This is a genomic window from Peribacillus sp. NPDC096448 (assembly GCF_044762675.1).
GTDB lineage: Bacteria > Bacillota > Bacilli > Bacillales > DSM-1321 > Peribacillus > Peribacillus frigoritolerans_B.
Window position 1 is genome coordinate 288357 of the sequence record NZ_JBIWEU010000004.1, and the last position, 57671, is coordinate 346027.

The 57671-nt window shown below is 41.8% G+C and carries 52 protein-coding genes (2 of these 52 cut by a window edge); 50 read left to right on the plus strand and 2 right to left on the minus strand.

Translation table 11 applies throughout. From position 1 onward, the window contains the following. The 25 genes from ACIQ0C_RS09985 to ACIQ0C_RS10105 all read left to right on the plus strand — a co-directional run. Window positions 1-104, plus strand: the end of a protein-coding gene (locus ACIQ0C_RS09985) for a proline--tRNA ligase (RefSeq protein WP_403059342.1). Its footprint begins 1597 nt before the window's first position; 104 of the gene's 1701 nt are visible here — the last part of the coding sequence; its start codon lies beyond the left edge, outside the window; the stop codon is at window positions 102-104. Window positions 105-269: 165 nt separating this feature from the next. Further along, window positions 270-4592: a PolC-type DNA polymerase III gene (locus tag ACIQ0C_RS09990; RefSeq protein ID WP_403059344.1), complete on the plus strand. Its 4323-nt coding sequence runs from the start codon at window positions 270-272 to the stop codon at window positions 4590-4592. 193 nt (window positions 4593-4785) lie between these two features. Beyond that, complete coding sequence (rimP, locus tag ACIQ0C_RS09995; RefSeq protein WP_063231836.1) at window positions 4786-5259, plus strand: ribosome maturation factor RimP; 474 nt, start codon at window positions 4786-4788, stop codon at window positions 5257-5259. 43 nt (window positions 5260-5302) lie between these two features. Beyond that, complete coding sequence (nusA, locus tag ACIQ0C_RS10000) at window positions 5303-6433, plus strand: transcription termination factor NusA (RefSeq protein ID WP_048684764.1); 1131 nt, start codon at window positions 5303-5305, stop codon at window positions 6431-6433. 16 nt (window positions 6434-6449) lie between these two features. Then, window positions 6450-6725 carry an RNase P modulator RnpM gene (rnpM, locus tag ACIQ0C_RS10005; protein WP_061462443.1) on the plus strand — a complete coding sequence of 92 codons (276 nt, stop codon included), beginning with the start codon at window positions 6450-6452 and terminating at the stop codon, window positions 6723-6725. A 4-nt stretch (window positions 6726-6729) separates the two neighbouring features. After that, the gene (locus ACIQ0C_RS10010) at window positions 6730-7035 is read left to right on the plus strand and encodes a YlxQ family RNA-binding protein (RefSeq protein ID WP_034313614.1); all 306 of its coding nucleotides are present in this window, start codon (window positions 6730-6732) and stop codon (window positions 7033-7035) included. A 19-nt stretch (window positions 7036-7054) separates the two neighbouring features. Beyond that, window positions 7055-9205, plus strand: a complete 2151-nt coding sequence (gene infB, locus ACIQ0C_RS10015; RefSeq protein WP_402839448.1) for a translation initiation factor IF-2 — start codon at window positions 7055-7057, stop codon at window positions 9203-9205. Then, window positions 9202-9483, plus strand: a complete 282-nt coding sequence (locus tag ACIQ0C_RS10020; RefSeq protein WP_034313609.1) for a DUF503 domain-containing protein — start codon at window positions 9202-9204, stop codon at window positions 9481-9483. The genes infB and ACIQ0C_RS10020 overlap by 4 nt, the downstream gene beginning before the upstream one ends. 17 nt (window positions 9484-9500) lie before the next feature. Next, window positions 9501-9869: a 30S ribosome-binding factor RbfA gene (gene rbfA / locus ACIQ0C_RS10025; protein WP_034313607.1), complete on the plus strand. Its 369-nt coding sequence runs from the start codon at window positions 9501-9503 to the stop codon at window positions 9867-9869. Between the two features lie 154 nt (window positions 9870-10023). Beyond that, a complete protein-coding gene (truB, locus tag ACIQ0C_RS10030; protein ID WP_402839446.1) occupies window positions 10024-10944 on the plus strand; it encodes a tRNA pseudouridine(55) synthase TruB in 921 nt (306 codons plus the stop codon). Between the two features lie 33 nt (window positions 10945-10977). Next, complete coding sequence (ribF, locus tag ACIQ0C_RS10035) at window positions 10978-11928, plus strand: bifunctional riboflavin kinase/FAD synthetase (RefSeq protein WP_403059346.1); 951 nt, start codon at window positions 10978-10980, stop codon at window positions 11926-11928. A 136-nt stretch (window positions 11929-12064) separates the two neighbouring features. Further along, window positions 12065-12334 (plus strand): 30S ribosomal protein S15, encoded by a 270-nt coding sequence (gene rpsO, locus ACIQ0C_RS10040; RefSeq protein WP_034313598.1) that lies wholly within the window; start codon window positions 12065-12067, stop codon window positions 12332-12334. Window positions 12335-12653: 319 nt separating this feature from the next. Continuing rightward, window positions 12654-14771, plus strand: a complete 2118-nt coding sequence (gene pnp / locus ACIQ0C_RS10045; protein ID WP_402839442.1) for a polyribonucleotide nucleotidyltransferase — start codon at window positions 12654-12656, stop codon at window positions 14769-14771. Between the two features lie 156 nt (window positions 14772-14927). Beyond that, on the plus strand, window positions 14928-15887 hold the full coding sequence (locus ACIQ0C_RS10050; RefSeq protein ID WP_403059348.1) for a polysaccharide deacetylase family protein: 960 nt from the start codon (window positions 14928-14930) through the stop codon (window positions 15885-15887). A gap of 46 nt (window positions 15888-15933) precedes the next feature. Continuing rightward, window positions 15934-17160, plus strand: coding sequence for a M16 family metallopeptidase (locus tag ACIQ0C_RS10055; protein WP_403059350.1), 1227 nt, complete (start codon window positions 15934-15936; stop codon window positions 17158-17160). Between the two features lie 159 nt (window positions 17161-17319). Continuing rightward, the gene (locus ACIQ0C_RS10060) at window positions 17320-17589 is read left to right on the plus strand and encodes a YlmC/YmxH family sporulation protein (RefSeq protein WP_402839438.1); all 270 of its coding nucleotides are present in this window, start codon (window positions 17320-17322) and stop codon (window positions 17587-17589) included. A gap of 226 nt (window positions 17590-17815) precedes the next feature. Beyond that, window positions 17816-18718: a dipicolinic acid synthetase subunit A gene (dpaA, locus tag ACIQ0C_RS10065; protein WP_402839756.1), complete on the plus strand. Its 903-nt coding sequence runs from the start codon at window positions 17816-17818 to the stop codon at window positions 18716-18718. Continuing rightward, window positions 18715-19317 (plus strand): dipicolinate synthase subunit B, encoded by a 603-nt coding sequence (locus tag ACIQ0C_RS10070; protein WP_403059352.1) that lies wholly within the window; start codon window positions 18715-18717, stop codon window positions 19315-19317. Before dpaA ends, ACIQ0C_RS10070 begins: the two co-directional genes overlap by 4 nt. Before the next feature lie 212 nt (window positions 19318-19529). After that, window positions 19530-20585 (plus strand): aspartate-semialdehyde dehydrogenase, encoded by a 1056-nt coding sequence (gene asd, locus ACIQ0C_RS10075; RefSeq protein ID WP_402839434.1) that lies wholly within the window; start codon window positions 19530-19532, stop codon window positions 20583-20585. 104 nt (window positions 20586-20689) lie between these two features. Continuing rightward, on the plus strand, window positions 20690-21916 hold the full coding sequence (gene dapG, locus ACIQ0C_RS10080) for an aspartate kinase (protein ID WP_402839432.1): 1227 nt from the start codon (window positions 20690-20692) through the stop codon (window positions 21914-21916). A gap of 47 nt (window positions 21917-21963) precedes the next feature. After that, window positions 21964-22833: a 4-hydroxy-tetrahydrodipicolinate synthase gene (dapA, locus tag ACIQ0C_RS10085; RefSeq protein ID WP_403059354.1), complete on the plus strand. Its 870-nt coding sequence runs from the start codon at window positions 21964-21966 to the stop codon at window positions 22831-22833. 281 nt (window positions 22834-23114) lie between these two features. Beyond that, on the plus strand, window positions 23115-24785 hold the full coding sequence (locus tag ACIQ0C_RS10090; protein ID WP_403059356.1) for a ribonuclease J: 1671 nt from the start codon (window positions 23115-23117) through the stop codon (window positions 24783-24785). Between the two features lie 122 nt (window positions 24786-24907). Next, entirely contained in the window at window positions 24908-25654 is a 747-nt protein-coding gene (locus ACIQ0C_RS10095) for a ClpP family protease (RefSeq protein WP_403059358.1), read from the plus strand. Beyond that, window positions 25651-25878, plus strand: a complete 228-nt coding sequence (locus ACIQ0C_RS10100) for a YlzJ-like family protein (protein WP_402839426.1) — start codon at window positions 25651-25653, stop codon at window positions 25876-25878. The genes ACIQ0C_RS10095 and ACIQ0C_RS10100 overlap by 4 nt, the downstream gene beginning before the upstream one ends. A gap of 236 nt (window positions 25879-26114) precedes the next feature. Continuing rightward, window positions 26115-28445 (plus strand): DNA translocase FtsK, encoded by a 2331-nt coding sequence (locus ACIQ0C_RS10105; protein WP_403059360.1) that lies wholly within the window; start codon window positions 26115-26117, stop codon window positions 28443-28445. A 30-nt stretch (window positions 28446-28475) separates the two neighbouring features. Here ACIQ0C_RS10105 and ACIQ0C_RS10110 read toward each other — a convergent pair whose 3' ends face one another. Then, window positions 28476-28775: a DUF6509 family protein gene (locus tag ACIQ0C_RS10110; RefSeq protein ID WP_402839422.1), complete on the minus strand. Its 300-nt coding sequence runs from the start codon at window positions 28773-28775 to the stop codon at window positions 28476-28478. A gap of 303 nt (window positions 28776-29078) precedes the next feature. Between ACIQ0C_RS10110 and ACIQ0C_RS10115 the strand changes: the two genes are divergently transcribed. From ACIQ0C_RS10115 to ACIQ0C_RS10210, 20 genes are all read left to right on the plus strand, one after another. Beyond that, the gene (locus ACIQ0C_RS10115; protein WP_402839420.1) at window positions 29079-29804 is read left to right on the plus strand and encodes a GntR family transcriptional regulator; all 726 of its coding nucleotides are present in this window, start codon (window positions 29079-29081) and stop codon (window positions 29802-29804) included. Between the two features lie 150 nt (window positions 29805-29954). Beyond that, entirely contained in the window at window positions 29955-31043 is a 1089-nt protein-coding gene (locus tag ACIQ0C_RS10120) for a BMP family lipoprotein (RefSeq protein WP_402839418.1), read from the plus strand. A 203-nt stretch (window positions 31044-31246) separates the two neighbouring features. Beyond that, window positions 31247-32782 carry an ABC transporter ATP-binding protein gene (locus ACIQ0C_RS10125; RefSeq protein ID WP_403059362.1) on the plus strand — a complete coding sequence of 512 codons (1536 nt, stop codon included), beginning with the start codon at window positions 31247-31249 and terminating at the stop codon, window positions 32780-32782. Then, window positions 32775-33818, plus strand: coding sequence for an ABC transporter permease (locus ACIQ0C_RS10130; RefSeq protein ID WP_402839415.1), 1044 nt, complete (start codon window positions 32775-32777; stop codon window positions 33816-33818). Before ACIQ0C_RS10125 ends, ACIQ0C_RS10130 begins: the two co-directional genes overlap by 8 nt. Beyond that, window positions 33819-34778, plus strand: coding sequence for an ABC transporter permease (locus tag ACIQ0C_RS10135; RefSeq protein WP_094246576.1), 960 nt, complete (start codon window positions 33819-33821; stop codon window positions 34776-34778). It abuts the gene before it with no gap. A 210-nt stretch (window positions 34779-34988) separates the two neighbouring features. Then, the gene (gene yfmF, locus ACIQ0C_RS10140; RefSeq protein WP_403059365.1) at window positions 34989-36269 is read left to right on the plus strand and encodes an EF-P 5-aminopentanol modification-associated protein YfmF; all 1281 of its coding nucleotides are present in this window, start codon (window positions 34989-34991) and stop codon (window positions 36267-36269) included. Further along, window positions 36269-37555, plus strand: coding sequence for an EF-P 5-aminopentanol modification-associated protein YfmH (yfmH, locus tag ACIQ0C_RS10145; protein ID WP_403059367.1), 1287 nt, complete (start codon window positions 36269-36271; stop codon window positions 37553-37555). Before yfmF ends, yfmH begins: the two co-directional genes overlap by 1 nt. Before the next feature lie 19 nt (window positions 37556-37574). Then, the gene (ymfI, locus tag ACIQ0C_RS10150) at window positions 37575-38300 is read left to right on the plus strand and encodes an elongation factor P 5-aminopentanone reductase (RefSeq protein ID WP_403059369.1); all 726 of its coding nucleotides are present in this window, start codon (window positions 37575-37577) and stop codon (window positions 38298-38300) included. Window positions 38301-38382: 82 nt separating this feature from the next. Further along, window positions 38383-38640, plus strand: a complete 258-nt coding sequence (locus ACIQ0C_RS10155; RefSeq protein WP_402839406.1) for a DUF3243 domain-containing protein — start codon at window positions 38383-38385, stop codon at window positions 38638-38640. A gap of 242 nt (window positions 38641-38882) precedes the next feature. After that, the gene (locus tag ACIQ0C_RS10160) at window positions 38883-39674 is read left to right on the plus strand and encodes a DUF3388 domain-containing protein (protein ID WP_034313530.1); all 792 of its coding nucleotides are present in this window, start codon (window positions 38883-38885) and stop codon (window positions 39672-39674) included. Window positions 39675-39682: 8 nt separating this feature from the next. Beyond that, window positions 39683-40591: a helix-turn-helix domain-containing protein gene (locus tag ACIQ0C_RS10165; protein WP_403059371.1), complete on the plus strand. Its 909-nt coding sequence runs from the start codon at window positions 39683-39685 to the stop codon at window positions 40589-40591. Between the two features lie 165 nt (window positions 40592-40756). Then, entirely contained in the window at window positions 40757-41341 is a 585-nt protein-coding gene (gene pgsA, locus ACIQ0C_RS10170; protein WP_402839402.1) for a CDP-diacylglycerol--glycerol-3-phosphate 3-phosphatidyltransferase, read from the plus strand. 22 nt (window positions 41342-41363) lie between these two features. Further along, on the plus strand, window positions 41364-42596 hold the full coding sequence (locus ACIQ0C_RS10175; RefSeq protein ID WP_403059373.1) for a competence/damage-inducible protein A: 1233 nt from the start codon (window positions 41364-41366) through the stop codon (window positions 42594-42596). A gap of 347 nt (window positions 42597-42943) precedes the next feature. Continuing rightward, on the plus strand, window positions 42944-43990 hold the full coding sequence (gene recA, locus ACIQ0C_RS10180) for a recombinase RecA (RefSeq protein WP_403059376.1): 1047 nt from the start codon (window positions 42944-42946) through the stop codon (window positions 43988-43990). Between the two features lie 354 nt (window positions 43991-44344). Further along, complete coding sequence (rny, locus tag ACIQ0C_RS10185) at window positions 44345-45904, plus strand: ribonuclease Y (RefSeq protein WP_133348168.1); 1560 nt, start codon at window positions 44345-44347, stop codon at window positions 45902-45904. 152 nt (window positions 45905-46056) lie between these two features. Next, a complete protein-coding gene (locus ACIQ0C_RS10190) occupies window positions 46057-46854 on the plus strand; it encodes a TIGR00282 family metallophosphoesterase (protein ID WP_403059381.1) in 798 nt (265 codons plus the stop codon). 174 nt (window positions 46855-47028) lie between these two features. Continuing rightward, on the plus strand, window positions 47029-47289 hold the full coding sequence (gene spoVS, locus ACIQ0C_RS10195; protein ID WP_029281188.1) for a stage V sporulation protein SpoVS: 261 nt from the start codon (window positions 47029-47031) through the stop codon (window positions 47287-47289). A 132-nt stretch (window positions 47290-47421) separates the two neighbouring features. Then, window positions 47422-48354 (plus strand): dipeptidase, encoded by a 933-nt coding sequence (locus ACIQ0C_RS10200; RefSeq protein ID WP_402839393.1) that lies wholly within the window; start codon window positions 47422-47424, stop codon window positions 48352-48354. 215 nt (window positions 48355-48569) lie between these two features. Continuing rightward, window positions 48570-50327, plus strand: coding sequence for a 2-oxoacid:acceptor oxidoreductase subunit alpha (locus ACIQ0C_RS10205; RefSeq protein ID WP_034313511.1), 1758 nt, complete (start codon window positions 48570-48572; stop codon window positions 50325-50327). Then, a complete protein-coding gene (locus ACIQ0C_RS10210; RefSeq protein ID WP_096338178.1) occupies window positions 50314-51180 on the plus strand; it encodes a 2-oxoacid:ferredoxin oxidoreductase subunit beta in 867 nt (288 codons plus the stop codon). Before ACIQ0C_RS10205 ends, ACIQ0C_RS10210 begins: the two co-directional genes overlap by 14 nt. 73 nt (window positions 51181-51253) lie before the next feature. Here ACIQ0C_RS10210 and ACIQ0C_RS10215 read toward each other — a convergent pair whose 3' ends face one another. Continuing rightward, window positions 51254-51376, minus strand: a complete 123-nt coding sequence (locus ACIQ0C_RS10215; protein WP_403059384.1) for a hypothetical protein — start codon at window positions 51374-51376, stop codon at window positions 51254-51256. A gap of 508 nt (window positions 51377-51884) precedes the next feature. Here ACIQ0C_RS10215 and tdh point away from each other — a divergent pair. The 5 genes from tdh to mutS form a co-directional block, all read left to right on the plus strand. Next, window positions 51885-52925 (plus strand): L-threonine 3-dehydrogenase, encoded by a 1041-nt coding sequence (tdh, locus tag ACIQ0C_RS10220; RefSeq protein ID WP_403059456.1) that lies wholly within the window; start codon window positions 51885-51887, stop codon window positions 52923-52925. A 310-nt stretch (window positions 52926-53235) separates the two neighbouring features. Then, window positions 53236-54780 (plus strand): tRNA (N6-isopentenyl adenosine(37)-C2)-methylthiotransferase MiaB, encoded by a 1545-nt coding sequence (miaB, locus tag ACIQ0C_RS10225; RefSeq protein WP_403059387.1) that lies wholly within the window; start codon window positions 53236-53238, stop codon window positions 54778-54780. A 1-nt stretch (window position 54781) separates the two neighbouring features. Then, a complete protein-coding gene (locus ACIQ0C_RS10230; RefSeq protein WP_034313499.1) occupies window positions 54782-55210 on the plus strand; it encodes a YlbF/YmcA family competence regulator in 429 nt (142 codons plus the stop codon). A 213-nt stretch (window positions 55211-55423) separates the two neighbouring features. Further along, window positions 55424-55963 carry an outer spore coat protein CotE gene (locus tag ACIQ0C_RS10235; protein ID WP_034313495.1) on the plus strand — a complete coding sequence of 180 codons (540 nt, stop codon included), beginning with the start codon at window positions 55424-55426 and terminating at the stop codon, window positions 55961-55963. Window positions 55964-56180: 217 nt separating this feature from the next. Next, window positions 56181-57671 carry the 5' portion of a DNA mismatch repair protein MutS gene (gene mutS, locus ACIQ0C_RS10240; protein ID WP_403059390.1) on the plus strand. It continues 1134 nt past the right edge of the window, so 1491 of the gene's 2625 nt are visible here — the first part of the coding sequence; its start codon is at window positions 56181-56183; its stop codon lies off the right edge, out of view.

The window sequence follows — 57671 nt, forward strand, 5'->3', positions numbered from 1 at the left end:
AGGCATCCGACGGAATTGTCGAAGTGAAAATCCGTAAAACGGGTGAGGTTCTTGAACTCGAAAGAGCTGAACTAACTCAAAAGCTTCACGAAATACTGGGATAATTTAAAAATGGGGGAACTAGGCATCATTCAATTGGATGATGCCTTTCCTTTTCATGGATTTGGATACTAGTGAAACATTCATGATATGTTATAATAGCCTCTGATATCAAAACGAAAATGATAGTGAATAATATCTAAAGAGATAGTAGATAGGGGAGAGAGGGAATGGATCAAAATCCAAATAGCGGTAGAGAGAGATTTCAACTCTTGCTCCAGCAAATGGACTTGACCGAGGATGCCTTTGTGAATTATTTCATAGGTGCCGAAATTGATAAACTCTCAATCGAGAGGGAGTCCAAAACATGGCATTTTGCCTTTAATATACCTGCTTTAATTCCTTGCAGTGTTCATACAAGACTTGCTACTCATCTAGCAAGTACGTTTTCCCATATTGCAAAGGTCACATTCAACTTGAATGTGGCCAATCCGCAAGTGACCGAACAATTGGTAAAAGAGTATTGGAAAAACTGCATTGGCGAGCTTGAAGGCATGTCTCCAGCACTGTTGTCGCTACTGAATGATCAAGTGCCAACGGTAAATGGATATAAGCTTATCGTAAGCGCCCGAAATGATACAGAGGCTGGTCAGTTAAAACGAAAATACTCTGGCATCATTTCTAATATCTACCAAACATTCGGTTTTCCTCCGTTGACACTTGAAGCGGAAGTGAAGGAAACGGTTTCGAATCCAGATTATCAAAAGTTTTTAGAAGAGAAACAAAAGGAAGACACGGAAAAGGGACTTGCTGCGCTAGTGGAAATGCAGAAGAAAGAATCGGATAAAGGCGGCGACGATGGCGTCTACGAAGGACCGGTTAAAATTGGCTATACGATTAAAGAAGATGCGGATTTCCGCAGAATAGAACAAATTATCGATGAAGAGCGCAGGATTGCTATTGAAGGCTTCGTATTTGATGCAGAAGTGCGTGAGTTACGAAGCGGACGAAGCCTGTTGACATTTAAAGTCACGGATTACACGAGCTCGATATTGGTCAAAATGTTTTCGCGTGATAAAGAAGATGCCGCCATACTTGCCCGAGTGAAAAAAGGGATGTGGGTACGTGCCCAAGGCAGCATCCAAAATGATACATTCGTACGTGACCTTGTGATGATCGCAAATGATATAAATGAGATTTCTAAACAAGGACGGCAGGATAAGGCCCCAGAAGGAGAAAAGCGTGTAGAACTGCATTTGCACACCCCAATGAGCCAGATGGATGCAGTGACGCCTACTTCAGCGCTTGTTGCCCAGGCTGCAAAGTGGGGGCATAAGGCTGTGGCCATTACAGATCATGCGGGAGCACAATCATTCCCTGAAGCTTATAGTGCCGGGAAAAAGAATGGTATTAAAATCCTCTATGGCGTCGAAGTGAATCTTGTGGATGATGGTGTACCCATCGTTTATAATGAGGCACATATCGCTTTGGCAGATGCCACCTATGTTGTTTTTGACGTAGAGACGACGGGTCTGTCTGCCGTTTATGATACGATCATTGAATTTGCGGCAGTGAAAATTCGTGACGGTGACATCATTGATCGATTCGAGTCATTTGCTAATCCGCATCACCCACTATCCAATACGACGATAGAATTGACTGGAATCACTGATGATCTCGTAGAAAATGCTCCAGAGGTCTCGGAAGTGCTAGAAAAGTTCAAGGACTGGGCGGGCGATGCGATCCTGGTTGCCCACAACGCAGCCTTCGATATGGGGTTTTTGAATATAGGTTATAAAAACTTGGGTTATCCTAAAGCTTCCAATCCTGTTCTTGATACATTGGAACTTGCCCGTTTCTTATATCCAGAGTTTAAAAATCACCGTTTAAATACACTATGTAAGAAGTTCGATATTGATTTGACCCAGCATCATAGGGCCATTTATGATGCCGAAGCTACAGGTTACCTTATGCTGAAGATGCTGAAGGATGCAATGGAAAAGGAGATTACCCATCATGATCAACTTAATGACAATATGGGTAAAGGAAATGCTTATCAGCGTTCCCGGCCGTCCCATTGTACGCTGATCGCGCAAACACAGGCTGGCTTAAAAAACCTTTTTAAATTAATTTCAATTTCACACATCGATTATTTCTATCGTGTTCCGCGATTACCGCGCTCACAGCTTAAAAAGTATCGTGAAGGAATCCTTGTCGGATCGGGATGCGATAAAGGCGAAGTTTTTGAAGGGATGATGCAGAAGGGTTTTGAGGAAGTCGTCGATATCGCCGAGTTCTACGATTATCTGGAAATCCATCCGAAGGAAGTGTATCAGCATTTAATCGAGCTTGAATATGTACGGGATGATAAATCATTAGAAACGATCATCTCCAATATCGTCAAGCTTGGTGAAAAATTGGATAAGCCAGTCGTAGCCACGGGAAATGTGCACTATTTGGATCCGAATGATAAAATTTACCGTAAAATCCTTGTGAATTCACAAGGCGGCGCTAATCCGCTCAATCGTCATAAGCTACCTGACGTACATTTTCGGACAACGGATGAAATGCTTCGGGAATTCTCTTTCCTAGGTTCTGAGAAGGCCAAAGAGGTCGTGGTGACCAACACGAATAAAATCGCGGATATGATTGAAGATATAAAGCCTATCAAGGATGAGTTATACACACCTAAAATTGAAGGTGCAGATGAAGAGATGCGTGAAATGAGTTATGGCATGGCAAGGAAGATTTATGGAGAAAACCTGCCGGAAATCGTGGAAGCCCGTCTTGAGAAAGAATTGAAAAGCATCATAGGCCACGGTTTTGCCGTTATTTATTTGATTTCTCACAAACTTGTTAAAAAATCATTGAATGATGGTTATCTAGTTGGCTCAAGGGGATCTGTTGGATCATCTTTCGTTGCCACCATGACTGAAATTACAGAAGTGAACCCTCTGCCGCCGCATTATGTATGTCCTGAGTGCAAGAAATCCGAATTCTTCAATGACGGTTCTGTAGGTTCCGGGTTTGACCTGCCCGATAAAGACTGTCCCGATTGCGGCATCGCTTATACAAAAGACGGGCATGATATCCCGTTTGAAACTTTCCTTGGATTTAAAGGGGATAAGGTTCCGGATATCGACTTGAACTTCTCCGGTGAATATCAGCCGAAGGCCCATAACTATACGAAGGTCTTATTCGGTGAAGAATATGTATATCGTGCCGGAACGATTGGTACGGTCGCTGAAAAAACGGCTTATGGATATGTAAAAGGGTATTCCTCTGATAATAACATCCATATGCGAGGAGCCGAGACTGATCGCCTTGTTGCCGGTTGTACTGGTGTGAAAAGGACGACTGGACAGCACCCGGGCGGAATCATCGTTGTTCCGGATTATATGGATATCTATGATTTCACACCAATTCAGTTTCCTGCGGATGACCGGAATTCTGAGTGGAAAACAACTCACTTTGATTTCCATTCCATTCACGACAATATTTTGAAACTTGATATACTTGGACACGATGATCCGACTGTGATCCGGATGCTTCAAGATTTAAGTGGCATCGATCCAAAGACCGTTCCTACCGATGATCCGGAAGTAATGAAAATATTCAGCAGTACTGAATCTTTAGGAGTTACCGAAGAACAGATCATGTGTAAAACGGGTACGCTTGGCATCCCGGAATTTGGTACGCGTTTTGTCCGGCAGATGCTTGAAGATACGAAACCTACGACTTTTTCCGAGCTTGTTCAGATTTCAGGCCTTTCCCACGGTACGGATGTATGGCTGAGCAATGCACAGGAACTGATCCACAACCGGATTTGTACACTAAGTGAGGTTATAGGCTGCCGGGATGATATTATGGTCTATCTGATCTATCAAGGTCTCGATCCTTCCCTAGCGTTTAAAATCATGGAATCTGTACGTAAAGGGAAAGGGCTCTCGGAGGAATTCGAAGAGGAAATGAGGAAAAATGAGGTGCCGGAATGGTATATCGATTCTTGTAAGAAGATTAAATACATGTTCCCGAAAGCCCATGCTGCAGCTTACGTCTTAATGGCTGTCCGGATTGCCTATTTTAAAGTGCATCTGCCCTTATTATATTATGCAGCCTATTTCACAGTACGTGCCGATGATTTTGAAATCGACGCCATGACACGGGGGTCACAAGCGATCAAGGCAAAAATGGAAGAAATCATGGTAAAGGGATTGGATGCATCCACAAAGGAAAAGAATACATTGACGGTTCTTGAACTAGCTTTGGAAATGTGTGAACGAGGATTTTCATTCGCTAAAGTCGACTTGTACAAATCCAGTGCAGATCAATTCTTAATTGAAGGGAACACTTTGATTCCGCCTTTCAATTCGATACCAGGTCTTGGAACGAATGCGGCGATCAATATCGTCAACGCGCGGGAAAATGGTGAATTCCTCTCCAAAGAAGATCTTCAACAACGGGGTAAGGTTTCGAAGACCATCCTTGAATACCTTGATAAACAAGGCTGTCTGGAGTCATTGCCTGAACAAAATCAGTTATCTTTATTTTAAAGAGGAAACGGATTTCAAAAAGGAAGAAACAGACATGATATTTGCATAAATATCTTGATTATGGTATATTTTTATTGGAAATACTAAGAGGAACCAATGGCAAGAGTGGGGAAACCCACTCTTTCGTGTTGTATTGACCATTTAATTTTGAATCCGAAACCAAGCGCATACAACGCACGTATGGAGGAAACAAATGAGTAAAAAGGTAACGGAAGTCGTAGAGGAATTAGCATTACCAATTCTTGAGGAATTGCAGCTTGAATTAGTCGAAGTGGAGTATGTGAAGGAAGGTAAAAGCTGGTTCCTTCGAGTGTACATTGATAAAGAAACAGGCGTAGATATTGATGATTGCGGAAATGTGAGTGAAAAACTCAGTGAAAAGCTTGATGAGGTTGATCCGATTCCACAAAATTATTTTCTCGAAGTTTCATCACCCGGAGCTGAAAGGCCTCTGAAAAAAGAGAAGGATTTCCTTAATGCTATCGGTAAAAATGTTTACATAAAAACATACGAGCCCATTTTAGATGAAAAAGAATTCGAAGGAATCTTAACCAGTTTCGATGGTGAAGAAGTGACACTCGAAGTCAGAATCAAGACAAGAAAGAAAACGATCGTCATACCATTCGAAAAGGTAGCCAAGGCAAGATTGGCGATTACCTTCTCTTAAGTCAAGCAAATCATTAATTTAAATATCCGTAAGGGGGATCACCATGGGCAATGAGTTATTGGATGCTCTCTATATTTTAGAAAACGAAAAAGGAATTTCCAGGGAGGTTTTGATCGACGCGATTGAATCTGCCCTTATATCGGCATATCGCCGTAACTTTAACCAAGCACAAAATGTACGTATCGACTTGAATCTTGGTAAAGGAACAATGCGTGTATTTGCCAGAAAAGACGTTGTTGACGAAGTGTTCGATTCACGTCTGGAAATTTCTGTTGAAGAAGCAAGAGCAATTGATCCCAACTATCAGTTAGAGGATGTTGTCGAAATGGAAGTAACACCTAAGGATTTCGGCCGTATTGCTGCACAAACAGCAAAACAAGTCGTCACTCAAAGGGTGCGTGAAGCGGAACGGGGCATCATTTATGCCGAATTCATCGATCGTGAAGAGGATATCATGACTGGTATCGTTCAACGCCAGGACTCCCGATTCATTTATGTGAGCCTAGGTAAAATCGAGGCTTTGCTCCCGGTGAATGAGCAAATGCCGAATGAACAGTATAAACCTCATGACCGCATTAAAGTTTTCATCACTAAAGTTGAAAAGACTTCCAAGGGCCCGCAAATTTTTGTATCCCGTTCACATCCTGGCCTTTTAAAACGTTTATTCGAAATCGAAGTGCCTGAAATTTTCGATGGAACGGTAGAGATTAAGTCAGTTGCCCGCGAAGCAGGCGACCGTTCAAAAATCTCCGTGCACTCCGATAACGAAGAAGTCGATCCTGTCGGTTCCTGTGTAGGCCAAAAAGGCCAGCGTGTTCAGGCCATCGTCAACGAATTGAAAGGTGAAAAGATCGATATCGTCAAATGGTCGGAGAATCCGGTCATTTTCGTTGCGAATGCTTTAAGCCCTTCAAAAGTACTTGAGGTCATTGTTAAAGAAGAGGAAAAGGCGACGACTGTAATCGTTCCGGATTATCAACTCTCCCTGGCAATTGGCAAGCGTGGACAAAATGCCCGGTTAGCTGCCAAGCTTACAGGCTGGAAAATTGATATCAAGAGTGAAACGGAAGCCCGCGAAGCTGGTATATATCCTGTGGAAGAACAGGAATTCCTTTTGAGCAGAGATAGTTATGTTACTGAAGAGGAAACAGATTTCGAAGAGGATAACGAGTAATTCGAGGTGAAAAAAGATGAATAGCCGAAAAAAAATCCCGATGCGTAAATGTGTGGCAACAGGTGAAATGAAGCCGAAGAAAGAACTCATTCGCATCGTACGATCTAAAGAAGGAGAAGTCAGCCTGGATCCGACCGGTAAGAAATCTGGAAGGGGAGCTTATTTGACTCTTGATCGGGATGTTATCGAGCTGGCCAAAAAGAAAAATGTGCTGGCTAATCACCTTAGTACCCAAATCGATTCTTCCCTTTATGAACAATTGCTTGAATTAGTGAATAAGGAGAAAAACTAACACCATGACCCAACAACAACAATGGATGTCTCTATTAGGTTTGGCCAATCGAGCACGCAAGCTAATTTCGGGTGAAGAATTAGTGGTTAAAGAGATTAGAAGCGGTAATGCCAAAGTTGTTATTTTATCCGCGGACGCTTCAAAAAACACTGAAAAAAAAATATCTGATAAGTGCGCATTTTATCAGGTTCCTTTAAAAAGAGTCGAAAGCAGGTCATTGCTCGGCCATGCGATAGGTAAGGATGCTAGAGTTGCCGTCGCAGTTCTGGATGAAGGTTTTGCACAAAAACTCCGAACGCTGCTCGATTAAATTTTACGGGGGTGAACGTATGACAAAATTGCGTGTATATGAATATGCAAAACAAAAGAACGTTTCAAGCAAGGATGTAATAAATAAACTTAAAGAAATGAATATAGAGGTAACAAACCATATGACAGCATTAGACGATTCAACTGTAAATAAATTAAACGATTCAATCAAACCTAAAAACGAAGATAAAAGCCAAGAACCAAAAGCTAACGCTACGGTGGCGAAGTACGAAGCTGAAGCGGATGAAAAAAGCACAGTCAATAAAGAAAAACTGAAGAAGAAACCACCAGTTAAACCTGTTGGGACGAAAAAACCAACAGGTCAGTTCAACAAGAATCGCAATAACAAGAATAAAAATAATAAACAAAGACAACAAGCGCCTCAGGCACCTGTAACAAAACGTAAAGAAAGAGAACTTCCAGAGAAAATTACGTTTTATGAGTCTTTGACTGTTATGGAACTTGGGAAAAAATTGCACCGTGAACCTTCTGAAATCATTAAAAAGCTCTTTATGCTTGGTGTTATGGCAACAATCAACCAAACTTTGGATAAAGATGCAATTGAATTGATTTGTGCGGAATACGGTGTAGTGGCCGAAGAAGAGATTCGTGTCGACCTAACAGACCTTGAATCACTTGTCACTGAGGACGCTTCTGAAGATTTGATTGAACGTCCGGCTGTCGTGACGATCATGGGGCACGTTGACCATGGTAAAACGACATTGCTTGATTCCATACGCCATACAAAAGTTACTGAAGGCGAAGCGGGCGGAATCACTCAGCATATCGGTGCTTATCAAGTTAAAGTTAACGATAAGAAAATAACATTCCTGGATACACCAGGTCATGCTGCGTTTACAACAATGCGTGCCCGCGGTGCACAAGTTACCGATATCACCATTCTTGTCGTCGCTGCGGATGATGGCGTTATGCCTCAAACGATTGAAGCGATCAACCATGCTAAAGCGGCAGAAGTACCAATTATCGTCGCTGTCAATAAGATGGATAAAGAAGCCGCAAATCCGGACCGTGTCATGCAAGAATTGACAGAACATGGTTTAGTTTCTGAAGCATGGGGCGGAGACACAATTTTCGTACCAATTTCAGCTAAGAACGGTGAGGGTATCGATAGCTTGCTTGAAATGATTCTTCTTGTCAGTGAAGTGGAGGAGTATAAAGCGAATCCAGCTCGTAAAGCAAATGGAACGGTTATCGAAGCACGTTTGGATAAAGGGCGCGGATCGGTCGCCACATTGCTAGTTCAAAACGGAACGTTGAAAATCGGTGATCCGATTGTTATCGGTAATACATTCGGACGTGTTCGTGCGATGGTTAACGATCTTGGACGCCGTGTTAAGGATGCTGGTCCTTCAACACCGGTTGAAATCACTGGATTGAACGAAGTGCCACAAGCCGGCGATCGTTTCATCGTCTTTGAAGATGAGAAAACGGCCCGTCAAGTTGGGGAAGTGCGTGCACAGAGACAACTTGCTTCACAACGCAATGAGAAATCCCGTGTAACCCTGGATACTTTGTTCGAACAAATGAAAGAAGGGGAAATTAAAGAATTGAACATCATTCTAAAAGCTGATGTTCAAGGTTCTGCGGAAGCAGTAGCCGCTTCCCTGAATAAAATAGAAGTGGAAGGCGCTAAAGTGAAAATCATTCACATTGGCGTTGGTGCCATTACAGAGTCTGACATCATCCTTGCTACAGCTTCGAATGCAATCGTCATCGGATTTAATGTCCGTCCTGACGTGAATGCGAAGCGTGCAGCAGAATCAGAAAATGTTGATGTCCGCCTTCACCGCATCATCTATAAAGCGATCGAAGAAATCGAGTCGGCTATGAAAGGGATGCTTGACCCTGAATTCGAAGAAAAAATTATCGGTCAGGCTGAAGTTCGTACGACTTTCAAAGTATCCAAGGTAGGTACGATTGCCGGTTCTTACGTTACAGAAGGAAAAATTACACGTGATAGCGGAATTCGCTTAATTCGTGAAGGTGTCGTCATTTACGAAGGTGAAATTGATGCATTGAAACGTTTTAAAGATGATGTTAAAGAAGTGGCAACGAACTATGAGTGCGGTATTACGATTAAAAATTACAACGACCTTAAAGAAGGCGATGTAATTGAAGCGTATGTAATGGAAGAGATCGAACGTAAATGATCGTTGGCTCTGTCCAATGTGAATGCATCATCCATGACACCCATTCTTTAAAAGAAAAAAGGGCCGTGCTTCAGCGTGTCATGACACGGCTTAAGCAGAAGTTTAACATTTCTGTAGCAGAGACCGATTTTCAGGATTTATGGCAGCGGACAAAGATTTCAATCGTAACCGTAACATCCTCAAGGAAGGCTACTGAACGGGAACTTCAAAATGCCCTTAAATTTCTAGATTCTTTTCCGGAACTAGAGCGAACAATAACAGATATAGACTGGCTTTAGGCTATCGAGGTGATATTATGAGCCTTCGTTCAAATCGTGTTGGCGAACAAATGAAAAAAGAGCTGAGTGAAATAATCGGCCGAAAAATTAAAGATCCAAGAATCGGATTTGTTACAGTGACGGATGTCGCGGTTACAGGCGATTTACAACAGGCAACAGTTTATATTTCCGTTTTGGGTGACCAGGAACAAAGGGAGAAAACCCTGCAAGGTCTAGCTAAGGCAAAAGGATTCATGCGTTCAGAAATTGGGCAGCGAATCCGCCTGCGCAAAACCCCTGAGCTGTTTTTTGAATTTGATGAATCGGTCGATTATGGTAATCGTATCGAGTCGTTGATTTCCCAAATCAATTCAGAGGATAAACCGGCTGAAAAAGACGAGGAATAAGCAAGCAGTAAAAGGGAGGCCGACTCAATAAGTGCTTTGCACTTCTTGAAGTCGGTCTCTTTTTTTTGAAAACCGAATATGAAAAAAGGAAAAACACCTTTCGGAATGGGCTTCATAATAGTTTAAGGTGTTTTATAAAAGATGAGGTGAAAGCGTGAACGGTATTCTTCCATTATGGAAACCCAAGGGATTGACATCCCATGATTGTGTTTTTAAATTAAGAAAGATTTTAAAGACAAAAAAGGTTGGGCACACAGGTACTTTAGATCCTGATGTAACAGGGGTTCTACCTATTTGTATTGGCAGGGCAACAAAGATAGCTGAATATTTGACAGAAGCCGGTAAAGCGTATGAAGGGGAAGTGACCCTTGGTTTTTCAACAACGACTGAAGACGCAAGCGGTGAAAAAGTCGAAGAGAAAAAGATTGATCAAGTGATTCAGCGTAAACGGATTCTGGAAGTTCTTGAATCATTGACTGGGAAAATTGAACAGACCCCGCCGATGTTTTCAGCGGTAAAGGTAAACGGTAAGAAATTATATGAATATGCCCGTGCAGGGATAGAAGTGGAGAGGCCGACAAGGGAGGTCACCATCTATGATATTACCCTCCTCGATGATCGTTCTGAATTTAAAGGGGAAACCATATCTTTTCGTTTTCGCGTAAAATGCAGCAAAGGGACGTATATTCGGACGCTTGCAGTCATGATAGGTGAAGAACTGGGTTTTCCTGCCCATATGTCAGACTTGACACGTATTGAATCAGCAGGTTTTAAGCAGGAGGACTGTTTTACATTTGCTGAAGTGGAAGAGTTCATGGAAAGTGGTCAAACGGAAGAATTTCTGTTGCCTTTGGAGCGGGGATTATTTCATTTGCCCAAATTTCAGATTAGTGATAAAGTAGCAAAGAAAGTACTTAACGGCGCGGTATTGGAACAAACAAAGGATGTTGTTGTTGAAAAAGGAAAGCCTTTTGTGATGGTCGATCCAGCAGATAAGGCCATTGCCATTTATCAAATACATCCGACAAAAGAGGGATTAATTAAACCTGTAAAAGTATTGGCACAAGAAATATAGACCGTTTTACCGCCGGAAAGAGGAGATTGAAAGGTGAAAGTGATCGCAATAGAGCATCCTCATCAATTTAATTCGGATGATTTTCCCGAGCTTGTGATGGCGCTTGGATTTTTTGATGGTATACATAAAGGTCATCAGATTGTTATTCAAACCGCCAAGCAAAAAGCCGATGAAATGAATCTTAAGTCAGCAGTCATGACATTTGACCCGCATCCTTCAGCAGTACTGGGTAGGAAAACGGAAAATATCCGCTATATCACTCCACTTGAAGATAAGGTGGATATCATAGAGTCGTTGGGGATCGATTATTTATTCATTGTCCATTTCAGCAAGGAATTTGCTTCGGTACTGCCGGAACGGTTCGTTGACGAATATATTGCCGGGCTGAATGTCCGTCATGTAGTTGCAGGCTTTGATTATTCATACGGTCGCTATGGTCAAGGGTCGATGGAAGATTTGCCTGTTTACGCACAGGGCAGATTTTCGCAGACAGTCGTTGAAAAACAGACACTTGAAGATATAAAGGTTAGCTCGACAAGAATCAGGGAAACTCTCGGTAATGGCAACTTTTCCGACTTTTATCATTTGGCAGGCCGACGCTATTTAACGAAAGGTCATGTCGTTCACGGTGAAAAGCGGGGCAGGAAGCTGGGTTTCCCCACCGCTAATATTGAAGTAAGTGACGATTATATCTTCCCTGCTGCAGGCGTATATGCCGTCAGGATCAAAATAAGCGGTAAATGGTATAATGGAGTTTGCAATGTCGGTTACAAACCTACGTTCCACGACGAAAAACCTGAATATCCAACTGTAGAGGTTCATGCCTTGGAGTTCTCGGGGGATATTTATGGCAACCAGGTTTCGGTTGAATGGCATACAAGACTTCGGAGTGAGCAGAAATTTTCCGGACTTGAAGCATTGGTCGCTCAGATCGAAACGGATAAGCAAAATGCATTAGCCTATTTTGCAAAGCTTGAAGCTTAAAAAGACAAGACTTGCAATTTTAATGAAAAACATGTATTCTATTGTATGTATGAAAATAACCATTGCTTGGCTAGTCGAGACTCCGACGCTGGCTCGGTAATAGGTGATTTTACAGAATTTTAGGAGGAATATTAACATGGCAATTACACAAGTACGCAAAAACGAACTTATCGCTGAGTTCAGAACTCACGATACTGACACTGGATCTCCAGAAGTTCAAATCGCAGTATTAACAGAAGAAATCAACAACTTGAACGATCACTTACGCACACACAAAAAAGACCACCATTCACGTCGCGGTCTTCTAAAAATGGTAGGTAAACGTCGTAATCTTTTAACTTACCTACGTAACAAAGACGTTACTCGTTACCGTACACTAATTAACAAATTAGGTCTACGTAGATAATTTTTTCAGGAAGGCGGGAAATTTCCCGCTTTTTTGATGTTAATCAAATGATTTGGACGTTTTCTACTTAAGGCTGGGCCTTCGTCCTTGGGACTCGGCAGGAGCCGGGTCCTTTTCCATTTATAAATGATCAGGATATACATAATCAAATGAATGAAATTTTTATTCATTTTACTGTTAATGCTTGTTTTTTTCGTGCATAATAGGAATAGTTTGGTTTTAACTCGAGTTCAGTTACTTTCACATATAAATGATTTAATCCAATACAGGTTTAGGTAAACTAAGCCTCTAAGTGAAGATTCAGAGAGGGGTTTAATAAATGGGACAGGAAAAACATACGTATTCATTTGACTGGGCCGGCCGTAATGTAACGGTAGAGATAGGGCAATTAGCCAAACAAGCGAACGGGGCAGTTTTAGTCCGTTATGGAGAAACTGCTGTATTAAGTACAGCGACAGCTTCGAAAGAACCTAGAAATGTTGACTTCTTCCCTTTGACAGTCAACTACGAGGAAAGACTTTATGCAGTCGGTAAAATTCCGGGAGGCTTCATCAAACGTGAAGGGAGACCGAGTGAAAGGGCAATTCTTGCAAGCCGTTTAATCGATCGTCCAATCCGTCCGCTTTTCGCCGATGGCTTCAGGAACGATGTTCAGATCATCAGCATGGTCATGAGTGTCGATCAAGATTGCTCTACGGAAATGGCAGCCATGCTAGGTTCTTCCCTTGCACTTTCAGTTTCCGATATTCCGTTCGAAGGTCCGATTGCTGGAGTTGTAGTGGGGAGAATCAATAATGAATTCATTATTAACCCTACTGTTGACCAACTAGCTAAAAGTGACATCAATCTGACGGTTGCCGGCACTAAAGATGCTATCAACATGGTTGAAGCCGGAGCAAATGAAGTACCAGAGGAAACCATGCTTGAAGCAATCATGTTTGGACATGATGAAATCAAGAAAATCATTGCATTCCAAGAGAAAATCGTTGCTGAAATCGGCAAGGAAAAAATGCAGGTCACTTTATACCAAGTGGATGCGGTACTGGAAGCAGAAGTGAAAGGCCTATGTGAAGCAGACTTGAACAAAGCTGTACAAGTTCAGGAAAAACATGCTCGTGAAGACGCGATCAAAGAAGTAAAAGATCGTGTGTTGGTTCATTATGAAGAAGAAGCTGATGAAGAAAAATTAAAGCAAATCAAAGAAATCCTGAATAAATTGGTCAAATCCGAAGTCCGCCGTTTGATCACGGAAGAAAAAGTGCGCCCGGATGGCCGTAACCCTGACGAAATCAGACCATTATCATCTGAAGTCACCATTCTGCCCCGTACACATGGTTCCGGATTGTTCACGCGCGGACAAACCCAAGCACTATCCATCTGTACATTAGGTGCACTTGGTGATGTGCAGATTCTGGATGGACTTGGAACCGAAGAGTCAAAACGTTTTATGCATCACTATAATTTCCCGCATTTCAGTGTAGGTGAAACAGGTCCTATCCGTGGGGCAGGACGCCGTGAAATCGGTCATGGTGCACTTGGAGAAAGAGCATTGGAGCCTGTCATTCCAAATGATAAAGACTTCCCATATACAATCAGACTTGTTTCAGAAGTCCTTGAATCGAACGGTTCAACTTCACAAGCAAGTATCTGTGCAAGCACTTTGGCAATGATGGATGCCGGTGTTCCATTGAAAGCTCCAGTTGCCGGTATTGCCATGGGCCTTGTCAAAACAGGTGAGCACTATACAATCTTAACGGATATTCAAGGTATGGAAGATCATCTGGGAGACATGGACTTTAAAGTCGCAGGGACTTCAAAAGGTGTTACTGCCCTACAAATGGATATTAAGATTGAGGGACTTTCAAGAGAGATTCTTGAAGAAGCATTACTTCAAGCCAAACATGGCCGGATGCACATTTTGGAATCAATGATGTCAACAATCAATCAACCGCGTGAGCAGTTATCCAAATATGCCCCAAAAATCGTTACAATGTCCATCAATCCGGATAAGATCCGTGATGTCATTGGGCCGAGCGGAAAACATATCAACAAAATCATTGAAGAAACTGGGGTGAAAATCGACATCGAACAAGATGGAACGGTATTCATATCTTCTACTGATGAACCAATGATTCAAAAAGCGAAGAAAATCATTGAGGATATCGTACGTGAAGTCGTAGTGGGCGAACTATACTTAGGTAAAGTTAAACGTATCGAAAAGTTCGGTGCCTTCGTTGAAATCTTCAATGGTAAAGACGGTTTGGTACATATTTCTGAACTGGCTGAAGAAAGAGTCGGAAAAGTGGAAGATGTCGTTTCACTTGGCGATGAATTATTGGTCAAAGTTACTGAGATCGATAAGCAAGGAAGGGTAAACCTTTCCCGTAAAGCAGTCTTGAAAGAGCAAAAAGAGGCAGCAAACCCTTCTCAATCGTAATGAAATATGAAAATCCGGCATGCGATTCCTTGTGAATCTGCATGCTTTTTTTGTTTAAAGGTATTGGAATATCCATAGTACGAAGGCGTTAAAAGGATGTCATGTTCTACCTTGTCCGTTTTCTTCATACATTTTGGTATGAAGGGGGCGTAAAAAATGAATAATAAATGGAAGCAGATAGTTGCGATAAGTGCCATTGCAGGTATATCATGGTTATTAGTGCAAAATCCATATACACAAATTTATTTGACCCAATTAACCGATGATTCAGTTGCTTCAATGAAGCAAGAAGACGAGCTTCTTTTACAAATAAAAGAATCAACAAAAAAATATGAGATTGCACCACAGGATGCACGAATAGATTCTGTTTGGAAAACCGTTCCTGCATATAACGGCCTGAAAGTAAATATTGATGATTCGTATAAAGCCATGAAGAAGGAGGGCGTGTTCGATAAGGATAAGCTGGTATTTCAGCAGGTCCCTGCAAAGATACATATGGAGGATCTGGATCCGGCTCCCATTTACCGGGCTCATCCCGAAAAGCCAGTGGTTTCATTTTTAATCAATGTGGCCTGGGGGAATGAATACTTACAAGATATGTTGGCCGTGTTAAAAAAGAATAATGTCAAGGCCACTTTTTTCCTTGAAGGTAATTGGACCAAGAAAAATCCTGAATTGGCCAAGATGATTAAGGGTGGCGGGCATGAAATTGGAAATCATTCTTATTCACATCCAGATATGAAGAACATATCCGCACAAGCTACACGTGAGGAAATTCGCAAAACGAATGAAGTCATTGAAGCGGTGACAGGTTTGAAAATGAAATGGTTCGCACCGCCAAGTGGAAGCTACCGGGATGAAACGGTGAAAATCGCGGATTCTTTCGGTATGGAGACCGCCATGTGGAGTGTGGATACGATTGACTGGCAAAAGCCAAGCCCTGAAGTCCTTCAACAAAGAGTGCTTTCTAAGGTACACCCTGGAGCATTTATATTGATGCATCCGACTGAATCTACTGCAAAATCATTGGAAACGTTAATAATTGAAATAAAAAAGAAAGATTTAGATGTTGTTACCGTTTCAGAAGCAGTAGATGAAGAGCGATCGAATCCATAATGTATTAGTAACGATAGCAGCATAGAATGATTGGGAGGAATGTTAGTTGATTAAGAAATACACGTGTCAAAATGGAGTTAGAATTGTATTGGAAAATATTCCAACTGTACGTTCAGCAGCAATTGGAGTATGGATCAAAACAGGTTCAAGAAATGAAACACCAGAATTGAATGGGGTTTCACATTTCCTGGAGCATATGTTCTTCAAAGGGACAACTACGAGAAATGCGCGTGAAATTGCCGAGTCGTTCGATAGTATTGGTGGACAGGTGAATGCATTCACTTCAAAAGAATATACATGCTATTATGCTAAAGTAATGGATAACCATGCAAGTTATGCGCTTGAAATCCTTGCTGATATGTTCTTCAACTCAACATTTGATGGGGAAGAATTGAAAAAAGAAAAAAATGTCGTCTATGAAGAAATCAAAATGTACGAAGACACACCCGATGACATTGTCCATGACCTCTTAAGCAAGGCGGTATATGAAAACCACCCCCTTGGTTATCCAATACTAGGGACGGAAAATACGCTTGAAACTTTCAATAGTGATACATTAAAAAAATACGTCCATGACATGTATACACCCGATAAAGTAGTCGTGTCCATTGCTGGGAATGTGGATGAAAAATTGATCAAGGAAGTCGAAAGCTACTTTGGCTCGTATCAAGGAGGGGAAGACCGTCTTGAATTGGTCAAACCTTCCTTCCATGAAAATAGGATCACCCGTAAAAAAGATACGGAACAAGCCCACTTATGCCTAGGTTATAACGGATTGGAAATCGGCAATGATAAAACATACAGCCTGATTACCTTGAATAATATTCTTGGAGGAAGCATGAGCAGCCGCCTATTCCAGGACGTCAGGGAGCAACGCGGCCTAGCCTATTCCGTTTACTCTTATCATTCCAGCTATCAAGATAGCGGTATGGTGACAGTATATGGGGGGACAGGCACAAATCAGCTTGACAGCCTGTATGAAACCATTCAGGAAACATTGGATACTTTAAAAAGGGATGGCATAACGGAAAAGGAATTACGGAATAGTAAAGAGCAGCTTAAAGGAAGCTTGATGCTCAGCCTTGAAAGCACGAATAGCCGCATGAGCCGGAACGGAAAAAATGAGCTTATGTTGGGTGAGCACCGTTCACTAGATGATATCATCATCAAGATCGACGAAGTGACAGAGGATACCGTCAATGAATTGGCTAATCAGATCTTTACGAAACATTCCTTGTCATTAGTGAGCCCGCTGGAAAACTGGGACAAATAATTACGAAAAAGTCTGGACCTTCCTTTTATTAAGGGGAGGTCAGGCTTTTTTTTGAAGGAGTGAGGGTCCAGTATCATGGACAATATTTGGATAAATGCCTTCTAAGTTTACCTTTTTCGGATATAGATTGAATAGAAGGCGAAAAAGGGGGAACCAAATTTGAGGTTAAGTGAACTGAGCGGTAAGGAAATAGTCGATGTGAATAGGGCGGAAAGATTAGGAATCCTTGGTCAGACGGATTTGGAAATAGATGAAACTGGACAAATTACCTCGTTGATCATCCCATCTGTCAAATGGTTCGGCCTTTTAAGGAATGGCAGTGAAATAAGAGTGCCATGGGAACATATAAAAAAAATCGGTGCGGATATGGTCATCATTGATTTTCAGGAAGGACTTTCACTTAAAGACGGAGAGCAAATGGACGGATAATGAAGCTCGTGCCATTCTCCCTGGAACTTCTCGAAATGCACTCACGCAAACGCCTTAGCTGGTTATAGCTATGGCGTTTTTTCTTTTCTTATCACCGTTTTTTAAGTAAAAACATAAGATGGCAGGGTAACTAGAGAATGTAGCAAAAACCGAATTGCTTCCTGAAGGAATTATCATGAGGCAAGGAATGTTTAGGATCTTTTATATAAAGAAGGTGACGGTTTTAATGCTCACAGGCATGCAAATCGCTGTAATTGGTGGAGATGCGCGTCAGCTTGAAGTTGTCCGTAAACTGACGGAGCTTGATGCAAAGCTATTATTGGTAGGTTTTGAACAGCTCGACCATGCTTTTACCGGAGCGGTTAAGGAAAAAATGGAAGATATAAACTTCAAGGAATTAGATTCAGTTATTTTACCTGTCCGGGGCACGGATTCAGATGGGAAAGTAGAAACGATCTTTTCCAGTGAAGAGGTTGTTTTGACTGAAGAAATGATAAAAAATACCCCGGCACATTGCACTTTTTATGCAGGAATCAGTAACGATTACCTTGATGAGATATTCAAGAAAGTGGATCGCAAACTCGTTTTATTGTTCGAACGTGATGATGTGGCTATTTATAATTCGATTCCCACTGTTGAGGGTGCAATCATGATGGCCATTCAACATACGGATTTTACTATCCATGGATCGAATGTAGCCGTTCTCGGGCTGGGAAGGGTCGGGATGAGTGTAGCCCGGTCATTCCATGCACTTGGAGCAAAAGTGAAGGTGGGGGCAAGAAAAAGCGAAGATATTGCGAGGATCAGTGAAATGGCATTAGCCCCTTTTCATTTAAATGACCTTGCTGCAGAAATGAAAGATGTTGATATATGCATCAATACGATCCCTTTTCCGATAATTACCGCAAAAGTCATAGCTAATATGCCCGTTCATACATTAATCATCGACCTTGCTTCAAAACCGGGGGGGACTGACTTTCGTTACGCTGAAAAAAGGGGAATCAAGGCGCTGTTGGCACCGAGCCTACCGGGCATAGTTGCCCCGAAAACAGCTGGTCAAATATTAGCGAATGCACTGGGACTATTGATTCAAGGCGAGTTCTTGAAAAGGAAGGGGAAAATGATATGAGTCTCAAAGGTAAACGGATTGGCTTCGGATTAACCGGATCACACTGCACATATGATGAAGTTTTTCCGGAAATAGAAAAACTTGTAAATGAAGGTGCGGAAGTCATCCCAATCGTAACATCGACTGTACAAAACACGGAAACCCGTTTTGGAAAGGGCGAGGATTGGGTCGAAAGAATAGAAAAATTGACGGGGAACCATGTCGTTGATACAATCGTCAAAGCAGAGCCTTTAGGACCTAAATTGCCGCTTGATTGCATGGTGATCGCTCCTTTAACGGGTAACTCAATGAGTAAAATGGCAAATGCTCTTACCGATTCGCCAGTACTTATGGCTGCAAAGGCGACGATGAGAAATCACCGTCCAGTCGTGGTCGCAATATCAACAAATGATGCACTTGGGTTAAATGGTGTCAATCTAATGAGGCTGATGGCAGCTAAAGATATTTATTTCGTTCCATATGGCCAGGATAATCCCACAGGCAAACCAAGTTCCATGGTTGCAAGGATGAGCATGATAAGGGATACGATCATGGCGGCACTGGAAAGGGAACAAATTCAACCTGTCATCGTCGAAAGGTTCAAGGATGATTTAGCCTGAACAAGTATTTCTGACTCGATCCGCTTTCTATCGACTGACATATATGCATAAATTTGTAGGTTGAAGTTATAAAAACCCACTCCACTACCAGAATATTTTGTTAAAGTGCGACCCTTTGGAATGTTAATGTGATAAAATAAATGATATTCTGAACAAGAAGTAGTAAATCCAATAAATAACTAATTTAAGAGATAGAAAAGGAGTATGTATAAATGACTGAGACACAGGGATTGCATATTGCAGTTGTGGGAGCAACTGGAGCAGTAGGACAACAAATGATTTCAACACTCGAACAAAGGAACTTACCGATTAAGAAAATCATCTTTTTATCATCGGCTCGTTCCGCTGGAATCAAACTTACTTTTAAGGGCGAAGAAATCGAAGTGCAGGAAGCAAAACCTGAAAGCTTTGAGGGCATCGATATCGCTTTATTCAGTGCTGGAGGAAGCGTGTCTAAGGAATTGGCTCCAGAAGCAGTGAAACGCGGTGCGATAGTTGTCGATAATACGAGCGCATTCCGCATGGATGAAAATGTGCCGCTAGTCGTTCCTGAAGTAAATGAAGAAGACTTGAAGCAGCATAATGGGATCATTGCAAACCCGAATTGTTCAACTATCCAAATGGTTGTGGCATTAGAACCTGTCCGCAAGGCATACGGCTTATCAAAAATTGTTGTTTCTACCTATCAGGCTGTTTCGGGTGCAGGTGCAGCAGCGATAAATGAATTAAAGGAACAAGCTCGCGACTTGCTTGATGAAAAAGAAATCGATCCGAAAATTTTACCGGTAAAAGGAGACGAAAAGCATTATCAAATCGCTTTTAACGTCATTCCCCAAATTGATAAATTCCAAGATAACGGGTACACATTCGAAGAGATGAAAATGATTAATGAAACTAAGAAAATCATGCATATGCAAGACCTTCCAGTGGCCGCAACTTGCGTGAGGCTTCCTGTAGTAACAGGTCATTCGGAATCTGTATACATTGAAGTTGAAAAAGAAGGCATAGCGGCCTCTCAAATCAAGGAGTTAATGAGAAAAGCACCTGGAGTAGTGTTAGAAGATGAACCGGAACAACAAGTTTACCCAACACCTGCTTCATCCGTCGGCAAGAATGATGTATTCGTCGGTCGGATTCGCAAAGATTTGGATGAAGATAAAGGCTTCCATTTATGGGTGGTTTCCGATAATCTATTAAAAGGTGCAGCTTGGAATTCCGTTCAAATTGCTGAAAGCCTTTTAAAATTAGGTTTGGTTACCGTTAAGTAATAATTTATTCTTAATGAACTCAACAGAAAATTAATTCCAATAGGATAGAGAGTCTTTGTCAGCTTCCCGGATCGGGGAGCTGGCTTATATTTGGGGTGCATATTATGAAAATTATCGTCCAGAAATACGGTGGGACATCCGTTCGTGATGAGGAAAGCCGTTCATTTGCCAAGGGGCATATCGAAAAAGCCATTAAAGAAGGCTATAAAGTGGTGGTTGTGGTTTCAGCAATGGGAAGAAAAGGCGATCCTTATGCAACGGATACCTTACTTTCCCTTGTAAATGGAGCGAAAGCCAGCCTTTCAAAACGGGAACAGGATTTACTTATGTCTGTCGGAGAAACGATATCATCTGTTGTATTTACGAACATGCTCTTGGAACATGGTATTGATGCGGTCGCTTATACTGGAGCGCAAGCAGGATTCTTGACGAATACCGACTATTCCAGTGCGAAAATAATCGAAATGAAATGCGATCGCCTCATGAAAGAACTTGAGGTGAAGGATGTTGTCGTTGTAGCAGGTTTCCAGGGAGCTGCTAAAAATGGTGACATCACGACCATCGGCCGTGGTGGAAGTGATACTTCAGCAGCTGCATTAGGTGCCGCATTGCAGGCTGAACGGGTCGATATTTTTACGGATGTGGAAGGAATCATGACAGCAGATCCACGGATCGCCGATCAAGCTCGTCCATTATCAATCGTTTCATATACGGAAGTTTGCAACATGGCATATCAAGGAGCGAAGGTCATTCATCCGAGAGCTGTTGAAATTGCGATGCAGGCGAAAGTCCCGATTCGGATACGGTCAACATATAGCGAAGGTTTGGGAACCCTAGTTACAAGCATGAACAAGGGAAGCCAGGGTAGTGACATACGTGAAAGGCTTGTAACCGGGATTGCCCATGTACCAAAGATCACTCAAATCAAGGTCCGTGCGAAAAAAGATCAATATAATCTTCAGGCTGAAGTTTTCAAAGCGATGGCCAATGCATCCATTTCAGTGGACTTTATAAATATATATCCAAGTGGTGTAGTTTATACCGTTTCGGAAGAGACGACAGAACTTGCCCTCTCGATTTTGGCCGAGCTTGGTCATGAACCGGTCATTGAAAGGAATTGTGCCAAGGTATCAGTAGTCGGTGCAGGCATTAATGGAGTACCAGGCGTTGCAGCGAAGATTGTCACAGCGCTTTCCGAAAAGGAAATTGCCATTCTCCAGTCAGCTGACAGCCATACGACAATTTGGGTACTCGTAAAAGAAGAAGATTTAATAGAAGCCGTTAATTCCCTGCACTATGCATTTCAATTGCATGAAAGGGAAGTCCAATAATCAGGTTTTTTAATAAATAAAGGTTTTAAAAATTAAAGAGGTGTTAGATGATGATATTTGGTAGAGTATCAACCGCGATGGTCACCCCTTTCGATAGCAAGGGAAATGTTGATTTTCAAAAGACGACTACATTGGTTAATTACTTATTAACCAATGGAACCGATTCGCTTGTGCTTTCGGGAACGACAGGGGAATCTCCAACTTTATCTTCGGAGGAGAAAATCGCGTTATTGCGTCATGTTTCTAAGGTTGTTGACAAACGTGTGCCCATCATCATGGGTACAGGAAGCAACAATACGTATGCTTCCATCGAGTTGACAAAAAAAGCGGAACAAAATGGGGCAGATGCGATAATGTTGGTTGCCCCGTATTATAGTAAAACGAATCAAGAAGGTCTGTACCAGCATTTTAAGGCTATTGCAGCCAGTACGACGCTTCCTGTAATGGTATATAATATCCCTGGGCGAGCTTCAGTTAACATTGAACCGGAAACGATCATCCGCCTTTCAAAAATTCCTAATATCGTAGCCGTTAAGGAAGCGAGCGGGGATTTAAATGCTATGACCCAAATCATAGCTGGAACGGATGAAGATTTTGCATTATATAGCGGGGACGACGCTTTAACACTCCCGGTATTGGCGATTGGTGGTGTGGGTGTAGTATCGGTTGCTTCACATATTGCTGGCAATGAGTTGCAGAAAATAGTGGAGGCCTTCATCAGTGGGAACTTGAAAGAGGCAGCCCGGCTGCATCAGGATCTGTTACCGATTATAAAAGGTTTGTTTGCAGCGCCAAGCCCTGCACCTGTCAAAACAGCGCTTCAGTTATATGGAATTGACGTCGGATCGGTGAGACTTCCAATCGTGCCATTGACCGAGCAGGAACGCCTGGCATTAACCAAGGTATTAAAAAAATAAAAAGACACGGAACAAGCTGATCGATGAAGATTGGCTTGTTTTTACATAATGATGTATATGAATGGGATATACTTTCCGATTTCGGGATGAAAATATTGAATTTTTTTATGATCAATCGAAACTGGTAAAAGTACAAAGGATCTCTTACATAATGGGTTGTTTTTTTGAATTAAATGAAAAAGTCCCTTTGAAAATGGTAAGTGTTGTCATGTTTTTTGAACATCGGTTATAATGAAATCATTGGGAAATTATGAACGGGATTTTTTAAGGAGGATATTCGATTGGGTAAAGATAAAAATAATGGAATAAAAGTGATTTCTCTTGGAGGACAAGGGGAGCTTGGTAAAAATATGTACGTCGTTGAGGTGAATGAGGACATCTATCTTCTTGATGCAGGTTTAATGTTGCCGGAAGACGAAATGCTCGGAATCGATGCGGTAATCCCTGATATTTCTTATTTGATGGATAATAAGGAACGGGTGCAGGGGATATTCATTACCCATGGTCATGAAGACCATATGGGAGCGCTTGCTTATGTCTTGAAATACTTACCAGCTCCTGTTTATGGAACAAAGCTTACACTTGCTTTAATCAAAACGAAATTAAAGGAAGATGGCTTTAACGGCAGGGCAACATTCACTGAAATCGATTCGGATTCCCTTTTAAGTTTCCCTCAAGCAGCCGTGTCTTTTTTCCGGACTAACCATAGTATTCCCGATTCCGTCGGAGTCGTGATCCACACTCGCGAAGGTGCAATCGTTTATACAGGGGATTTCAAATTCGACCAAGCAGCAACAGAACTATATAAACCGGAAATCGGTAAAATGGCCGGTATCGGTGAAGAAGGTGTCCTATGCTTGCTTTCGGATAGTACTGGTGCCGAGAGGCCAGGTTATACGACATCGGAAGCAGTTGTGGCCAAAGATATTACAGAGGCTTTCCACGCTGCCTCCGGAAGGATAATCGTTGCGTGCTTCGCTTCGAACATCAACCGGATTCAACATGTTTTCAATGCAGCGGCAGCAAGTCGCAGAAAAGTGGCAGTTGTAGGAAAAAGCCTGCAACGCGTGTATGAAACAGCCCTGAATCTTGGCTACTTAAAGGTCGAGGAAGAGCTGATAATCCCAATTAATGAAATTGGCCAGTATGAGGACCGTGAAATCGTCGTGTTATCGACAGGTCATCAGGGGGAACCAATTGCGGCACTTCAAAAAATGGCAAAACAGACCCACAAGCAGGTAACGATCAAAAAGGGAGACACAGTTTTGATCAGTGCATCACCCCTGCAGGGCGGTGAACTTATTTTATCCAAAACCGTCGATTTGCTATACAGGGTAGGTGCTGAAGTGGTATCTGCTAACAAATATAAAGTGCACGTAACAGGGCATGGCAGCCAGGAAGAACTTAAAATGATGATCAATTTGATGAATCCTAAATTCTTAATCCCCGTACATGGGGAATACCGCCATTTATATGCCCATCAAAAGGTTGGGATTGCTGCGGGAATAAAGCGTGAAAACATCATAATTGCCGAAAAAGGGGATGTCATCGAACTAAAGGGAAATAAAATGGGTCTTTCTGGAAAAGTTTCTGCAGGAAATATCCTGATAGATGGCAGCGGCGTTGGAGATGTGGGTAATATCGTTCTCCGTGATCGGCGCTTATTATCCCAGGATGGCATTTTGATTGTGGTTGTCACGTTGAACCGTCAGGATAAAAGCATTGCAGCGGGCCCTGAAATCATTTCAAGGGGCTTCGTATATGTTCGCGAATCAGAAAAAATGATTGCGGAAGCAACTGAAATAGTAAGTGAAATCGTAAAGAAAAATGGATCGCGCCAACCTTTTGATTGGTCCACGCTGAAGCAGGAAATGCGTGATGCGTTAAACCAATTCTTCTATGAAAAAACGAAACGCCGTCCAATGATTTTACCGATCATCATGGAATATTAAGTAAGGGACCCCTGATTTGAACAGTCAGGGGTTCTTTTTTGTGACTCTTATATCTTGAAGAATGAAGTCCGAGACTCGAGACATAATAAAGCTATAGGCTAAAAGAGAAAGGGGTTGGCATAGTGGATAATGCACCATTACCAAATGAAAATGAAGGCAAGCAGGAAGGTAAGAACTCAACTTTAATCGAAAAGATCCAGCAGCTGGGGGCTACTAATGTTCCGCAACTATCTCAAGACTCAAAAATCCATTGTTTGACGATCATTGGACAAATTGAAGGACATATGCAGCTGCCGCCTCAAAATAAAACGACCAAATATGAACATGTTATTCCACAAATTGTGGCAATTGAACAAAATCCCAATATAGAGGGGCTGCTTGTCATATTAAATACAGTCGGAGGGGATGTCGAAGCGGGACTGGCCATCGCCGAAATGCTGGCTTCGCTATCAAAGCCATCCGTCTCGATAGTACTTGGGGGAGGTCACTCGATCGGTGTGCCGATTGCGGTTTCGTGTGACCATAGCTATATAGCAGAGACAGCAACGATGACGATTCATCCAATTCGTTTGACAGGATTAGTCATTGGCGTGCCTCAAACCTTTGAATACCTGGATAAAATGCAGGAAAGAGTCATTAAATTTGTTACGCGCCACTCCAACGTTACGGAAGAAAGTTTTAAGGATTTAATGTTTGCTAAAGGAAACTTAACCCGTGATATCGGCACGAATGTAATTGGGGCCGAGGCAGTTGAAATCGGTATGATCGATGAAGTAGGAGGAGTAGGCCAGGCCATGAGAAAGCTAAATAGCTTCATGGAAGAAAGAAGGCCAAAAATTGCCGGGGAAGAGGAGGGGCTTCTGCAATGACACTTTATACGATCGTTCCTGAAGAAATAATTTTCCCTCATCACCATGAGAAGACGGCAAATTTAATAGAAATGATCTACAATGGTGTACATGTGATGGTTGAACATGACGGTGGCCGCACGTTTCGCATTGATCGAATCGTCAGCACGGACCCTGAAGATTATATGAATGTACACATTCAGCCGGGGGCTGTCATAAATGTGTTCGAACATATGAATCCTTAGTAAAAACGACTAACTGAGGTAAATTATGATATACTGGAATGAAAATCAGCAGCCGCTTGGCTGCTTTATTCATTATATGGGCAAAATGTCCCCTTAAGAATAAATGGTGTTATATCAAGGACAGGGTCATGTTTATTTGGTATAATCAGTGGCGAACGTTTGTTTCATGAAGGGAAATCATGTAGTGATGTTGAATAGGAAAGTTAGAATAGTTTCATGAAGAATCAGGTGATATTATGGCAAAGAAGAAACGCAGAAAAAAGAATGGTACAGAGAAGTTAAAACTAACGCTTAAATATGAATTGATTGGCCTCACTTTAATAGGTTTGGCCATCATTGCCATTGCCAAGCTTGGAGCAGTGGGAAACGGGACGGTCTTTTTAATCCGCTTTTTCATGGGGGAATGGTATATCCTCTTTTTGTTGGGAGCAATTGCAGCTGGGTTCTATTTGATGATAAAGAGGGAGGTCCCTTACCTGTTGAAACGGCAATTGGTCGGGATGTACTTCCTTGTCGCGAGCATGCTCCTATTAAGTCATGTGACACTGTTTAACATGCTTGCAGATGGAGGACCGTTCACGAAACCCAGCGTCATTTCGAATACCTGGGAACTATTCTGGATGGAAGTGACCGGCAAGGCCAGCTCAAAGGACCTTGGGGGCGGCATGATTGGAGCGATATTATTTGCAGCCTCATACTTTTTATTCGACGAAGCCGGATCGAAAATCGTTTCATTCCTTTTTATCATTGTAGGTGCCGTCCTATTGACCGGGAAAACGTTAGGTGAAACCCTCGGGAAGTTTTTCATGAGTCTTGGCGGCTTTTTCAAAAAGCAATGGTCCGCATTCAGAGATGATATGAAAACGTGGAATGAAGACAAAAAAGAAAAGAAAAAGAATCCCGTGAAAAAGAAGAAACGGGAAAAAGAACCGGCGGAAGAAACGGATCAGCCCCTTCTTCACGAAGAGGAAACACAGCAAATGGCGACGGAGCGGATCATTTCCAGCTTTGCTGATAAAGCCTATAGCGACGAAGACGAAATAATTCCGGCCGTTACGGGACCTGCAGCAGATAATGCAGAGGAACAGGATGATGCCGTTCCGCCTATGAATTTTACGGAAGTGGAGAATAAAGAATATCTTTTACCGCCTCTTTCTCTGTTATTGCAGCCCAAAAAAACGGACCAAAGCGGAGAATACCAATTGATCCACGAAAATGCGGCTAAGCTTGAGCGCACCTTTCATAGCTTTGGAGTGAAAGCGAGGGTCACCCAAGTTCACTTAGGCCCAGCCGTAACCAAATACGAAGTACATCCGGACGTAGGGGTGAAGGTAAGTAAAATTGTCAGCCTATCCGATGACTTGGCCCTTGCACTTGCCGCAAAGGATATTAGGATCGAAGCCCCGATTCCCGGAAAATCGGCAATCGGAATAGAAGTACCTAACTCCGAAGTGGCGATGGTGTCATTAAGGGAAGTTTTAGAGGCCAAAGAAGTTGACAAGCCTGACGCAAAACTGCAAATAGGCTTAGGGCGAAATATTTCTGGTGAAGCGGTTAAGGCGGAGCTCAATAAAATGCCGCATTTACTAGTGGCTGGTGCTACTGGCAGCGGGAAATCCGTTTGTATCAATGGGATTATCACGAGTATTCTGATGCGGGCAAAACCGCATGAAGTGAAAATGATGATGATCGATCCAAAAATGGTGGAGCTGAATGTCTATAATGGAATTCCCCACTTACTCGCACCTGTAGTGACAAATCCAAAGAAAGCTGCACAGGCTTTGCAAAAAGTGGTCAGTGAAATGGAAAGGCGGTATGAGCTATTTTCCCATTCCGGTACGCGTAATATTGAAGGCTACAATGATTATATTAACCGGTATAACATCGAAGAAGATGCCAAACAACCGCTCTTGCCTTATATCGTAGTCATAGTCGATGAGCTGGCGGATTTGATGATGGTCGCCTCAAATGATGTAGAGGATGCCATCACACGGCTTGCACAAATGGCACGTGCCGCTGGCATACACTTGATAATTGCCACTCAGCGGCCATCAGTAGATGTAATTACAGGGGTCATTAAAGCGAACATCCCATCTCGGATTGCTTTTAGTGTCTCATCAATGACCGATTCGAGAACGATCCTCGACATGGGCGGAGCCGAAAAACTGTTAGGCCGGGGTGACATGCTCTTCCTGCCTTCAGGAGCTTCGAAACCGGTCCGCGTCCAAGGGGCCTTTTTATCCGACAATGAAGTCGAGGAAGTTGTCACATATGTCATTTCACAGCAAAAAGCACAATATAACGAAGAGATGATACCGGATGAAATTGCAGAAACTTCAAATGGTGAAGTCGAAGATGATTTATACGCGGATGCGGTGTCCTTGATCGTTGAAATGCAGACTGCATCTGTTTCCATGCTACAGCGCCGCTTCCGGATTGGCTATACGCGGGCAGCGAGGTTGATTGATGAAATGGAAGCGAGGGGAATTGTCGGTCCATATGAAGGCAGTAAACCACGAAATGTATTGGTAACTATAGATGAACAAGATGAGGCGCATTCATCATAGGTAAAAAAAACCGGGCAGCAGCCCGGTTTTTTAATTATTCATCGCCTCGTCTAAATGTTTAAGGCAGAAGTCGGTAATCATCGCTTCTTCATCTTCTTCCAAATCGAATTCGAGTGCGCCTTCGTTCCCTTTTTCAAAAATATCATATTTAATCAATTTGCCTATTTGCTCTTCCATAGCAAAAAGCACCCGGATATATAAACCATTTTCTGAAAAGAGCTCATCCTCTTCAGGCACTTCGATATCCAAGAACAACTCGTACCGCTCCCCGGACAAAATACCAAATGGATCATTCAATTTTTCAATCGTGTATTCTGTAATCTTTAACATCTTGTGTACATCCCTTCAAAGAAGATAAATCCTATTATACAGGAAAATAGCATCTTGAACATAGCTGCCGTCATTTGCATTTTCAAAAAAAAATTATTTGATTTAGGAGAATAATCGTACAAATCCCGCGGCCGCATCTAGATTGAAAGACACAGGGAAGGGTAATTTCTCCTAAATTCTTTTAAAGTAAATAGTAAAACACTATTTATTTATATCAAAAAAAATGTTATATTATTTTCGATTAGTAGGAATGATTCAACATCAGAGGTCTGATGTCTTAAGAAATTAGCTGGGGGAAACTGTATGTCAATAAAATCAGATAGTCGACATTTATATTTGCAGGTCATTGATTACCTGAAGCAGGATATTGAAGCAGGAGTCTATCAGGAAAATGAAAAATTCCCTTCAGAATTCGATCTTGCGAAAAAATTGGGAGTGAGTAGGGCGACACTTCGAGAAGCGCTGCGAATTTTGGAAGAAGAAAGCATCATCATTCGCCGCCATGGAGTTGGGACTTTCGTCAATCCGAAACCTCGGTTCACTTCAGGTATCGAGCAATTAAAAAGTGTCACGAACATGATTGAAGAGGCAGGAATGAAGCCGGGTACGATTTTCTTAAGCTCGACGGCCCAAGAACCTACAGAAGAGGATATACGCAGGTTTTCTTGTTCGACAGATGAACGCATCGTCATCATCGAGCGAGTAAGGACAGCGAATGGGGAGCCAGTTGTCTACTGTATTGACAAAATTCCTGAATCTATTCTATCAGAAAATTTTGACCGTAATGATGAGTCTCTTTTTGATATTTTGGAAAGAGATGCGCATCGAAAAATTACACATGCCGTAGCGGAGATTGAGCCTATTGGATATCATGAGAAAGTTTCTCCTATCCTTAAATGCTCGCCAGAAGCCGCACTACTCGTTCTAAAGCAGATGCATCTGGATGATTGGGACCAGCCTATCCTGTATTCTGTTAATTACTTCAAAGCCAATATGTTCAGCTTTCATGTTCTTCGTAAACGTGTGTAGGCCTTGATCTGCATACGGGTGAATGCAAGCGTTTGTTTCGATTCAAGTCGAATCAAACGTATGCAAAAAAACGAGAAGTGAAAACGCAAACATGAATGACTTTTCAGAACATTCCTGCTCAAAAAACTATGTAAATTAGGGGGATAAAAATTGAAAAAGCGCAAATTGGGTCTAGCTCTTTCACTTGTTCTTGCAGCCGGTACGCTATTGGGGGCATGTGGTAATTCAGAGAATGATGATAAAGAATCTTCAAATGGGAAAAACAAAGACAACTTCACTGTTGCGATGGTAACTGATACTGGCGGCGTGGATGACGAGTCATTCAACCAATCCGCTTGGAAGGGCATTCAGGAATTCGGTAAGGATAATGGGCTGGAAAAAGGTAAAGATGGCTACAACTACCTGCAATCTAAATCTGATGCCGATTACGCTAAGAATCTGAATACGCTTGTACGTGAAGATTACCAACTAATCTACGGTATCGGTTTTCTTTTAGCTGAAGCTGTTGGTGAAGTGGCTGACCAACGTCCCGATTCACACTTTGCCATCGTGGATACAGTAGTAGACAAAAAGAATGTAGCCAGCATTAATTTTAAAGAGCAGCAAGGTTCATTCCTTGTAGGTGTAATTGCCGGAATGCAAACGAAAACAAACAAAGTCGGGTTTATCGGCGGAGTTGAATCTGAATTAATCAAGAAATTCGAAGTTGGCTTTAAGGCTGGGGTTTTATCTGTAAATCCGGATGCGAAAGTAGAAGTTAAATATGCCGGAGATTTCAATAAAGCTGATATCGGTAAATCCACAGCAGGCTCCATGTATTCTTCAGGTATCGATATTATTTATCATGCTGCTGGCGGAACTGGAAAAGGTGTATTCACCGAAGCAGTCGAGCAAAAGCAAAAAGATCCTAAGAGAGAAATCTATGTTATCGGTGTAGATAGCGACCAAGCTAAATTAGGGGCAGTTCCTGGAACTGACGACAACATCACACTGACTTCCATGCTAAAACGTGTTGACGTGGCAGTTAAAGACCTTTCCGAGAAAGCGAAAGAAGGAAACTTCCCAGGCGGAAAAGTAATTGAGTACGGTATCGAAGAAAATGGTGTAGGCATTTCCGATACAAAAGATAACGTAACAGAAGAATCTTTAAAAGCGGTCGAAGAATGGACAGAAAAAATTAAATCAGGTGAATTCGTAGTTCCGGGTACTGATGAAGAATTCGAAAAACTTGGTTTATAAGCTGCAATACCAGAAAGAATAGGGAGGCAGGATTGCCCTCTATTCTTTCTTTTCCAAATCGCGCTTTGCAACTGAAAAATATCGAATGAAAAACTATGAAAGAATCGTAGTTTTTCATTTGGTTTTTTTAAAAAATCAATAAGCTAGTAGAAGCACTTAAATGATTTAAGAATATTTACACTCATTTTAGGAGTTGATAATACGTGGAATATGTAATTGAGATGCTTAATATCCGTAAGGAATTCCCCGGCATCGTCGCAAATGATAACGTTACACTTCAGGTTAAAAAAGGGGAGATTCACGCATTATTAGGTGAAAATGGCGCGGGTAAATCCACTTTGATGAATGTTTTATTCGGCTTATACCAGCCTGAGCAAGGAGAAATCCGTGTGAATGGCAAGCCAGTCAAGATCACCAGTCCCAACATTGCCAATGATTTAGGGATTGGGATGGTCCATCAGCATTTTATGCTCGTTGACCCTTTTACAGTAACGGAAAATATCATTTTAGGAAAAGAACCTTCAAAAGCGGGTAAGATAGATTTAAAAGAAGCGAGCGAGGAAGTTAGGAAACTATCGGAACAATATCAGCTTCGTGTTGACCCTTATGCGAAAATTGCCGATATTTCAATAGGGATGCAACAGCGTGTCGAGATTCTTAAGACGCTTTACCGTGGAGCGGAAATATTGATTTTTGATGAACCGACCGCTGTATTGACTCCTCAAGAAATCAAGGAATTGATTTATATTATGAAAGCCCTTATCAAAGAGGGGAAATCTATCATTTTAATCACACACAAACTTAAGGAAATCATGGAGGTTTGTGACCGGGTAACGGTTATACGCAAAGGGCAGGGAATTGGTACAGTGAATGTCAACGAAACGAATCCTAACGAATTGGCCAGCTTAATGGTCGGTAGGGAAGTTCTATTCAAGACGGAAAAAACGGGAGCTACTCCTTCGGATGTAGTTCTCGAGGTTCGGGAACTGGAAGTCAAGGATTCCCGGGGCGTTTCAGCTGTTCGGAACTTGGATTTAACTGTCCGTGCAGGAGAAATTGTCGGTATCGCCGGTGTAGATGGAAATGGTCAATCCGAACTAATTGAAGCATTGGCCGGCCTAAGGAAGACAACAGCAGGTTCGATAAAGCTAAATGGAAAAGAGATCAGGAATCTGAAGCCGCGTAAAATCACTGAAGCAGGTGTCGGCCATATTCCAGAAGACAGGCATAAGCATGGTTTGGTTCTCGATTACAGCATTGGGGAAAATATTGTCTTGCAAACCTACTATCAAAAGCCTTTTTCAAAAGCCGGTATCTTGAACTCAAAGAAAATATTTGAAAAAGCGCGTTCGTTGATCAAAAGCTACGATGTTCGAACTCCTAGTGAATATACCCCGGCAAGGGCTCTTTCTGGCGGGAATCAGCAAAAAGCGATCATTGGCCGGGAAGTTGATAGGAACCCGGATTTATTGATTGCCGCACAGCCAACACGGGGGCTTGATGTAGGAGCGATCGAGTTTATCCATAAACGTCTAATTGAACAGCGTGATGCAGGAAAAGCGGTACTTCTCATATCATTTGAATTGGAAGAAATCATGAATGTTAGCGATAGAATTGCCGTTATATATGAAGGGGAAATCGTCGCGATTGTCGATCCGAAAGAAACGACTGAACAGGAGCTTGGCCTTCTTATGGCCGGCAGTAAACGGACGGAAGCAGGTGGAAAACAAAATGTCTAAGTATTTATCTAAATTAACGAGTCCGTTAATAGCAGTTATCCTTGGCTTGGTCGTTGGGGCCATAATCATGTTAGTAAGCGGCTATGACCCAGTTGCCGGCTATGGCTCCATGATAAATGGAATTATTGGGGATTCTTATTATGTAGGGGAATCCGTCAGGACAATCATCCCTTATATCCTTGCTGGTTTGGCAGTGGCTTTTGCTTTTCGTACTGGCCTATTCAATATCGGTGTAGAAGGGCAATTAATTGTAGGCTGGCTGGCGGCAGTTTGGGTCGGAATCGCTTTTGATCTTCCAAGGATCATCCATTTGCCATTTGCCATCTTAGTTGGTGCAGCTGCTGGGGCATTGTGGGCATTTATCCCTGGTTATTTAAAAGCTAAGTTCCGTGTACATGAAGTAATCGTTTCTATCATGTTGAATTATACAGCTTTATATGTGACGAATTATTTAATTAGGAATGTAATGACTGACAAGCTGGATAAAACAGAAAGAATTGCTGATACAGCATCACTGCGGTCTCCTTTTTTTGAAAGCATTACGGATTTTTCCCGCATGCATTGGGGAATAGTGGTAGCGATTATTTGCGTAATCATCATGTGGTTCCTACTTGAAAGGACAAAAACCGGCTTTGAACTGAAAGCTGTAGGTTTCAATCAGCACGCATCCGAATATGCAGGGATGAGTGTCAATAAGAATATCATACTTTCCATGGTTATTTCAGGTGCTTTTGCAGGCCTTGCCGGTGCGATGGAAGGCCTTGGAACTTTCGGTTATGCAGCAGTCAAAGGCGGGTTCACAGGTATGGGCTTTGATGGGATTGCAGTAGCCTTACTAGGGGCGAACACGGCTATTGGTGTTGTGCTGGCAGCCTTATTATTTGGGGGACTGAAAGCCGGGGCCTTAAATATGCCGCTAGAAACCGGAATACCTAGTGAAATTGTAGATATTGTCATAGCATTGATCATTTTCTTCGTTGCTTCCAGTTATTTTATTCGTTGGATTGCCGCTCGATTTAAGAAAGGGGTGAAATAAGTGGATTTTTACCAAGTATTACAAATTATTATTCCATCTATGATAGCTCTAGCTGCACCACTTATTTTTACTTCACTCGGAGGAGTGTTTTCTGAACGGGCTGGTGTCATAAACATCGGTTTAGAAGGTTTGATGGTCATTGGTGCCTTTACAGGGATTGTATTTAACTTAATGTTTGCTGATGTATTTGGGGAATGGACTCCTTGGCTTGCTGTCTTGGCGGCAATGATTGCCGGCTTGCTGTTTTCCATTCTGCACGCTGTGGCATGCATCACATTCAGGGCGGACCAAACGGTTAGTGGGGTAGCCATCAACTTGTTGGCAGTTGGTCTGACCATGTTTTTGGTGAAGTTGATTTTTGACAAAGGTCAAACTGATAGAATCACAGAAACATTCCCAAGGATTGATGTTCCGTTACTAAGTGATATTCCATTTATTGGACCCATCTTTTTCGCAAATGGTTATTACATCGTATATATAGCGATTCTAATATCTTTTGTCGTTTGGTATGTACTTTATAAAACACCATTCGGGTTAAGGATCCGTGCAGTGGGTGAGCATCCCATGGCTGCTGATACGATGGGTGTCAATGTTACGAAAATCCGATACGCCGCCGTTTTATTATCAGGTGCATTTGGAGGTATCGGCGGAGCGATTTATGCTACCATCTTTTCGAATGAATTCAATCATGCGACAATTAATGGTCAAGGTTTCATGGCCATTGCCGCCATGATTTTTGGTAAGTGGCACCCGATCGGGGCAATGGGAGCAGCTTTATTCTTTGGTTTGGCTCAAAGTTTAAGTATCGTTGGCTCGAGCCTTCCCTTCTTCAAGGATATTCCATCCGTTTATCTCTTGATCGCTCCTTATGTTCTGACGATCATTGCTCTAACTGGTTTCATTGGACGTGCTGATGCCCCAAAAGCATCCGGACAGCCATACATCAAAGGGAAAAGATAAGTGTCTAACCGGTCAGCAAACTGTGCTGGCCGGTTTTTTCTTTTGAGATTAAGCCATAAGTGATGGTGAGCTGGTGAAAAACCAAAAAAAGTAGCTGTAACTTGCATGATTTTTCCTTTCACATGTATATTTTAAGTAGATGTTTAAAAGGGTTCCAATCTACAAACAATAAGCTAATAAAGGTGATTTATATAATGAGGAGGATTATTCATGTCTATTGCTTCCGATACAATAACGGAAAAAAGCGGCTACAAGCTTCATGTGGTCCGGACGGATAAATATAAAACGAATACTCTCGTGCTGAAGATGAAAGCCCCGTTGACAAAAGAGGACGTTACATATCGTGCATTGCTGCCATATGTGTTACAAAGCAATACAAGTAAATATCCTACAACACCCGAGCTTCGATCTTATCTTGATGATTTATATGGAGCAGGGTTTTATGTCGATGTAGCTAAAAAAGGAGAATATCAAATCATAAGTTTTACGATCGATATCGTAAATGAAAAATTCCTTAGTGATCCAACCCCCCTTCTCGAAAAGGCATTTGGGCTATTATCAGAGGTGATCTTTAATCCGAAGAAAAACGGCGAAGCCTTTGACTCTAAAACGGTTTCCAATGAAATCCGTTCTTTAAAACAGCGGATTCAATCCATTTCCGATGACAAAATGCGATATTCAGCTACACGCCTTGTAGAGGAAATGTGCAAAAACGAACCATATGCTTTAGAAGCGAGCGGTAATCTTCAAGACTTGGAAACGATAACACCAGAGTCCCTTTTCGCCTACTATAAAAAAATGCTGTCGGAGGATGAAATCGATTTATATGTAATCGGTGACATCGATGAATCGGAAGTGGAGGCACTAGCCGACAAGTATGTGTCGTTGCAAGAACGAGTGCCTGTGAGACTGCCAAGGGAGACGGGCAAGGTAGTGGAGAAGGAAAAAGAAATCATCGAGAATTCGGATGTGAAACAAGGGAAATTGAATATCGGTTATCGAACCCAAGTTGCATACGGTGATCCGGATTATTATGCTCTTCAGCTATTCAATGGGATTTTTGGCGGCTTTTCACATTCGAAACTTTTCATTAATGTCAGGGAGAAAGCCAGCCTTGCTTATTATGCAGCTTCAAGGCTCGAAAGTCATAAAGGACTACTGATGGTCATGGCCGGCATTGAAAATGCCAACTACAAGCAGGCATTGGATATTATTCATGCACAAATGAAGGAAATGAAGCAAGGGAATTTTTCCGATGAAGAACTGGCACAGACAAAGGCGGTCGTTAAGAACCAACTCCTTGAAACCATTGACGTTTCGAGAGGACTTGTGGAAATTTTATATCATAATGTGATTTCCGGGCAGGATATATCACTAGACGAGTGGTTTGCAAAAACAGAGCGGACGACAAAGGAAGAAATCATTGCAGTTGGTCAAAAGATTCAGCTTGATACGATTTATTTCCTAACGGAAGCGGAGGTGCAAGGGTAATGGAAAAAATAGCATTCACTCAATTGAAAGAAGAACTTTTCCATGAAAAAATGGAAAATGGTCTCGAAGTATATATTCTTCCGAAAAGCGGGTTCAATAAATCATTTGCTACTTTCACGACGAATTATGGTTCAATAGACAACCATTTCAAACCATTGAATGAAACTGAATTCTCTAAAGTACCCGATGGGATTGCCCATTTTCTTGAACATAAGCTATTTGAAAAGGAAGATGGTGATGTTTTTCAGCAATTTTCAAAGCAGGGAGCATCGGCAAATGCCTTTACTTCTTTCACCCGTACAGCTTATTTATTTTCGAGCACGTCCGATTTCGATAGGAATCTAACTACCTTAATTGACTTTGTCCAGGATCCTTACTTTTCAGAAAAGACGGTAGAGAAGGAAAAAGGAATCATTGGGCAGGAAATCAACATGTATGATGATAATTCAGACTGGCGGTTATATTTCGGGACCATTGCCAATATGTATCATCAGCATCCAGTGAAAATCGATATTGCCGGAACTGTGGAATCCATTGCAGATATTACGAAAGACATGCTTTATGAATGTTATAATACGTTTTACCATCCCAGTAACATGCTCCTATTCGTTGTAGGACCGGTAGATGTCGAAAGTACCATGAAACTGATTCGGGACAATCAAAATGATAAAGGGTACAACGAACAACCAGCAGTGGAACGTAAATTTGACGAAGAGCCGGAAACCGTTGCCAAGGATAAAGAAGTCTTAAGGATGAATGTCCAGACACCAAAAGTGATGCTGGGCATCAAGGCCATCAATGTGCACCAATCCGGTTTACAGCTTTTGAAAAGGGAATTGGCTACCAATATTTATTTGGAAATGCTATTTGGCAAGAGTTCACCTTTGCATGAGGAACTATATGAGGAAGGGTTGATCGATCAAAGCTTTTCATATGATTATACACAGGAACAAGGTTTCGGGTTTGCGTTAATTGGCGGGGACAGTGCCAAACCTGATGAGTTGACGAAGTCTTTATTCGGTATCCTGCAAAAATCAAAAGCCGGAACCGGCCTGAATGAAGAAAGCCTGCAAAGGACAATCAAGAAAAAAATCGGTTCTTTCCTTCGTTCCCTGAATTCGCCGGAATATATAGCGAATCAATTCACCAGATATGCATTCAATGATATGAACTTGTTCGATGTTGTATCGGTATTGGAAAAACTAACGATCGAAGATATCAGGGAGGTCGCCAAGGACTTAATATCCGATGAACGGATGACAGTCTGTCAGGTACTTCCTAAATAATATAAAAGGGGGCGGGAATGTGGGGAAACGTTTTGCCCTTATTACAGGAGCCAGTGGAGGAATCGGCAGGGAAATCGCTATAAAGCTCGCCGAGGAGAATTACTCACTTTATTTACATTATAACAGCAATGAAGAAGCGATACTTGCCCTGATTGAAGAACTGAAGCCTCATCAAGTCGAACTTATTCCGATTCAAGCGGATTTGGCTGCACCGGAAGGCTACAAGAAATTGGCGGAAAATATTTTTGCCCTCCATGCAATCGTCCTTAATAGTGGCAATAGCTATTACGGGCTTATATCTGACATGGATGAGACAATCGTTACTGAAATGGTACAGCTGCATGTAACGAGCCCTTTCCAATTAACAAAGGAACTGCTTCCAAAGCTTATGTACCAAGAACAGGCTGCCATCGTTGCGGTCACATCGATTTGGGGGCAGACAGGTGCATCTTGTGAAGTATTATATTCAATGGTCAAGGGCAGTCAAAATGCTTTTATCAAGGCGCTTAGCAAAGAAGTATCGCTTAATGGGATCCGGGTGAATGCCGTTGCCCCCGGTGCGATTTCTACTTCCATGCTCGAATCCTTCAGTGCAGAAGATCTGGAAATCATCAAAGGCGACATCCCGATGGGCAGGATGGGGCATTCCAAAGAAGTCGCCGAGGCCGTATACTATTTGCTTTCCGACAAGTCGTCCTATATAACCGGGCAAATTTTAGGTGTAAATGGCGGATGGTATACATGATTTTTTTTTCTAGACATGTATAATTTCCTCGGTTCCTTCACAAAATATCTATGTACTATTTTGAAGGAAAGGGTGACCATTCATGTCTGTACTGGACAATTGGGATCAATGGAAAAACTTCTTAGGCGACAGATTACATCAAGGTGAACAACAAGGTTTGTCAGAAAGCGCTGTTAACAACTTGGCTTATGAAATCGGTGATTACCTGGCTAATCAGGTTGAGCCCCAGAATGATCAAGAGAAAGTGCTAGCTGATCTTTGGTCAGTGGCAAGCGATCAAGAAAAACATGCCATGGCAAGTGTCATGGTCAAGTTAGTCGAGAACAATGGAACGAAGTAAAATATCAATCCAAAAGGCCCTGTTATTAATTAACAGGGCCTTTTGGATTGAAGTGGATGGCTATTTGTCCTCTTATATAAAAATGAATACTTTTATAGGGTTTTTCCTTTTAACTTATCAAGAAATGCTATATTATAGAAGCTAGACAAATAATATTAAAGTGTTCAGACCTTGAAATTTACGATGGATAAGTTTTTTGCCAATGATTAGGGTAAAAGCTTTTAGGCTTAAGGAGTGTTATCGTGGATAATAAAGAATGGTATTTTGAATATGAAATCCAAGTCAACCGTCCTGGTTTATTAGGGGATATTTCATCCCTTCTGGGTATGCTTTCCATTAATATCATCACCATTAACGGGGTCGATGAAGGCAGGCGTGGGTTACTTTTGTTGGCGAAAGACAGCCGTAATATAGAAAGATTCGAGTCAATCCTCCGTACGATGGATACGATAAAGGTCATTAAGCTTAGGGAACCTAAATTACGGGATCGCCTCGCAGTCAGGCATGGACGCTATATTCAGCGCGATGCCGATGAGAAAAACACTTTTAGGTTTGTTCGTGATGAACTGGGCTTGCTTGTCGATTTCCTGGCCGAGCTATTTAAACAGGAAGGTCATAAATTGATCGGGATACGAGGGATGCCCCGTGTCGGGAAAACTGAATCTATCGTAGCCTCTAGTGTTTGTGCTAATAAGAGATGGTTGTTTGTGTCATCGACCCTTTTAAAGCAGACTATCCGCAGTCAGCTTATTGAGGATGAATATAATAATGATAATTTGTTCATTTTAGATGGAATTGTTTCCACTCGCCGTGCAAATGAGCGTCATTGGCAGTTGATTCGTGAAATAATGAGGCTTGATGCTGTCAAAGTAATCGAACATCCTGATGTTTTTGTCCAAAATACGGAGTATACCCTCGAAGACTTTGATTATATTATTGAATTGCGAAACAATCCTGAAGAAGAAATAACATATGAAGTTGTCGACCAAAAAGACCAGTTTTCAGGGTCCGATTTTGGTTCCTTTGACTTTTAAAATGGCAGGTGTTTTATTTGACTGAGTTAGGTAATCGATTAAAGGAAGCTAGGGAAGCCAAAGGTCTTAGCTTAGAAGATTTGCAGGAATTAACAAAGATTCAAAAGCGTTACCTCATTGGCATTGAAGAGGGAAATTACAGTATGATGCCTGGAAAGTTCTATGTACGGGCATTCATAAAGCAATATTGTGAAGCGGTCGGACTGGATTCAGAAGAGATTTTCGAACAATATAAGAGTGAAATACCATCGGTCTATAGTGAGGAATTGCCAGAACAGCTTTCACGGGTCCAATCCCGGAAAACTATACCGGCAGGAGATTCAAAGGTTGTAGAAATGTTACCGAAGATCTTGGCTGCCGTTTTAGTCATTGGTGCGGCCGTATTGATTTGGGTGCTGGTATTGAACTATATGAGTAATCCGGATAATGATGACAAAAAGGACGCAAAACAGAGCGATGTCGTGGATTACAATAAAAGTGAAGATTTCAACAAAGAAGAAAAGAATGCAGACCAAAAACAGAATGAAGAAAAATCAGATTCATCTGATAAGAAGACTGAAGATGATACAGCAGTCAAAGAAGAAAAGGAAGAGCAAAATCTTGCCGTCACCAGTTCCAACGGTAAAAATAGTACGTATGAATTAAAAAATACCGATACCTTTAAATTAAAGGTGACCTCCAAAGGCTCACCATGGGTCGGCATAAAAAATGGTGAAGGTAAATTACTTTTCCAGGGCACTATCGAAAAGGACAAAAGCCAGGAAATTGATTTCACCAATGAAAAAGAAGCTGTCATCAATATAGGCAGGGCATATGAAACTGAGATTTATGTGAATGATGAGAAGCTGGAGTATTCCATTTCACCGACTGAAGTGAATACGCAATTGGTTACGATACAATTTACGAAAGCCGAATAGTCATCTTATAGATGACTATTTTTGCTCTATATAATAGTAAGGCGGCGGGAGATGGTTTACCCGGCATATAAGATTGGATTTTGAGTTAAATTATACATATGAGCATTATTTTAGATCTAAGACGCATTGCCCAAATGGCAGGCGTAAATTTTGGAGGTAAAAGTTTTGAATCTGCCTAATAAGATTACAGTAGCAAGAATCTGTTTAATACCAGTATTTTTAATCATCATGCTCGTTCCTTTTTCTTGGGGGACACTGACTTGGGGAGAATACAGTTTGCCAGTGGCGCACCTAGCTGGAGCCCTCCTTTTTATAATCGCTTCCACTACGGATTGGATCGATGGCCATTTTGCGAGAAAATATAATATGATTACTGATTTGGGAAAATTTTTAGATCCATTGGCAGATAAACTTCTGGTTTCGGCCGCATTAATCGTTTTAGTTGATCTGGATCTAATGTACGGTCAATCTTGGATTGCCATCGTGATCATAAGTCGCGAGTTTGCAGTAACCGGATTGCGTTTGGTGTTAGCGGGTACAGGGGAAGTGGTTGCAGCGAACCAGCTTGGTAAAATTAAAACATGGGCACAAATTGTTTCTATTTCAGCTTTATTGCTGCATAACCTTCCATTTGCCCTCATTTCACTTCCATTTGCTAATATCGCATTATGGATTGCATTAATCTTTACAATCTGGTCAGGTTTGGATTATTTTATAAAAAACAAAGAAGTATTTGTTAATTCAAAGTAAAACGAATGGTGGTTTTGAAAAGATGGATGCAGAAATCATTGCAGTGGGCTCAGAGCTTCTTTTAGGTCAAATCAATAACACTAATGGAAGATTCTTATCGCAGCAGTTTGCGGAAATGGGGATAAACGTTTTTTACCATACTGTGGTCGGGGATAACGACCGCCGCTTACAACAAGCTATAGAAATCGCTGAATCGAGGGCGAACTTGATTGTTTTTACCGGTGGACTTGGTCCTACCAAAGATGATTTAACGAAAGAAACGATTGCTCGCCATATAGGGAAAAAGCTCGTTTTTAATGATGAAGCTTTGCAATCCATTGAAGCTTACTTCCAAAAACGGGAACGGCCGATGACGGAAAACAACAAAAAGCAGGCCCTTGTCTTAGAAGGCAGTGAAGTGTTGGCAAACGATCATGGCATGGCTCCGGGAATGGTCTTGTCCAAATCGGGGATTACATATATGCTTCTACCTGGTCCACCAAGTGAAATGGAGCCGATGTTTTTAAGTTATGGTTATGAAAAGATCATGAATAAATTGGAAAAGCATGAACGGATCGATTCCAAGGTTCTTCGGTTCTACGGTATAGGGGAAGCCGAACTGGAAACGGTGATTGAAGATCTCCTTGTCAATCAAACGAATCCGACAATTGCTCCGCTGGCAGCCGAAGGGGAAGTGACGTTAAGGATCACCGCCAAAGACTCTTCTAAAGAAAAATGCGAAGAACTTATTTTAGAAACGGAAAAAGAAATTCTTAGCAGGGTCGGTAAGTTTCATTATGGAAGTGATAATACTTCGCTAATAAAGGAACTTGTAAAAGAATTAACGGCCCGCAAGCTTTCAATCGCGGCAGCTGAAAGCTTGACCGGAGGGATGTTCCAAGAACAGCTGACAACCATACCGGGCGCCGGTAAAGTCTTTAAAGGCGGAATTGTCTGCTATACGAATGATGCGAAGTCCAATGTCCTCGGCGTCAGTGATGATACCATATCTGAGTATGGGGTGGTCAGCGGTGAGTGTGCAATGGAAATGGCCTCTAATGTCAGGAGTAAGCTCGATGCGGATGTAGGCATAAGCTTTACGGGTGTTGCAGGGCCGGATGAACAAGAAGGTAAGCCTGTTGGTACAGTATTTATTGGCATTTCCTATCGGGATGGAGACACTCATTTCAAGGAGTTGAATCTTTCCGGAAGCAGGGCGCAAAACCGTATTCGGAGTGTGAAGTACGGCTGTCATTACCTATTAAGGGATTTATAAACGTTATAAGCAGAGCTTTATTACAGCTCTGCTTTTTATTTGGTTTTGGAAGTTTGTTTCTTAAAAAATAGGGAAAAAAGAAAAAAGTTAATTCAACGAAATGTGTTTTTTTAGGGAGTAAGTGAAGCGAAATGGAGATTTCCTTAAGATAAAACGCTTTTTTACAAAGAATCTCCTGAAAGAAAAAAACGAATGAATGTTCGACTTTTTGCTTGGCAAAATAGTAAAAAGAGTATATAGTAAAGATAGGTTTTGAGACAGGGTCAAACCTTGATCTCAAATAATTGCTAACGTAAGTACACCTTTAATCGGGCAGCCGATTATTTGAATATAGAGGAGGAAATTGAGTGAGTGATCGTCAAGCGGCTTTAGATATGGCGTTAAAACAAATTGAAAAACAATTTGGTAAAGGTTCTATTATGAAACTTGGTGAACAGACTGATCGTAGGATTTCAACGATTTCAAGCGGTTCTTTAGCATTGGACGTAGCGTTGGGAGTGGGCGGATATCCAAGAGGCCGGGTCATTGAGATATATGGACCTGAAAGCTCCGGTAAAACGACTGTAGCATTACATGCTATTGCAGAAGTACAAAAGACTGGCGGCACGGCTGCATTCATTGATGCCGAGCATGCTTTAGATCCAGCATATTCAGAAAAACTTGGTGTGAATATCGATGAGTTACTGCTTTCACAGCCTGATACGGGTGAACAGGCCTTAGAGATCGCTGAAGCGTTAGTTCGAAGCGGAGCGGTAGATATCATTGTCATTGACTCGGTGGCAGCACTTGTTCCTAAAGCCGAAATCGAAGGCGAAATGGGAGATTCCCATATGGGTCTTCAAGCCCGTATGATGTCCCAGGCACTTAGAAAACTGTCTGGTTCCATTAATAAATCAAATACCATTGCCATTTTCATTAACCAAGTCCGTGAAAAAATCGGTGTTATGTTTGGGAATCCAGAAACGACTCCGGGAGGCCGGGCATTGAAGTTCTATTCAACTGTTCGTCTGGAAGTGCGCCGTGCGGAACAATTAAAACAAGGTAATGAAATCGTCGGTAATAAAACGAAAATCAAAGTTGTAAAGAACAAGGTTGCCCCACCATTCCGCCAAGCAGAAGTTGACATCATGTATGGTCAAGGGATTTCACAGGAAGGTGAAATCATCGATATGGGTGCAGATCTTGATATCGTCCTTAAAAGCGGTTCGTGGTATTCATACAATGAAGAGCGTGTCGGACAAGGCCGCGAAAATGCGAAGCTGTTCTTGAAAGAAAATCAGGATATCGCTCAGGAAATTTCTCAGAAAATCAGAGATCACTATAATCTTGATGGAGAGCATGAATTACCACCAGAAGAAGATGAATCAGAAGAGCATTTTGAATTGCTTGATTAATGATATTTGGAAAAGGCCTAAGCTTATTCGCTTAGGCCTTTTATGTATATTTTGAGAAAAATGCGGAATTTTCAGCGGATTAAATGGCATTGAAATCAGATTTACAGACTTCTTCCATAATGAATGCTGTACATTATGATGGTTGATATTAAGAAAAACTTGAATAATCATTGATACATAAGGGACAAACGCTTGACAATAAAAATTCTCAACTATACAATTAATATGTATATTTTACAATTTTTCAAACTAAAATTTTGAAAATTAAGTGCTGTATATTGAATTTATGTGCAATGTACTTGCCGACAGTTCAACATTTTATGTAAAAAGTTCATAGCAAGGGGAGGTGAAACGATGGAACCCATGACAATCATCTTCACTTTGCTTGGCCTAATCGTCGGTGCAGTTGTTGGTTATTTTATTCACAAATCAAAATTTGAGAGTAGAATAGCAGGGGCAAAGGGCTCTGCAGAGCACATCCTTGAGGATGCAAAACGTGAAGCGGAAGCACTTAAGAAAGAAGCCCTGTTGGAAGCAAAAGATGAAATTCATAAAGTTCGTGCCGATTCGGATCGGGAAGCCCGTGAAAGAAGGAACGAATTACAAAAACAAGAAAATCGGTTATTGCAAAGAGAAGAGAATCTGGACCGTAAGGATGAAACGTTAGACAAACGTGAGAGCCTTTTGGAGAAAAAAGAAGATTCTCTAAACCAAAGACAACAGCATATTGAAGAGATGGAAAGCAAAGTGGAAGAGACGGTTCGTAAGCAGCAAACAGAGCTTGAACGTGTTTCCGGTTTAACTCGTGAAGAGGCTAAAGCAATCATTATAGACCGAATGGAAAACGAGCTTGCTCACGATGTAGCGCTTATGATTAAAGAAAGTGATACCCGTGCCAAAGAAGAAGCTGATAAAAAAGCAAAAGAAGTCCTTTCTCTTGCCATTCAGCGTTGTGCGGCTGATCATGTTGCAGAAACCACCGTTTCTGTAGTAAATCTTCCAAACGATGAAATGAAAGGGCGGATAATCGGACGTGAAGGACGAAATATCCGGACGTTAGAAACGCTAACAGGTATTGACCTTATTATTGATGATACTCCTGAAGCTGTCATTTTATCTGGATTCGATCCAATTAGACGGGAAACGGCACGCTTGGCTCTTGAGAAACTTGTTCAGGACGGACGGATCCATCCGGCCCGCATTGAAGAAATGGTTGACAAAGCAAGACGTGAGGTAGATGAACATATTCGTGAAATTGGTGAACAAACTACTTTTGAAGTTGGAGTTCACGGTCTCCATCCAGATCTCATCAAAATACTAGGACGTTTGAAATTCCGTACCAGTTATGGGCAAAACGTGCTTAAACATTCAATTGAAGTGGCCCAGCTTTCAGGTTTACTGGCCGCTGAGCTCGGTGAGGATGAAGTACTTGCCCGCCGTGCAGGTTTATTGCATGATATTGGGAAAGCGATCGATCATGAAGTGGAAGGCAGTCACGTTGAAATTGGCGTTGAATTAGCAACCAAATATAAAGAGCATCCAACTGTCATTAACAGCATCGCTTCACATCATGGCGATACGGAACCAACTTCCATCATTTCAGTGCTTGTGGCTGCCGCTGATGCGTTATCAGCTGCAAGACCGGGAGCTAGAAGTGAAACGCTTGAAAATTACATTAGAAGACTTGAAAAACTTGAGGAAATTTCCGAGTCCTATGATGGAGTGGAAAAATCTTTTGCGATTCAAGCCGGACGTGAAGTGCGGATTCTAGTGAAACCAGAACAAATCGATGATCTTTCGGCACATCGACTCGCACGTGATATCCGGAAAAGGATTGAAGAAGAGCTCGATTACCCAGGACATATAAAAGTCACGGTCATCCGTGAAACAAGAGCAGTCGAATACGCCAAATAATTGTTAATGAAAGACGAAGTGGTGCAAACCACTTCGTTTTTTCTTTTTCCGATATTAATCGTTAAGCGTAATTCTTATAATTACCCCAAATTATGTTACAATACATACTTGAATAATTCATATAATTAGGTGAATCCAGAAAGGGTTTTACAATGAAATTGCTATTTATTGGAGATGTAGTGGGGTCTCCAGGTCGTGACATGATCCAAGAATACCTTCCTAAGTTAAAAGAAAAGTATCGTCCGCATATCACGGTCATCAATGGCGAGAATGCCGCAAGTGGCCGGGGAATTACAGAAAAGATTTACCGCAGTTTTTTAGAGTGGGGAGCGCAGGCAGTGACCATGGGAAACCATACATGGGATAATCGTGATATTTTCAATTTTATTGATGAAGCGAAATATCTCGTCCGTCCAGCAAACTTTCCAGACGGGGTACCTGGAGTAGGTATGAAATTTTTAAAATTGAACCAGCATGAAATAGCGGTCATCAATTTGCAAGCGAGAACGTTCATGCCGGATTTGGATTGTCCGTTCAAAAAGGCGGAAGAACTAGTGGCGGAGGCTCGAAAAAAGACACCGATCATCTTTGTCGATTTTCATGGAGAAGCTACAAGTGAAAAGCAAGCTATGGGGTGGTTCCTTGATGGTAAGGTTACAGCCGTTGTTGGTACACACACACACGTCCAGACAGCCGATAATCGTATATTACCTGCAGGCACCGCTTACATATCAGATGTAGGCATGACAGGACCATATGATGGCATCCTTGGTATGGAAAGAGAGGCAGTCATCCATCGGTTCCTGACCAGCCTTCCTGTTCGTTTCGAAGTCCCAAAAGAGGGACGGACCCTATTAAGTGGGGTTCTCCTTGAAATTGATGATAAAACTGGCAAGGCAAAGAAGATAGAAAGGATCCTGATTAACGAAGATCATCCTTTTTATCATTGATTCGAACGGATGGGCAGTCAAACTGGGCATCCGTTTTTCCATCCTTTAATAAATGGTGTACAATCCTGGTTTTCTTTGTCATACAAGTTTTACTTGATGAATATAGTAGCAGTGGAAAGTGTTATAACTATTTAGCCAAGTTAGAATCGGCAGGGAAAACAAGGAGGACTAGGAATGGAAATATTAAAAGTTTCAGCAAAATCTAATCCTAATTCTGTAGCAGGCGCACTAGCGGGAGTGCTCAGGGAAAGAGGAGCAGCCGAAATTCAAGCAATCGGTGCAGGTGCGTTAAATCAAGCCGTCAAGGCAGTAGCAATCGCAAGAGGGTTTGTCGCACCTAGTGGAGTTGACTTGATTTGTATTCCTGCCTTTACAGATATACTTATTGATGGCGAAGAGAGAACGGCAATAAAACTAATCATTGAACCAAGATAATTGCATGTTTGGGTGTCCTGTTTGTCGGATGGCGAGCAGGCTCTTTTTTGTCGTGAAATCCAAATGACGAAAGGCCCGTGTCGTTTATGATGGATCTATAATTATAAAAAAGGTACAGGAAGGGGGATTACATTGGAGATTTTTGATGCACATTGTGATGTGCTGATGAAGATGTTCATCGATCCGGATATTTCTTTTGCAAATAGTGATAAATTACATATAACAAAGCGGGGTTTATTGGATGAAGGGGGAAAAGTCCAATGTTTTGCCATATATATTCCTGAAAAAGTCCACCCTGATATGAGGTTTCAAGCAGCTTTAGCGATGGTGGATATTTTTCATGAAAAGATTTTATCAGAGCCGGAAATGAAATTTATAAAAACCAAGGCAGACATCGAATCTTTAAAAGAAAAGGAAATCGGTGCAATGCTAACTTTGGAGGGCTGCGATTGCATTGGGAATGATTTGTTGAAACTGAAAACCCTTATTCATCTTGGAGTGTCCTCCGTAGGTCTAACTTGGAATTATGCTAACTTGGTAGCAGATGGGGCATTAGAAACAAGAGGGGGCGGCTTGACAGGATTTGGAACGGAGGTGGTCGCGCTATTGAATGAGAAGTCAATTTGGTGTGATTTATCCCATTTATCTGAAGCTGGATTTTGGGACACCCTAAAGTTGGCGAAATTCCCAATCGCCTCCCATTCGAATGCTTATCAACTTTGTCCGCATCCGAGAAATTTAAAGGACGGGCAGATAAAAGCCCTTTTACAGAAAAATGGGGTGATCGGCGTAACCTTTGTCCCGCAATTTCTAGCAAGTGGCTCGGCTACGATAAAGGATATCTTGAAACATATAGAGCATATATGCAGTTTGGGCGGAGAGAGACAAATTGGATTAGGGTCCGACTTCGATGGAATCGATCATATGGTAGAGAATTTAATGTCATATAAGGATTATCATAACTTAATAAATGAATTGAACAGGCTTTATTCCAGTGAGTTTATAAAAGGTCTCCTTTTTGATAATTTCACTCGTAATTTTCCGCTTGAAAAGGAAATATCTTAAGTGATTTTCAATTCTTACTATATAGATATGAATGAATATTCTGAAAATATAAAAAATAAAAGCAAAAAGGTTGCAATTTGATGATTTAACCGATAGAATTGAAAGCGTTTAGTACACCTTTCCTAAATTAGAACGATGATTATACATAGTGGAATGTTCTAAGAGAGGTGCGGTTAAATGCATTTATATACGAACGTCCTAAAGGAGTGTAAGACATGATCAATCAACTTTCATGGAAAGTTGGCGGACAACAAGGTGAAGGTATTGAAAGTACAGGAGAAATATTCTGTATTGCCCTCAATCGCTTAGGTTATTACTTGTATGGCTACCGTCATTTCTCATCCCGAATCAAGGGTGGACACACGAATAACAAAATTCGTGTAAGTACTACGGAAACTCGTGCTATCTCTGATGATTTAGACATCTTAGTTGCTTTTGACCAAGAAACAATTGACGTCAATTATAAAGAATTACATGAGGGTGGCATCATAATTGCAGATGCAAAATTCAAACCTGTCTGCCCAGAAGATACAAAGGCAGAATTATATATTGTTCCTTTTACGGAAATAGCAGCCGAATTAGGGACATCATTAATGAAAAATATGGTCGCCATCGGTGCGACATGTGCTGTTCTTGGAATGGAAATTTCCGTATTCAACGATGTGGTTGATGAAATATTCGGCCGTAAAGGTGAAGAGATCGTTAAGAAGAATATGGATGCCATTACTGCCGGCTATAAGGCAATGGAAGTGTTGCTTGGAGAAAAACTGGGCGCGATGGAGCTGGAAAAGGCAGACGGCCAAAAACGAATGTTCATGATTGGAAACGATGCTATCGCTTTAGGCGCAGTTGCAGGCGGGTGCCGCTTCATGGCAGCTTACCCGATTACTCCGGCCTCGGAAATTATGGAATACTTAATCAAGAAACTTCCTCAATTTGGCGGGACGGTCATACAGACTGAAGATGAAATCGCGGCAGCCACAATGGCAATCGGTGCCAACTATGGCGGTGTACGTGCCATCACAGCTTCAGCTGGACCTGGACTTTCCTTGAAAATGGAAGCGATTGGTTTAGCGGGCATTACCGAAACGCCAATTGTCATCGTCGATACTCAGCGTGGCGGTCCATCTACGGGACTTCCTACAAAACAGGAGCAATCCGATTTAATGGCCATGATTTATGGTACACATGGTGAAATACCTAAAATCGTCATGGCTCCGAGTACTGTTGAGGAAGCTTTTTATGATACGGCAGAAGCATTCAACCTTGCAGAGGAATATCAATGTCCAGTTATCGTTTTATCCGACTTACAGCTATCATTAGGTAAACAAACGGTTCAGCCGCTTGATTACGGCAAAGTGGAGATAAGACGCGGAAAATTGGTTGACTTTGAAATTGAAGAGCCTGAAAACAAATCTTACTTCAAGCGTTATGAAGTTACGGAAGACGGAGTCTCACCACGGGTAGTACCTGGTATGAAAAATGGAATACACCATGTTACAGGTGTTGAACATGATGAAACGGGCAGACCTTCCGAGACGGCCTTGAATCGCAAATTGCAAATGGATAAACGGATGCGTAAGCTGAATAATTTAACTAACACATTCCAAACACCAGTATACAAAAACACACCGCATGAAGAAGCGGATTTATTAATTCTTGGTTTTAACTCAACACGCGGGACGATTGATGAAGCGATCGGCCGTTTAGAAACGGATGGAATGAAAGTGAATCATGCGCAAATCCGTTTGATTCATCCTTTCCCAGCTGATGAAGTCCTATCATTGGTGCAAAGTGCTAAGAAAGTAGTAGTTATTGAAAATAATGCGACTGGACAATTGGCTAATATTATCAAGATGAATGTCGGACATGTTAATAAAATTAAAAGCATCCTAAAATATGATGGCAACCCATTCCTCCCGCATGAAATTCACACACAATGCAAGGAGATGTTCGAATATGGCAACGTTTAAAGATTTTCGGAATGATGTAAAACCAAACTGGTGTCCTGGCTGCGGAGATTTCTCCGTTCAGGCTGCCATGCAGCGTGCGGCTGCCAATGTAGGATTGGAGCCGGAGAACTTGGCTGTTGTTTCCGGTATCGGCTGTTCAGGGCGTATATCCGGTTACATCAAGTCATATGGTTTCCACGGCATCCATGGCCGCTCACTGCCAATTGCCCAAGGAGTAAAAATGGCCAACCGTGAATTGACCGTTATAGCTTCAGGCGGTGACGGAGATGGTTTTGCAATCGGGATGGGACATACCATACATGCGATCCGCCGTAATATAGACATTACGTATATTGTCATGGATAACCAAATTTATGGATTGACAAAAGGCCAGACTTCACCTAGATCCGCTGCTGGATTTAAAACGAAATCAACTCCAGAAGGATCAATAGAACAGGCTGTTTCACCTATGGAATTAGCATTGTCAGCTGGCGCTACGTTCGTAGCTCAAAGCTTTTCCACTGATTTAAAAGACCTGACGGCGATCATTGAAGCAGGGATAAACCATAAAGGGTTCTCCTTTATCAATGTATTCTCTCCTTGCGTAACATACAATAAGATCAATACGTATGATTGGTTTAAACAAAACTTAACTAAATTGAATACGATTGAAGGCTATGATTCATCAAATAAAGAACAGGCCATGCAGACTTTGATGCAGCATGACAGCCTTGTGACAGGGATTATTTATCAAGACTCTTCACGCCCTTCGTACCAGGAATTAGTGCCAGGGTATGCTGAGAAAGCGTTAAACAAATCAGATCTGACACTGGATCAAGCGCACTTTGATAAGCTTGTTGCTGAATTTATGTGAAAATTAAAAGGTTCACCCCTTAGGATGGGGTGAACCTTTTTTGTGATTAATTGGAAAGCTCAAGTAGAGAGAATCACTGTACTTTCTTAATTAGCTTACCAAAAACCGTTATTGCATCCGCAGCCGAATGAGAAGAGGTTGCAACGATTCCTTCTGCGACAATGGCGGTCCCGATCGCGATCACGGTCCCGATCACGGTCCCGATCCCGATCCCGATCCCGATCGCGGTCGCGGTCGCGCCTATTACAGCCCCTTACAGCACGACAAAAATCATCTGCGATTCTATCGTTGTCCCGATCACGGTCCCGATCGTGGTGCCGGTCGCGGTCCCGATCGCGGTCCCGATCGTGGTGCCGGTCACGGTCGCGGTCGCGCCTATTACAGCCCCTCACAGCACGACAAAAATCATCTGCGATTCTGTCGTTATTATTGTTGTTATCATGATGATCGTGATTATTGCATCCACATGACATATAAGTCACTCCTTCATAATTTTGTTGTACAAGATATCTTATTCGAGAGCGGACAAGATGCTATAGAAACATGACCCATTTAACAAAAATGTATGGATGCCTAAAGTCATTATCATTAATCTGAAAAGGCCGGTACAACAGGGATTATGGTATTTTTGTAATTGATTTTTCATATCTTTACATATTAAGGTAGAGAAAAAGAACAGCCCTATTTCAGGGGGAATGTACATGTTGAGAGGTAAAATGAAAGCCATAGTCAAACACCATCAAGGTTATGGGGCACAATTACAAGTTGTCGATATACCGGATATTCGTGATGACGAGGTCTTGATCCGGGTGAAAATGACTTCGATCTGCGGAACGGATATTCATATTTTCACCTGGGATGAATGGTCACAAGGAAGAGTGAGTCCACCATACGTATTTGGGCACGAATTTGCTGGGGAAGTAATCGAGATAGGAGCAAGGGTCAGTAATGTTTCAGTTGGTGATTATGTATCTGCCGAAACGCATATAGTTTGCGGTACATGCAGGCAGTGCTTGGCTGGGCAATTCCATATTTGTAAAAAAACGGACATTATTGGTGTTGATAAACAAGGTTGCTTTGCAGAGTATATAGCTCTGCCAGCCAAAAATTTATGGAAAAATCCAAGTGATATGCCACTAGATATAGCTACCATCCAAGAACCGATGGGTAATGCAGTCCATTCAGTGTTAGCTGGCGAGGTGCTGGGGAAAACGGTGGCAATAATCGGCTGTGGTCCAATTGGGCTTATGGCGATTGCTGTAGCAAAGGCCGCGGGTGCTGATAAAGTAATCGCTCTTGATATTAATGATTATCGACTTCAGCTTGCCAAAAAGATGGGTGCTACGGACCTCATTCATTCAATTAAACAGGATCCAGTGGAAATCACGAAAAGCCTCACAAGTGCGGAGGGGGTGGATGTTGTTTGTGAAATGAGCGGTAATCCTGCAGCTATCCAACAAGGGTTCAAGATGGCGACGAATGGTGGAAGAATATCTATTCTAAGTCTGCCTTCTAAGCCCGTCACGATTAATATAACAGAGGATATTGTATTCAAGGGTCTTACTGTCCAAGGGATAACTGGAAGGAAGATGTTTTCAACCTGGCAACAGGTTTCAAGTCTGCTAGAAAATGGCAAGGTTGATGTAAAACCAATGATTACCCACCGGTTTTCACTTAGCGATTTTGAAAAGGGATTTGAACTGATGATCAAAGGTCAGTGTGGTAAGGTTCTCCTTATACCTTGAACATCTGAAAAGGTGGAAATTGCATTGTCTGCATTTGAAAATTCTTGAGAGGCTAACTTCGTTTTAGCCTCTTATTTCATGTTCTTATTTTTAATATTTGTGAAAAATTTCTTACAATTGAAGAAGCCACGACAGAATGATTGTTTCTTGCTGTTAAAAGCTTTATACTATGATAATGTGGATATATCACACTTAATAGCTAATATTTACTGGAAATTCTTAAAAAGGAATCCGTATAAATCCATTTGAAGATAGGTCTTGAAATAGTTGGTGAAAGAAATAAACTAACTATTTTGAAAGGAGATTAACTATGAACGAGAAACAACGATTAGAATCACAACAAATACAGGCTGAGAATCCAGCGGACAAAAAATCCGAAAAGGACTTCAGTAAGTATTTTCAAGCCGTTTATATTCCCCCTTCCTTAAAAGATGCGAAAAAACGAGGAAAAGAAGAAGTAGAATATCATGATGACTTTGCCATTCCTGAAGGTTTCCGCGGAATGGGAGAAGGTAAAAAGTTTTACATTCGTACTTACGGCTGTCAAATGAACGAACATGATACAGAAGTCATGGCGGGCATCTTTATGGCACTTGGTTATCAGGCGACAGACACGGTGGATGATGCAAACGTCATTTTACTTAACACTTGTGCGATTCGGGAAGGCGCAGAGAATAAAGTGTTCGGTGAATTGGGGCATTTAAAATCATTGAAATTGGAAAAGCCGGATCTATTGCTTGGGGTTTGCGGTTGTATGTCACAAGAGGAGTCAGTTGTAAAGCGGATTCTAGAGAAGCACCATTTTGTAGATATGATTTTCGGAACGCATAATATCCACCGCCTGCCGCAAATTCTTAATGAAGCTTATCTTTCCAAGGAAATGGTCATTGAGGTTTGGTCTAAAGAAGGTGATGTAATCGAGAACCTTCCGAAAGTGCGTAAAGGAAAAACGAAGGCATGGGTCAATATCATGTATGGCTGCGATAAGTTTTGTACATACTGCATCGTACCGTACACAAGAGGGAAAGAAAGAAGCCGCAGGCCTGGAGATATCATCCAAGAAGTCCGTCATTTAGCGGCACAGGGTTACAAGGAAATAACCTTGCTTGGACAGAATGTGAATGCTTACGGTAAAGATTTTACGGATATCGAATATCGTTTCGGTGATTTGATGGATGAAATCCGCAAAATCGACATTCCGCGTATTCGTTTTACGACAAGCCATCCCCGTGATTTTGATGATCACTTGATTGAAGTGCTGGCTAAAGGCGGAAATCTCGTTGACCATATCCATCTACCAGTTCAATCGGGAAGTACGGACACACTTAAAATCATGGCCCGTAAATATACACGCGAACAATATTTAGAGCTAGTAAAAAAGATCAAGGAAGCTATCCCAAGTGCATCGCTAACCACGGATATCATTGTAGGCTATCCGAATGAAACGGAAGAGCACTTTGAAGAAACGATGTCATTATACCGTGAAGTTGGTTTCGATGCAGCATATACTTACATCTATTCACCGCGTGAGGGAACACCGGCTGCGAAAATGCAGGATAATGTACCGATGGAAGTGAAAAAGGAACGTCTGCAACGCTTGAATGCCCTTGTCAATGAAACGTGCGCATTGAAAATGAAAGAGTATGATGGGCAGATTGTTGAAGTGCTCGTTGAAGGCGAAAGCAAGAAGAATGCGGAAGTATTAGCAGGTTATACAACGAAAAATAAGCTCGTGAACTTCAAAGGACCAAAATCCGCTATTGGCAAAATCGTAAAAGTGAAAATCACCGGAACGAAAACATGGTCATTAAATGGGGATATGGTTGAAGAAGCAACGGCGATTGAGGTGGAGTAATATGACTAAATATACTAAAGATGACATTCTGAACAAAGCGGCCGAGCTTGCTGAAATGATCGCCAGCACGGAAGAAGTCGATTTCTTTAAACGGGCAGAAGCTCACATCAATGAAAATCAAAAAATCCGTGAAATGATTGCCAGCATCAAGAGCTTGCAAAAACAGGCTGTAAACTTCCAACATTATGGCAAAGAGAAAGCATACAGCCAAGTTCAAGCAAAAATTGATGCACTGGAAAAACAATTGGATGAACTTCCGATCGTGCAAGAATTCAAACAATCCCAAGTGGATGTAAATGACCTTTTACAAATGGTTTCTTCACAGGTATCGAATAAGGTGACGGACCTGATTATTGAATCGACCGAAGGTGATGTCCTTCGCGGTGAGACAGGTTCACAGGTACAAGCAGGCGGCGGAAGCTGTTCATGAATATTAAAAAAGCCCTTCTGATTTCAGAAGGGCTTTTTTAATATGCGGAAATCCTTATACAGTGCCCATTCGTGACACATATCCCAAAACATGAGCATAAAATAACCTAGGTTTAAAACATTACAGCAGTTTTCAAACAATTAAAATTCTACGCACACTAGACTTTTACCACGCATAGGATGAATGGAAACTGTATGAGGAGGGTTCGCTAGCATGTCACAATATAGAGAGATAATTACTAAAGCGGTGGTGGCAAAAGGACGTAAATTCACAAAGTCCTCTCACACCATTTGCCCGGCTCATCATCCTTCTAGCATTCTAGGTTGTTGGATCATCAACCATAAATACGATGCAAAGAAAGTCGGCAAAAAGGTAGAAATTCACGGCAGCTACGAAATCAACGTCTGGTATTCTTATAACCAAAATTCGAAGACGGAAGTTGTAACTGAAAAAGTGCAATATACCGACGTTATTTCGCTGAAATACCGTGATCCCGATTGTCTTGATGACCATGAAATCGTTGCAAAAGCTGTCCAACAGCCGAATTGTTTAGAAGCTTGCATCTCCCCATGTGGACAAAAAATCATTGTTCATGTGGAAAGGGAATTCTTTGTGGAAGTCGTCGGCGAAACGAAAATTTGTGTCGCTGTAAGTCCAGATGGCCGCTGTGAGGATGACTGGGGCTCTGATTTCGATGATGAGGATTTCGAAGATTTAGATCCGGATTTCCTTGACGAATTCGAAGACGAATAGAATATAGAAATTAATACCGGATGACATTCCCTTCATCCGGTTTTATTTAATTTGAAGCGGGACAAGTACCTATGGCTTTACAGATACAGCTAGCTCACAATATAAAGGATAATTGATTTACCATGCAATTTCGAATACAGGCAATGTTGCTTTCCCGTATGTTATAATGAAGGACATAAAAGTGTAATAGATTTTAGTTTGGAAAGGTTTTGAAGGAATGGCTGGATATACTCCGATGATACAGCAATATTTAAAAATTAAGGCAGAGTATCAGGATGCCTTTTTATTTTTTCGTTTAGGCGATTTTTATGAAATGTTTTTTGACGATGCACTGAATGCATCACAAGAGCTCGAGATCACATTAACGAGCCGAGAAGGCGGTAGTGAAGAGCGAATACCGATGTGCGGCATTCCGTATCACTCGGCAGCTAATTATATTGATATATTGATAGAAAAAGGATTTAAAGTAGCTATTTGTGAACAAACCGAAGATCCGAAGCAAGCCAAAGGTGTGGTTCGCAGGGAAGTTGTCCAGCTGATTACTCCGGGAACGAAAATGGATAGTAAGGGTCTTCGTGAAAAGGAAAATAATTATATTGCCACCATCACTTATTTTACGGATGGTCAGTTTGGCTTTGGATACAATGATTTATCGACAGGGGAAAATAAGGTTACATTGATTGAGAGTTTCGAGGAAGTTCTTAATGAATTTGCCATCCTTGGTGCGAGTGAAGTGGTCATTGCCGAGGATTTCAATGAAGAATGGAAAAAAAAGCTGCAAGAACGGGGCGCTGCCGCTCTATCCCTAGAGAGTAATTTGGTTCAAAGCGAGTCATTCGTTGCATTGCTTCATTTGCTAAAAGACCAGAAACTGGCGACAACGATCTCACGTTTATTGAATTATCTATACCGTACCCAAAAACGCAGCCTGGATCATTTACAGCCAGTGCTCGCATATGAAACATCACAATATATGAAAATTGATTATTATAGCAAACGCAATTTGGAATTAACTGAAACCATTCGTTCCAAAGGTAAAAAAGGCTCATTATTATGGCTGCTTGATGAAACAAAAACAGCCATGGGCGGAAGGATGTTGAAACAATGGATTGATAGACCGCTCATTAATAAAAAACAGATCGAGCGGAGACAAAGCCTTGTTGAAACCCTGAAAAATCAATACTTCGAACGGCAGGACTTACGTGAACGGCTGAAAGAAGTGTACGACTTGGAGCGGCTTGCCGGAAGGGTGGCCTTCGGGAATGTAAACGCCCGGGACCTGATTCAACTGAAACGTTCATTGCAACAGGTGCCGATCATTCGTGAAATCGTGAAGTCAATGGCTTCCAATCAGGATATTTCAATCCTGGCCGATAAATTGGATCCTTGCGAAGAAGTGACGGATTTGCTTGAAACGGCGCTTGTAGAAAACCCGCCACTGTCCGTGAAGGAAGGGAATATCATTCAGGACGGTTTCCATAAGGAGCTGGATACATACAGGGATGCCAGCAGAAACGGGAAAACTTGGATTGCACAGCTTGAACGGGAAGAGCGGGAACGCACCGGGATCAAATCCTTGAAAATCGGATATAATCGTGTATTTGGCTATTACATTGAAGTCACACGAGCAAATTTGCATCTGCTTGAAGAAGGCCGTTATGAACGGAAGCAAACTTTAACGAATGCCGAACGTTATATCACTCCTGAA

Bases quoted from the DNA above. Each gene is read 5' to 3' on its own strand.
- ACIQ0C_RS09990 (WP_403059344.1), top strand. From the start codon at position 270: ATGGATCAAAATCCAAATAGCGGTAGAGAGAGATTTCAACTCTTGCTC.
- rimP (WP_063231836.1), top strand. From the start codon at position 4,786: ATGAGTAAAAAGGTAACGGAAGTCGTAGAGGAATTAGCATTACCAATT.
- nusA (WP_048684764.1), top strand. From the start codon at position 5,303: ATGGGCAATGAGTTATTGGATGCTCTCTATATTTTAGAAAACGAAAAA.
- rnpM (WP_061462443.1), top strand. From the start codon at position 6,450: ATGAATAGCCGAAAAAAAATCCCGATGCGTAAATGTGTGGCAACAGGT.
- ACIQ0C_RS10010 (WP_034313614.1), top strand. From the start codon at position 6,730: ATGACCCAACAACAACAATGGATGTCTCTATTAGGTTTGGCCAATCGA.
- infB (WP_402839448.1), top strand. From the start codon at position 7,055: ATGACAAAATTGCGTGTATATGAATATGCAAAACAAAAGAACGTTTCA.
- ACIQ0C_RS10020 (WP_034313609.1), top strand. From the start codon at position 9,202: ATGATCGTTGGCTCTGTCCAATGTGAATGCATCATCCATGACACCCAT.
- rbfA (WP_034313607.1), top strand. From the start codon at position 9,501: ATGAGCCTTCGTTCAAATCGTGTTGGCGAACAAATGAAAAAAGAGCTG.
- rpsO (WP_034313598.1), top strand. From the start codon at position 12,065: ATGGCAATTACACAAGTACGCAAAAACGAACTTATCGCTGAGTTCAGA.
- pnp (WP_402839442.1), top strand. From the start codon at position 12,654: ATGGGACAGGAAAAACATACGTATTCATTTGACTGGGCCGGCCGTAAT.
- ACIQ0C_RS10050 (WP_403059348.1), top strand. From the start codon at position 14,928: ATGAATAATAAATGGAAGCAGATAGTTGCGATAAGTGCCATTGCAGGT.
- dpaA (WP_402839756.1), top strand. From the start codon at position 17,816: ATGCTCACAGGCATGCAAATCGCTGTAATTGGTGGAGATGCGCGTCAG.
- ACIQ0C_RS10070 (WP_403059352.1), top strand. From the start codon at position 18,715: ATGAGTCTCAAAGGTAAACGGATTGGCTTCGGATTAACCGGATCACAC.
- asd (WP_402839434.1), top strand. From the start codon at position 19,530: ATGACTGAGACACAGGGATTGCATATTGCAGTTGTGGGAGCAACTGGA.
- dapG (WP_402839432.1), top strand. From the start codon at position 20,690: ATGAAAATTATCGTCCAGAAATACGGTGGGACATCCGTTCGTGATGAG.
- dapA (WP_403059354.1), top strand. From the start codon at position 21,964: ATGATGATATTTGGTAGAGTATCAACCGCGATGGTCACCCCTTTCGAT.
- ACIQ0C_RS10100 (WP_402839426.1), top strand. From the start codon at position 25,651: ATGACACTTTATACGATCGTTCCTGAAGAAATAATTTTCCCTCATCAC.
- ACIQ0C_RS10105 (WP_403059360.1), top strand. From the start codon at position 26,115: ATGGCAAAGAAGAAACGCAGAAAAAAGAATGGTACAGAGAAGTTAAAA.
- ACIQ0C_RS10110 (WP_402839422.1), bottom strand. From the start codon at position 28,775: ATGTTAAAGATTACAGAATACACGATTGAAAAATTGAATGATCCATTT.
- ACIQ0C_RS10115 (WP_402839420.1), top strand. From the start codon at position 29,079: ATGTCAATAAAATCAGATAGTCGACATTTATATTTGCAGGTCATTGAT.
- ACIQ0C_RS10130 (WP_402839415.1), top strand. From the start codon at position 32,775: ATGTCTAAGTATTTATCTAAATTAACGAGTCCGTTAATAGCAGTTATC.
- yfmF (WP_403059365.1), top strand. From the start codon at position 34,989: ATGTCTATTGCTTCCGATACAATAACGGAAAAAAGCGGCTACAAGCTT.
- yfmH (WP_403059367.1), top strand. From the start codon at position 36,269: ATGGAAAAAATAGCATTCACTCAATTGAAAGAAGAACTTTTCCATGAA.
- ACIQ0C_RS10155 (WP_402839406.1), top strand. From the start codon at position 38,383: ATGTCTGTACTGGACAATTGGGATCAATGGAAAAACTTCTTAGGCGAC.
- ACIQ0C_RS10175 (WP_403059373.1), top strand. From the start codon at position 41,364: ATGGATGCAGAAATCATTGCAGTGGGCTCAGAGCTTCTTTTAGGTCAA.
- rny (WP_133348168.1), top strand. From the start codon at position 44,345: ATGGAACCCATGACAATCATCTTCACTTTGCTTGGCCTAATCGTCGGT.
- ACIQ0C_RS10190 (WP_403059381.1), top strand. From the start codon at position 46,057: ATGAAATTGCTATTTATTGGAGATGTAGTGGGGTCTCCAGGTCGTGAC.
- spoVS (WP_029281188.1), top strand. From the start codon at position 47,029: ATGGAAATATTAAAAGTTTCAGCAAAATCTAATCCTAATTCTGTAGCA.
- ACIQ0C_RS10205 (WP_034313511.1), top strand. From the start codon at position 48,570: ATGATCAATCAACTTTCATGGAAAGTTGGCGGACAACAAGGTGAAGGT.
- ACIQ0C_RS10210 (WP_096338178.1), top strand. From the start codon at position 50,314: ATGGCAACGTTTAAAGATTTTCGGAATGATGTAAAACCAAACTGGTGT.
- miaB (WP_403059387.1), top strand. From the start codon at position 53,236: ATGAACGAGAAACAACGATTAGAATCACAACAAATACAGGCTGAGAAT.
- ACIQ0C_RS10230 (WP_034313499.1), top strand. From the start codon at position 54,782: ATGACTAAATATACTAAAGATGACATTCTGAACAAAGCGGCCGAGCTT.
- ACIQ0C_RS10235 (WP_034313495.1), top strand. From the start codon at position 55,424: ATGTCACAATATAGAGAGATAATTACTAAAGCGGTGGTGGCAAAAGGA.